The sequence below is a fragment of the Burkholderia dolosa genome, assembly GCF_902499135.1.
GTDB classification, from domain to species: Bacteria; Pseudomonadota; Gammaproteobacteria; order Burkholderiales; family Burkholderiaceae; genus Burkholderia; species Burkholderia dolosa.
Map to the genome: position 1 here is coordinate 1 of NZ_CABVPR010000017.1, position 57,671 is coordinate 57,671.

Consider the following 57,671-nt stretch of genomic DNA (forward strand, 5'->3'; position numbering starts at 1 on the left):
AGCAGGCAGCCAAACCAACCGTAAAACCGGACATTTCTAAATAGCCAGAAAGCGGGCATTTGAGAATGGCTTTGACAGTGATGTAGGTCCCAAGTTCAGATGTCGCGTTTCCGCTAAATAAAAATGTCGTGTTTTGGCCTGTAGGTTGATCGTCTGCACCCTTGGGAGCGCCGACGATGAACGCGACTGGGACGATCACCATGACGATGCGTGAAGTGGATCGGCTGAAGGTCATTGAGGCGGTAGCCGAGTGTCGGCTCAAGCCCGGCCAGGCAGCCGACCGGCTGGGCCTGAGCGTGCGCCAGGTAGAACGGCTGGTCATTCGGTATCGCGAGCACGGCCTGGCGGCGTCGCTTCGGGCCGTCGTGGCCGGCCAGGCAACCGCAAGCTCGACGACGGGCTCGCGTTACGCGCCTTGACCATTATTCGAGAGCGCTACGCCGATTTTGGGCCGACGCTGGCCTGCGAGAAGCTCTGGGAATGTCACGGCATTCGGCTGGCCAAGGAGACCGTCAGGAAGCTGATGACAGACGCAGGTTTGTGGATTCCGCGCCGGCAGCGTCCGCCGAAGGTTTACCAGCCGCGGGCGCGCCGGGCGTGCCGGGGTGAACTGAGCGTCTGCGAATTCTCGACGACCGGCGTTGGCCGACGACTCCGCGGCATCGAACTGGATCACGGGCTCGTGAACCAGGACGGGGCAACTGGGCGCAAACAGATGTGCCCTCGCCTCGCGCATCGGCCTGCTCGCGTGACGCGATCGTTTTGAGGTCGATTTGCTCAATCTCGCGATCGAGTTGCTCGAGTTCCACCAGCAATTCGCGCAGGGTCTTCGTCATCGGATGGGGAATGAAGGCGAGTGCCGATGCCAACCGCCGCGACACATGAAGCAGTCGGCCTTGCTGGTTCTGAGCGGCTTTCGCGTATGGGCGGATTCTGCTCGGCCGCCGATGTATTGCCTGGCGCGTCATCGTGACGAGTTCTGCGGAGTTCCACCCGAAGCAATAAGCAACTGGTCGACCAGTTCGAGCTTCAACGGCTTGTCGGCATCCAGTTTTTTCTTCTCGATCACGTATTTCCAGCCATCGCCGCTGCCGGGGTTACGATAGAACGCGACGATCGCCACGTACTTCGTGCCGGCCTGCATCGGTTGCGTGAGACTCGCAGACGCCCCGGGGTTCAGCACGGAACCGATGCTCGCCAGCAGATCCTGCGCAAGCACGGTCCGGTCGTTTTTCAGCAGGTCGTCGTACGAGGCTCCATCGAACATCTTGCGGTCCTTGAGCTGATACACGCGCACCGCGACCGACGTCGGGCGGCCGGCATCATCGGGGTTCAATGCTTCGCGGGCAGACAGATCGACGTTGAGCACTTTCACCTGCTTGAAAAAAACAGCGTGATACGCGCTGGACGACGCATCCGAGACGGACTGCCACGCACCGCAAGCCGAAAGCAGCAACACGGACGCAACGGTGGATATCGCAAAACGAAATGACATCGGTATTCCTTGGTCAGACATGGCGTGGAGTGAGATGCGGGTTCGGCTTCGGCGTGGGAAACGCTTCGTAGACGCCGAGAGCAACGTTGATGAAGCGTTCTTCGTCGGCGGGCAGAACGGTCGTCCAGCCGAGGCGTGGCGCCGGACCCGCTAACGCCGGCCCGATCGCCGGTTTGGGCGCAAGCCGCGAAGAAATCTCCATGCGCAGGTGGACGTCCGCTTTCGTGCCGACATACAACTGAACGAACGCCATCAGCTCACGATGCAACCATGCTCCAGGTAGAAGATCGTGAGCCTGCTGCGCATCTGCCGGCCGCACTGTCACGCGCACTGCGCGACTGCGGTAGGCAAGCCTGCGGCCGAGCACATAGCCGCCGCCCAGACCCCGGCGCACGCCATCGTCCAACGCTGCGGTGCCCACGGACGTCAGCGGCCGCGGCTGCCCAGCACGCGTGATGGCAGGAAAGAATTCATCGACGCGCACGCCAACGCGCGGCACGGCCAGCGCGATGACGCCTGCAATACCTTCCGACGTGCGGGTGCGCTGAATCAGCAGTCCGAGCAGCGCGAGCATGCGCGAGTCCGGCAAGCCGGCACGCTTCGGCTTGTCCCCCCAGCCAAAACCGGCCAGGCACAGCAGATTGCGCGAATGCGCATCGGTGCCGCCCGCACGGAAGCTTTCCGGATAGCGGTACTTCTTCCACGCGCGGTATAGCAGCGTGACGATACGGTGGTTGAACTGGTCGAGAAACGTTTCGACGACCTCGTGCCCTTCCTCGCGAAGCACGATCTCGTCGATCATGTGCGGCGGCATGGCCGCATCGACGCCATACAGGCCCATGAACGTCGTGCGGACGGTCGGTGGCGCATCCGGCCGCTCGTCGTCGAATTCGACCGAAGCGATTTCGCCGGCCGGAAAACCCACGCGCGGCCGCGGCCGGAAGCGAACCGGTTCGTACTCGGCCGTATCGCGCGTGCCGAATGCAGGCTGCGCCGGTGCCCGCAGCTCCAGCAGCCGGCACAGCTGCATGAAGTTCAGCTTCGGCGCGCGGGCCAGCAGCGACGCGACGAGCGGGTCCAGATTCGGCAGGTCGTGCAACTTCATAGCGGAGCCCGTTGCGCCTTGCTGCGCGGCCAGTTCGTACGCGTCTGCGACGGTAAGCTCACGATCGACAGCTTCGTGAACAGGTTGATTTCCGCATACTGAGCAAAGAAGCGATGGAGCAGTTCGCCGAACAGCATCACGTCGCCGTCACCGGCGAACGCATGGGAATCGAGCGTCACCTCGATGAGCACGCCTCGTTCAACCGAGCCACCCGACACTTCCTCGAGCAGCTCCTGCGAAACCCACAGGATGCCGGCGAGCCGCCGGCGGTTCAGTTCGTCGTTGGTCCAGTCGTATAGCCCGAGCGCACCGCGCAGCACTTCGGCGTCCATCAACGACAGGAAGTTCGGCGCGAGGTGCGACAGCACACGCCACTGAAAGCGGTCGTCCGTTGGCGGATAGAGCGGCAGCGTCGGCGCGACGAGGTTCTTCACGCCCACGACGTTCGGTGTGCTCGCCGCAAGCTCGGCGATGCTGGCTTCACGCAAGCCCTTGCGCGGCAGCATCCCGTTCGTCCCCGTAACGCGCAGCGACAGGCTTTCCTCCGGCAGCGTATCCATGGTTTCCCACGCATGGCCGCCGAGAATGACCCACGTCTCGTGCAGGCCCGATACGCCGGGGCGCACACGGGCGTGGAAATACCGCTCCGGCGCTTCATGGCGCAGCATCCCGCCGCGATGCCGGAACGTGGCGAACGGCACGTACTCGTATCGTTCGGCGGTCTCGTGATCGAACGCCTCGATCGCATCGACCGAATACGTTTCGACGTGCTCGCCCTGGTGACCGGCCGGCACCACCCGATATTCCGTCTCGTGGTGATCGATCTCGATCGGTTCGGCGTCGAGCTCGAACAGGTTGATGACCGGCGTGCAGAAGAGTCGCACGTTCTCCGCGGTGAACCGCTGGTCCGACGGATACGTGTGCTTCAGCACGATCTCAAGTTCGAAGCGGGTCGAGTTCTCCGGCAACTTCGTGATGTCGAGCCCGCACAGGTCGACAAAGAGAAACTTCTCGCGGAACGTGAAGTACTCGAGCAGCAGCTGGTAGCCGGAGAACGCGGCGTCGGCCTTCGGCCACAACCGCTCTTCCGTCGAGAATCCCGCGGGTTCGAGCGTCACGTCGGCAAGCGGCACGGCTTCGCCGTCGCGCGCTTCCGGGATGCGCCACGCGATCGAATCGACCTGCCGCGTGAGCGCTAGATGCATCGCGAACGCCGTTGGCAGATCCGCACTCAGGTGCAGGCGCAGCCGCGACAGATCCGTTTCGTTGCGCCGCGCGGAACCGCCGAGCGCGAAGCCGAGCCGGATTACCGAGCGGCCGTCGTGGCGCATCGTCGGGCCGGCGTGCGTGATGGTGACCGGCTGTAGCGTCACCGGCTGCGTGGTCCGGTACAGGCACTGTACGGTATGCGGCGTCGAGCCTTCGGAACCTGCCACCGGCGGCACGGCGATCGGTGCGGACCGCACGGGCACGCCGGCGGGCACCACTTCGGTTTTCTGGAGCTTTTCCGTATGCGGAATCAGCTCAACGACCGACAGCGACGGAATCATTCGCAGGTAGTGCGGCCACAGCAGGCTCACCAGCCCTTCGGTCAGCTCCGGCAACTCGCCGTCGAGCTTCTGCTGCAGGCGTCCCGTGAGGAACGCAAAGCCTTCAAACAGCCGCTCGACATACGGATCGCGGTCACCCACGCGATCGAGGTTGAGCAAGCGCGCACGGTCGGGATGTGCCTTCGCGAATTCCTTGCCGGATTCGCGCAGGTAGCGCATCTCGGCTTCGTAGTAGCGCAGAATCGGGTCGTCGTTTTCCATCAATGTGTCTGCTTATGAAAGAGTCAGCGCGCGTGCGGGATCGAGCACGGTCAGTTCCGCCTGGAGCTCGCCGATGCGGCGAGCGAGTGCCGGCTTGTCGGCATCCTTGCGGTTGCTCGTCGCCTTCAGCGCCCGGACCAGCTGCTGCCTGACCTCGAAGACGAGCGCCGGCTCCCAGCTAGTGAGCGGCAACGAGCGCGCGCGGGTGTCGAGCTCGGCCAGCAGTGCCAGTGCCGTGTCGGCGCGGCCCGCATGATCGGCCAGGCGAGCCATCACGAGCCGCTGCAGATAGCGATGACGGTCGGTCTTCAGTCCGGGCAGCGCTTCGAGCCAGCCGAAGGCGGCCTCGATACCTTCGCGACCGGCCAGCTCCCGCGCCTGGGCTTCGATCTCCGGCCAATCGCCGCCCGCGCCGTCCTCGCTGCCGGCCGACACCGGCAACGGCACCACCGATTCGCCTGCTTCCAGATCGCGTACGACCGCGTGCCGCGCGATCCACTCGAGCGTCGCATCGTCAGCGAACGGCGTGCCGTCGTTGAACGCGAGTCGCTCGATGCCGGGCAACCGTTCGAGGAACAGCGCGAAATCCGCGCGCAGCAGCTCGCGCCACGTGCTGTAGGGTGTACCGACGTGGTCGAGCGCGACGTGCTGGAAGTACTGAAGGTCGAACCACAGGTGATTGACCCCCTCCATGAATGCGCCTTCGATACGTTCGAGCAGTTCGTGCCACTGCTTCTGCAGCACGAGCCGCTTCATCTGCTGCCGCAGCTCGCTGCGCGGCGGCGCCAGGCGCGTGCAGAAAGCCGCGTCTGCTGGCGGCACTTCGTGCAGCGTGTCCCAGCGCACGCTGCGCACGAGTCGTACCGACGGCAGGTAGCCGTTCTCCTGGTCGCGCAGCCACACCGCCATCGTGCGCGCCTGTTCGACCAGATCCCGCGTCGACGCGATCGCACCAGAGGCGGCAGTCGCTGTCGAAGGCGCTGCGGGCATTCCAGCGTCCTGGTCCACGCGGCGTGCAGGTTCATTCTTGCGCTCGAACCGCGAGACGAGCCGTTGCAGGTTCGGGCGCGCGGCTTCCGGCCACGCTCCGGTATGTGCGACGAGCACGTCGAGTGCGGCCAGTGCGCGTTCGAGATCGATCGGCGCGAACTCGCCGCGGCTTTCCAGCAACTCGATCATGCGGGCGGTGGCCAGCATCTCGAGTGCGCCCTTCTTCGCCTCGGCGCGCGCGGGCAGCACGGCTTCCCCGAACCGGTCGACGAGCGCGGCCGCCAGCTCTAATCCGTCCGCAAACCCCGCGGGACCATCCTGCCGCAACCGCGCGAACGCGTAGTAGCCAGCCAGACGCAGATCCTTGCCGGTCTCCCTGATCAACTGCTCGCAGGAACGGATGATCAGTCCGTCGTCGATACCGGAGAGCTTTTGGGTTTCTTCGCGCAGCTCAAAAAACGTATCCTCGTAGCCGGGATCGCGGCCGACGCCGGCGTCGCCGGGCAGTAGCTGAAGCCAGGCACTCCACGCGTCAAGCCGCGAGCGCGCGAGCTGCTCGGCGTCATCGCGGGCCGGAAAGAGGCTCTTGAACAGTCCGCCCAGCATTACTCGACCTCCGACAATGTGCCGCGTGGTAGCGGCATCGCGGCATGTTTCGCCGCCGCGATCGCCGAAGGCGGCAACGGCGGCGGCTGGGGTGGCAAATTCGTGGCCGAGCGCTTCGGCGCCGCATTCGTGGCACCGGTCACGAAAACCCGCTGCGGCAGCGTGAAGTGACGCAGTTCCAGCACGTCCAGCGGCCCCGCACCGGCTTCGCTGCGCAGTTGCACCTTGAGCGGAATGCCCCGGCTCGTATCGGGCGTCCACGTCAGCAGATAGCGCGCGCTGTCCTGCTGCGACACCTTCGCACGCTCCAGCAACCGGATCAGACCGAACCGGCCCTGCGAATCGAGTGCGGTGCGCAGGCCGCCCTGCTCGGTCTGCCATTCGATGTGCGACAGATTCTCCAGCGTCTGACCGGGCCACTCGAATGGCATCCATTCCAGCTTCTGGTTGAAGTAGTGCAGCTCACGCCCGGACAGCACGAATTTCATGTCGGTAACCCCAGGGGTCGGCACAGCCTGCAGGTCGAAACGCACGTGCGCATCACCGGATGGAAACAGGACCGTCGAGATGCGCGTGAGCCTGTTCAGGCTGGTAAGGAACGCGGGATCGATCGTCAACGCGCCATGATTGGCGCCCTCCGCTGCCACCCAGCGGTCGCCCTGCCGTTCGACCACGCCGGCGAGCTGCGTCGTGACAAACTGTGTAATCACGCCGTTGTCCGGCCGCATGAAGCGCGCCATTTCAGGCAGCGACGCATCGTTGTCCGAATCTGCGAACGGATAGCGACCGCCGAATGTCCTGTTCCAGTCGGCCACGATCGCGGTGCGCCAGATCTCGTTCAGGCTCGATGCGGCCGGCTGCACGACGACCTGCCAGGTTTGATCGAACGGCGCCCGGAACAACTCACCGAACCCGGACCACTGCTCTCCCAGGCTTGCCGCGAGGCGGCTCGCGTAGTCGCGGCTCTCGGCCATGTCGGACGTCTTGCCCTGCAGGACCGACTGCGCAGCGAGGCGCGCCATCGCATCCGGATCTGCGGCGGAGACGATCTGCGATGCCTTGAGGCGCATGGCCGTGACCCGCTCGAGGTATCGCGCGAGGCTCAGATCACCGGTCGAGGCGAGCTGCGCGGCGGCCTTGCTGTTCGCTGGCGCACCGGACACCAGATCACTGCCCGTCAGGCGCAGGATCGGACCGAAAGCGGTAGCAAGCGGCGCAAGCTGCGGTTGGGTCTGCTTCGACGGATCCTTCTCGCTGCCGCCAACGAGCTGCTGCGCCTTGCTGATCAGGTTGTCGGCAAGCGACTGCGCGTTCGCGCCCGCGCCGGCCTGATAGACGATCGCGTTCATCAGTGCGACGAGCGGCGAGCGCTGCGGATCGCCCAGCAGCGTGAGCTGGTCGGCCGTCGCGGACAACGTCGGCGCCGGCTGCCAGCGAAGGCTGTTGAGGAACAGCGCCCACGCACGCGCGTAATCGTCGAAGTAGCGCTGGCGAAGCTGGGCCTTGAGCGTTGACGGTGCAGCCTGTGTCGCCTTCACGTCAGAGAGCACCCAGTCGCCCACCACATTGTGCTGCTCGCTTGCGTCGTCGATCGCCTTCGCGATGCGCTCGTCCCATGCAGCACGGGTGAACACGCCGGGCACGGTCGCCGCGGTGTTGAAGAGGCCGCGGCTGGTCGTGTCGCCGAGCAGCGTCGCGAGCGATACGGGCGGATACTTGGCCTTCGCGTCGTCGAGGATCTGCTGGTAGACCGCGTCCGTCGAGTTCTGGATGCCGCGCACGCTGATCACCGTCTGGCGTGCCGAGGCGACAAGGCCGAGATCCGGCGACATGGCGGGCACCCTGCCCCGGCCCAGGTGGTCTGCGAAGAAAGCAATCGTGTGCTGCCGCAGGTCGTCCCAGGTGCCGGAGGACAGGGGCGAGTTCGCGGGACGCTCGGGCGCCGCCGTCGCGACTAGCTGCGGTGTCAGGAAGGCGGCGACCGCGCGTTCGGGCTTTGCGAGCATGAGGTAAGCCTTGAGCGTGTCGTAAGCAGCTTGCACCTGCGCGTTGCCACCGCTGGCAATTTCTGCGTCTGACAAGGCAGCGAGCTGACGCAGCCGTTCTTCGAGCTTCTGACGAATCGGCGCAACGAGGATGTGGCTTGCCGCATTGGCGTAACCCGGCCACAGCGCCTCGAGCAGCGCGCCATCGCGGTTCAGGCCGAAGCGTGTCTGCCACGGAGCCCCCTCGCGCTGATGCACTTCTAGCGTGTCGATCTGTTTGTCGAGGCCGTTGAGGGCTTGCAAGGCTTGTGTGCCGTCTTGCACGGCAGACAGGTTCGCGACGGTATCGGCCACGTTCTGGATCGTCGCGCGATTGACGAAGCCCGACAGCATCGTGCCGCCGATCCAGCAACCAATCAGGCCTGTCGTGACCCATGCTGCGGTCGTTGACAGCGAGAAGCCGACACGGCGTCCGTGAATCTTGCGACTATGCTCGATGACGGTCTGCCAGATGATTCGATGTTGCGGGCCGATCGCTGGCTCGTCGTCGTTTGCGTCGACGGGCGCCGCCGGAGCCAACTCCCGTTCCTTGAACAGTGGTGCGAACAATAGCCCGTGGACTGCATGCCGCCAGTTATTCGACTGGGTGGTTTGCAGCACCAGACCCGATAGCGCACCACGCAGGTTCGAAATGTGTTGCGACAACTCGGCCGGATAGCGGTCACCTGGATCTTTCGTCAACCGCACGACACCGGCATCCGCGAGGTTGTAGCCAAGGTCTTGCAGCAACGCGTCAATCTCATCCGCAGTTACGCGCGCGTTAGACCATGTAAAGCCGATGGCCTCGTCGGGGCTTGACGTTTCGCTACCGAAGTCGGTGACGTTCACAAGATACGCGGGTGCGGCCCAGCGCAGCGCGCGGGCGATACGGGCCAGACGCTGGCCGAGCTGGTCGGCATCGAATGGCGCTGCGGCGGAACTGCGGTTCCGGGTTATCGCCACGATGGCATCGACCGGGCGACCGCGGCGCAGGCGACGGATCTGATCGAGCCATTTAGTCTCGAGCGCATCGCGCGTTTGCCGCGCGTACAGCAGCACCGTGCCGCTCGTGAGCAGATACCCCGTTTCCACGAGTCCCGGCGCTAGACGTTTCACCAAAGGTTCGTCACCGGCAATGAGCACCCATCGATCACGGTAGCGCCAACGCCAACCATGTCGCTCCTTTAGCGCCGCTCGGATCCGGTCGTGGCGGATCACCGGGAGTTCATTGCGCATGGCCTCGGTCGCATCAATTCGCGCAAGCCGGTCGCGCTCATATCGGTCCGCGCTACGATTTCGTGAGTGGCGTGCCACAACCCGCCACGCAGCTGACAGTGCCCCTCGAGCCAATAACAGAATCAAACCGATCAGGCAAACAAAAATCAGCCTGCGTTGTGGAGAAGGATCGATATCCGAACCATTGAACCAAACGTATAGGGCGGCAATCGCCGTTAGCGCCCCAACGAGAATCCAGTATCCATATTTGTATAGCTTCATACTGTAGTGTCTGTCGATGTTTGACTCGGCGGTTGCACTACCGCAAAGCGAAGCTGGTGTTCTCGCCACGCAATCAACTGCGGGCCGTTGTTGTTGGCCGCATATTCAATCCCCAGCGCAATAGCAAGCCATCCCGCAGCGTTTCCAGAATGTCCGAGGATGGCATCGATATCATGGATACCCGAGAGATTGTCAGTTTGAGACACGCCACTCCTCAGATCAGACATGTATCTGACAATTGCTGCCTTGTCGGCAGGCCCTAGCCCAGCCTCCCAAAGATGATGAACCTTGTCACCCGTTGTCCCTCCCCATTGCAATGCCGTGGCGAGTGCACTATTGCCATCCGGCTGAGCTTCCACCGGTCGATTTAGCACCGCGATCGGATTGATGCGGCAACGGCTGGCCAGCGGCGCCCACGAAAACAACAGCGCAACTGCAGTCTCGGCACCGTTTTGCTCAGGCGTATGACGAAGCTGTACTGCAACAAGTAGGAGGAATTTCTCTAGCGTCGGGCCGCCTCGTACGTCAAGCCATTCATCCAGCAGCATGACGCCTGTTCTAGCGTTGACCACCCCGGTTGTCGTTCGTCGCAAGCCTTCTGCATGCCAGCACGCTAACCAGGAATTGACTACAGCTTCTTTATTGGCATCTTCGGGCAACTGCAATTTCACGGCAAAGGGCACATCGCCGGGGACCACCCGTACGCGATTCGCGATAGCGCGAATCAGTTGCTGGAAGCAAGCTCGGTAGCGCAGCGGATCTTCATCGTCACCGCTCAACGGTAGGGAGGAAAAGTCGTTGGCGTCGGCTTCACCGGCGCCCGTGTTATTGACAAGAATGGCAGCTACGTCGCTGGTTCCCGCTCCAGTCAAATAGGCACTTCCGACTACGGCGAGCGGATCACAAGCAAATTGCAAGGCCCTTTCACGGTCGGCGCGCAACACTTCGTTTTCAGCATCGATACGGTCACATTCCTGCTCGTAATAGAAACAGCGAAGACCGTAACCGAGGGCCCAAGTAAGGAACGGGATCGCGAACGACTGTATCCAGAACCGCGGGATTCCGGTCGGGACACCTCTGGGCCATGTCACTACGGTGTAAACGACTCCGCCAACCATAACCACTATCAGCAATGTCAGCCAGAGAACTAACCGTGGCGGGGACGGACGAGGTTCCGACGATTCAGCCGGAGGAAGCGTCACAGGCATTCGCTCACCGCAAGCTCGAGATCAAGCGACAGCCGCACATAGCACGAAAGCCGTGGCGTGCGATGGGGACGCCGTCGTCGGTCATCGTGTCATCGCCATCGACGATCAGATTGGGTTTGACGTCGCCATGCAAAGGGCATGTCACCTCATCACCTTTGCGTGCGACAAATCGACCTTCGAAACGCATGGTCTTGGATGCGCTGATTACCACGCCACCGTGATCGGTCGCGTCTCCTATACGAACTGGATCCATCATTTCTTTATCCCCAGTGATGGCGTGGCCACCCGCCCCGACCATCAGACCGTGGCGCCTGCGTCATTCGATGGAACCGTCGCCTCAGCGACACTCCAGTCGTTGGCTGGGACGTACGAAACGTCGCCGAAGTACATCATTCGCCAGTTCTGAAGTTTCGAAAAATCTGCGCCGAAGCCAGCTACTGAGTCGTGAACGAGGTAGTCGAAAAAATCGAGGAGGGCTTTGGCTTCACTGCTTGCACCGGTGATCAGCGAGACATCTTCATAGGCGCGTGCCAACGTCGCCTCGCGCAAAGTCAAGGCCTTGCCATCCAGTTTCCGGGTCTCAGCTTCTCCAGTCGCAGCGTTGACTGCGAGACCGCCCGCCGTGATGAGACTGAGTTCTTTATCCTGAGTCTTAACAAGATCGCCGTTGCCTGTCTGTGCAAGCACCTGCTTCGCTTTTGGAAGACGCGCGCGGGCCGCTTCGTCATTAGTCAGCTTAGAAAGGTAGCTACGTGCGAGATAGAGCGGATAAAGGTGATCTGATACTGCCTTTTCAAGCGCACCATTGGCGCGTGTTCGCTTCTGATACTGATCGAACAATGCGACAGTTTTTGGAGACAACTTGAATGATGCCTGTGTGTCGACGTCCATGGTTTCGAGCGCACGCAGCGGAACGCCGGCCACGCGCGCTGCTCGATACATATGCAAGAGCGGGATCTGGCTCAGCTTTTCATCATCTTGCAGCGTTCTTGTTTGCTCTCCGGGCGCGTAGCCGCCGCCGACGTCCGAATGGACGCCCGGATAAACGACCTCGATGCAATTCGGCGGATAGTGCTTTCCGTCTCGCACGGAATCGAGCGGAAACGAATCGCGAACCTCGTGCGCAGCCACGTAATGAATACATTGCTCGACCATGGCAGGTATCTTCAGGTTCTTCGCCCAATAGTAGTGACCATCCTTCGGCGCGATCATCAGCCCTGCGCCTAAAACCGGCGAAAACACATTGAGGGTGAATTTCAGAATCGGGCTGCGATCCAGTGATTGTGCGCCGGCCGGCAATCCGGCTGATGCAACGGTGTCGAACAATCCCATGAAATACAGTCGGATCGGATAGCCCTGATAGCGCCAGCCCCCTCCTTCCTGCTTGCATTCTTTGGCAAGCCGGACAGCAAAAGCGCGGGCCGACGCAGCCCCTCGGGAGAAGCCGAACAGTGCCACGTTGATCATGCGAATCGGCTGCTTTGGGTTCGTCGCACGTGCCTTGGCTTTTGCAATCCGCTCGTCGAACTGCTTTCGTGCCCACTGCAGGCGTTTTTCCCCACCGGCGCCAAACCCTAGCCCCAACGGACTTGCTGTCATTTCTCCGATTTCTGGGAATGGCGTGCCCAGGCCATTGATATATACGGCGAATCTTCCGGCGCTTTCGTCATCGAGTCCATGAGCGAAGAATAACCGCGCAACGTTACTATGTTTCAACTTATGGGTGTCGTTGAAGCGATTATTGCCTGTTCCGTCAAAGAAGAGCGAAATCCAGAGAGACTGCGAGCAGTCCGGTGTACCGGGCCGCTTCGTTGTATCCAGGCATGCCATTGACGCAGCACGCTGCTGGCGTTCGATGGCGGTCAATGGCCTCAGGCCCGCCGACGCAGGAATTTGAGTGTTATCCAACATAGCTTTGGTTCTCTCTATCGTACGAAAGGAAGACGTCGCTCGAGCTTGAGTCTCGGTGGCGACGGGCCGTCTGAGCCAGAGATAGCCGCCTCGATGTGCCCGTCAGGGTAGAAGTGAACTTCGAGATAGCTCGGATCAGGAGGAATGGGACCTTTCACTTCGACTCGCGCTTCCTTGTACGGTCCAGAAGGCTCGATTACCTTTCTCGGCGGATAGGACTCGAGCGCGCTCATCTTGTACTTCACGTCGACCCAAAATGGTGTTTTGGTGCTGCGACTCATCACAACGCAACATGACATCTTTCCGCCACCTGCAGTCGGCGTACTTAATTCGAGGTTACTTCCTCCCTGGCCATTAACGGCAAAGTCCGCCACGGCGCGATCCGTATAGTTGTACCCCACTATCCCGAGCATATAAGGCTCTTGCTTGCAACCGGACAACCCCATGATTGCAAGCAGACCGATCACAGCGATGGGTGTCCATCGGATCATTTTCTTCAACGGCATGATGAATCCACATGAAATTGCGAGCAGTCCGGTGTACCGGGCCGCTTCGTTGTATCCAGGCATGCCATTGACGCAGCACGCTGCTGACGTTCGATCGCCGTCAATGGCCTCAGACCCGCCGACGCGGGAATTTGAGTGTTATCCAACATAACCTTTGGTTCTCTCTATCGTACGAAAGGAAGACGTCGCTCGAGCTTGAGTCGCGGTGGCGACGGGCCGTCTGAGCCAGAGATAGCCGCCTCGATGTGTCCGTCAGGGTAGAAGTGAACTTCGAGATAGCTCGGATCAGGAGGAATGGGACCTTTCACTTCGACTCGCGCCTCCTTGTACGGCCCAGAAGGCTCGATTACCTTTCTCGGCGGATAGGACTCGAGCGCGCTCATCTTGTACTTCACGTCGACCCAAAATGGTGTTTTGGTGCTGCGACTCATCACAACGCAGCATGAAGTCCCTCCCCCTCCAGCCGTTGGAGTGCTCAATTCAATGTTTCCTCCGCCTTGTCCGTTCACACCGAAGTTCGCAACAGCACGATCGGTGTAGTTGTACCCCACGATACCGAGCATGTAGGGCTCTTGCTTGCAACCGGACAATCCCATGATTACAAGCAAGCCGATCACAGCGATGGGTGTCCATCGGATTATTTTCTTCAACGGCATGGTGAATCCACATGAAATTGCCAGCAGTCTGGTGTGCCAGACCGTTTCGTTGTATCCAGGCATACCATTGACGCAGCACGCTGCTGACGTTCGATGGCCGTCAATGGCCTCAGACCCGCCGACGCGGGAATTTGAGCGTTATCCAACATAGCCTTTGGTTCTCTCTATCGTACGAAAGGAAGACGTCGTTCGAGCTTGAGTCGCGGTGGCGACGGGCCGTCTGAGCCAGAGATAGCTGCCTCGATGTGCCCGTCAGGGTAGAAGTGAACTTCGAGATAGCTCGGATCAGGAGGAATGGGACCTTTCACTTCGACTCGCACCTCCTTGTACGGCCCAGAAGGCTCGATTACCTTTCTCGGCGGATAGGACTCGAGCGCGTCCATCTGGTATTTCACGTCGACCCAAAATGGTGTTTTAGTGCTGCGACTCATCACAACGCAACATGACATCTTTCCGCCACCTGCAGTCGGCGTACTTAATTCGAGGTTACTTCCTCCCTGGCCATTAACGGCAAAGTCCGCCACGGCGCGGTCCGTATAGTTGTATCCAACGATCCCGAGCATGTAGGGCTCTTGCTCGCAGCCAGATAACCCCATGATTGCAAGCAGGCCAATCACAACGATCGCAATCCATCGGATCATTTTCGTCAACGACATGCTTTCTCCTCTGGGTCGAGCGCATTAAGCAGGTCCGATCTCACACGGTCAGCAAGCAACACCGCACTATTTCGTTCATCGTCAGGCGCGTTGGCGATAGACTCTTCGCAGATCCGATAGCGTGTCCGTGCATCGAAGGCTGCGACGAGATCGTCATCCGTCAATTGAAGGACGTGCAGGATCGAGTCCGGAAGACACGCTTCGACGAACGCAGCCGTCTGTGCCTCGTTTAACTGAAGCGGTCCGCGATATTGGTCTACTGCCGTATCAGTGCAGCGGATTTTGTTCAACGCTCCGTACCGGTCGATATGCCACCATTCCTTCGCAAGACCGAAGTACTGCTCGTGCTGCTCCGAGGACAAAGCACGGTCGAGTACCGAAAGCGAGCGCGTATCAAAGAATTTCATCTGCCATTCGCTTCGGTCATCGCAAATCACGTCCAGCCGCTCTCTAAGCCCGGCAACGATGTCATCAAACGCAAGCTGCGAGAACAGGAACGAGACGGCTCGATAATCGTCAACGCAACACTGCGCAAGCCTCGTTAGCAGGCTCGACGGTTGGGCTGTCGTTGCTGAAATGCGGACAACGTATGGACCGTATTGATTGCAATGGTCCTCGGAGGAAGCGTCGAATATCAAAGAAAGCCGTTGGCTGCTAACGTCTTGGCCGAGCCATTGTCGTAACTCGCGATAGAGCTCCGGGTAGGCAACGCCATACACCAGCGCGCTAGTTTGTACGCCCGGATTGGATACCTGGAATTCGCGAATCGTCTCGATGAGGGATTCCGTCTGCAGTTCAAAGGTTGGCGTGTTCATTTTGTGCCGAGCAGTGCGCCCTGGGAAAACTCAGCGAGCAGACATGGGATACAGATGGATTTAGGCAACAGCGGCAGTATCGGTTGCATAGACGCGGGGCCCGGCTTGTCCCATGACGCACATCTCTCAAGAATTGCACCCATCGTCCCATTCTCGATGCGGCTTCCATCGATTCTGATATACGAACCACCTGCACCGATCCAAACTTCTTTTTCCGCCGAAAGAATCAGCCGCCCGTTGGTACTGGTGATCGAAATATCCTTCAGAGCTGCCAGTTCCATCGCGTCGCTTTGCGCCTGAATCTCGACCTTGCCCTTGGCCGCGAATATCTTGAGGCCGAGACGCTCTGCTAATATCGAGATCGCTTCACCGGCGGCTACCGTGAGTCGCTTCAGAACACCGACATCGGCGTTACCGCCCGCAGTCGCGATGAGATTTCGCCGCGCGCTTACCTGCAGATGACCGCCAGAGACCACCCCCATGCCGGCGGGCGCACTTATGAGAACGCCAGCTTGTCGGAGTTCCTTTAGCGTTCCTTCGAACAGCGCCTTTTGCTGCTCGTAGTCCGCTGCGATAGCGTTCGCTGCCTTGGCGGCGTCAGATAGCGCCTGCATCTGTTCCAACGCGCGCTCGAGCAATTCGTGCGCCGACCGCATTTCTAGCTGTTTGCCCTGCCCGCCCTCCTGTGCATCGGCAGACACAAACACGCCCTTTGCCGCGCGCACTGTGGCGTGACCATCGGTGCGCAGTTCAGCGCCCTCACCACGCTCCTTGCGGTTCTCATCGACCATGTGCCCCAGATTGAGCTCGCTGGTCTGGAACGGCGTCGTCAGGTGGATGTGCTCGACGTTCTCCTTATCCTCCATCCGCAGTTCGTTCTGCGCGGCTGTGCGAACGATGTTGCGGGTGTGGTTCAGGTTGTTGACGAGATCCGGATGCAAGCTGTCGTGCATCGCGCCAATAATCACCGGCCTGTCCGGATGACCGTCCGTAAAGACGATCGCCACCTCGGCCCCGTCGATCAGCGGGAAGTGGTGCCCGTAGTTGTCCCCGCTGTACGGCTTCGCGAACCGCACCGGCCGGCTAGTGCCCCCAGGGCTCCACTCATCGAGGTCGAACGGCAGCTTGATCACATACCAGCCCTGTTCGCTCAGGTACGCGTATTTGTAATTGCCCGGTGACGTGATCCGGGCCGGCAGGATGCCGTCGATGGATGGTCGCTCGATCGACGCCATCGGTGTACGCCACACCCGGTCCGAAGGTATTCCCTCGAAGGTGACCCAGTACGAGTCGCCGCGGGCACCGCTCGACTCGACCGAGGTAACAAATATCCCGTGCTTCACATCGGCCGGATTCGGGTCGACACGTATCACCTCGCCCGCCTCGAGCCAGAATGGATTGCCCGTCCCTTTGAAGGTGATCTGCTGCGCCAGATGTTCCTCGTGACGCAGCCGCGCCACGCCCTTGCCCTCTTCGGGCGTCTGATAGTGCTCGCCCCAGCGATAATCGATCCCGTTCGTCGTCTTGTCGTCGCGCGCGACATTTTCCTCGACGAGCAGCGACACGCCGGCCTCGCGATGGTTGTAGTCATGCAGCCGCACCGCCTCCGGCACGCGCCGGGTCCGCTTCTCGAGCGTCTTGATGGCGTCCATGCCGGAACTCTCAAGCCCCGAATCACGCCGGTACAGCACCGTACGCTGCTTGCGCGCATAGGCGTCGAGATCGTCGCCGAACACCATGACCGCGCGGTCCTTTTTCTGCTCCCAGCGAAACCAGATGCCTTCCTGCGCACAGATGCGCTGGACGAATGCAAACGTTGTCTCGTGATATTGCGTAACGTACTCGTGCCGCTTGTACTGGCGACGCAGCTTGAATTCGAAGTCGACGCCGGCCCGATAGCCGTAGTGGCGCAGCGTGTCGGTGACCATTTCCTCGACCGACTGCTTCTGGAATAGCCGGCTCGTGACGGCCCGATTCAGGTCGGCGAGCTTCGGCTCGAGCCGCACCCGATAGTGCGTCTGATCGGCCGACGTTGCATACTCGTCGAACTCCGTGATCACGCCGTGGATCGTGTACGCAGCCGGCATCTTGCTGAACTGTTCCGCGTTCTCACCGAACATCTTGCGCAGATAGTCCATATTCGGATCCACCGGGGCAATGATGAATTTCGCGGGACGGCCGACCACCTGCTCCATCGGAATGCCGGCCACGGGGCTGGAGAACTCGATGTCGTACCGGTACAGCTCGCTCACGGCATCCCTGCCTGCGAATTTCAGAACCGAGGTTGGCGCCGGATGCGGCGCCAGCTTCAATTCGTAAGCCTGGGTAGGCAGGATCGACGACATACGGCAACTCCGTTGAGCGAGCAACGATAAAAGCAGCGACGCCGAAGCCGTCACGGCTCCGGCGACAGGCACATACGTGAGAAAAAATCAGCTCTTCGCCTTGGGCATCTGCGACACCAGCGACAGACCGATGTCCATGCCTTCGACCTGGAAGTGCGGGATGATGAAGAGCTTGATGCGGAAGAAGCCCGGGTTGTCCTCGATATCCTCGACCGTCACCTTCGCCTCACGCAGCGGGTGCGACGCCTGCAGCTCGTCGCCAGGATCCTTCATCTCGGTGACGAGCCCCTTGATCCAGTTGTTCAACTCGAGTTCGAGCAGACGCCGGTCCTTGGTCGTGCCGATGTTCTCGCGCTGGATCAGCTTCAGGTAATGCGCGATGCGCGAGAGCAGGAAGATGTACGGCAGGCGCGCATTGATACGGCTATTGGCCGTCGCTTCCCTGGTCTCGTACAGCGCGGGCTTTTGCGTCGAGTTGGCTGAGAAGAAGCACGCGAAGTCGTGGTTCTTGTAGAACGACAGCGGGATGAAGCCGAGATTGGCGAATTCGAACTCGCGCGTCTCCGGAATCAGCACTTCGGTCGGGATCTTCGGCTGCACGCCGGTACCGAGGTCGTACAGGTGTAACGGCAGGTCTTCCACCTTGCCGCCGGCCTGCGGGCCTCGGATCTGCACACACCAGCCGTTGTTCACGAAGCTGCGCGCCATGTTGGCCGCGAACGCGAACGACGCGTTGACCCACAGATACTTGTCGTGATCCGGGCCCTTGACCGCCTCTTCATAGTTGAACGCGCGAACCGGCGTCGTATCCTTGCCGTACGGCAGGCGCCCCAGCACGCGCGGCATGGTCAGCCCGACATAGCGCGCATCGTCGGTGTCGCGGAAGCTCTTCCACTTGATGTACTCGGCGCGATCGAAGTAGTTGCCGATGTCCTGGATCGCGGCCACTTCTTCCATCGACTTCTTGCCGAAGAACGCGGCCCCCACCGAACCGATGAACGGCATGTGAGCGGCGGCAGCCACCTTCGAGATATTGCGCAGTAGCGCGACATCCATCGGCGAGTTCGTGAACTCGAAGTCGCTGATCATTGCGCTGATCGGCTGACCACCCGGCGTGTCGTACTCTTCGATGTACGTGAGTCGATACAGACCACTCTGGACCAGTTCCGGCGCGTCCTCGAAGTCGCGCTGCAGCGCATCCTTCGACACGTCGAGCACTTCGATTTTCGCGTTCCGGCGGAAGTCGGTACGCGACACGAGCATCTTGAGGCCGCGCCAACGCCCTTCGAGCGCCTGGAATTCCGGCGTGTGCATGACGGCGTCGAGTTGACGGCTGATCTGCCGGTCGAGTTGGCCGATGTAGAAGTCCAGCAGCGATTTGTCGAGCCGGTCGACCGGCTTGCTTTCCTTCGCGATGAGATTCAGCAGCGCGTCCATGCCACGGGCGACACGTTCGTCGGCCGACGCCTCGGACAAAGTATCGTTGTCGCGGAACGCCTCGAGCGGACGCGCCTCGGCGATGGTATTAAGGTTGATCTTGCTGCACAGCGACGCGTATACGCTGTCATTCTCAAGCACGACGGTCTCGGTCGCGCCCTGATGGGCTTCGTTCTGTTTCATGTGTGGTCCTGTCTGCGTTCGTATGGGCACCTGGTTGCGGAATGCGGTGAAGGCCGACTTGAGCCATCCGCGATCAGGCATGACCTTCCGGCTGCGTGGCGGCCGTCGCGACTTGCGCGAGTTCGCTGCGCAGCTTGTCAGACAGACGTTTATCCTTAAGGATCTTCTCGAATTCGCGGCGGAACGTGCCGTTGTCAAGCAGGTTCGATTTGAGGTCGCGCAACAGATTGCGCATCGCCAGCAACGCCTGCATTTCCGGAATCTGGCGTGCGACCTGCTCCGGTTCGAAGTCCTTCATCGAGCGGAACGACAGGTTCACCGGCAGTTCCGAGCCGTCACCGGCCAACGTATTCTCCGCCGCGATCGTCAGATCCGGTGCGTAATCGGCAAGCACGGCATCGAAGTTGTTCTTGTCGATATTGACCTTCTTGCGCTCAGCCAGCGGCGCCTGCTCGCGCCCCGCACTGAAGTCGCCCGCGACGAGCAGCTTGAGCGGCAACTCGACCTTCTTCTGGGCGCCGCCCGTATGCAGATCCAATGTGATTGAAACGCGACTCTTCGGAATTTCGCGCTGAAAGCTGTCCATAGGATTCCCAATCAACTCAAGTTCAAGACACCCGCAGAACTCGCCCGTTGCGTTGCGGCGCCTCCCTTCAGCCGCGCCCGCGGGAATGCGTATGCGCGACTCGTAAAGGAATACTGACGGCACCTCATAGCGCGGCCTCCATTCATGCGACGTTATTGCCACGGCGTATTAAACAGGTTTACCCGCCTTGCGTCAAAGAGTATTCGCTGTCGCGAATAAACGACGCAATGTCAAAAATTATCGAAACTCATTTTAGGAATTGTCCCATTGATTTTCCGTCAACCTTTGGTGTGGACGATGTTATTCATCGATTTACCAGACTTCGATCGATCGCCTGCATCTCCTTGCGTATCAAGGCTTAAGTGATAGTTTGACAATTGGTGACATTTGCTTTGTTCTTTATCGGTGAGTGGCAAAAAAATAGATTATGAAATGTCTCCCTATCAGATTCCTGCTTCCCGACTACGCAACTCATATGAACTACTACAATTTCATTACGCTTTGCATACCAAAACAATAAAGTCGTATACGGACGACGTTCGTAGCAATAGAATCGTCCATTCACGATAGTCAACAACAAGTCATACACCACACCTATGCGGATCGACAAACCGCTCTGGCATGAGGGCTTGATCCTCACGCAGCAGCATTTCCAGCAACAGGATCGATGGGCGGGGTTCGCGATGCAGCAGCTCGCGGGCGCCGCGCTCGCCGAGCCTTGGGGCGCCTTGGGCGTCGAGATCGATGAGGAGGCGCTGGCAACCGGGCGCCTGAAGCTCACGCGACTGAAGCTGCGTTTTCCGGACGGCACGCCGGTCGATACGACAGTGGCGGATACCATCCCGCCGGCACGTGATCTGACGCAAGGCGTCCCTGCCGATCTTCAGAGCGTGGTCGTGCTCGCAGCGCTTGCATTGCCGGACGCGAATGGCAACAACTGCCGCTTCGATGAAGTGACGCTGGCGCGCCCCCGCCGCGCGTATCGCGAATTCGTGAAGGTCACGGACCTGAACGGCACCGGTGAATCGGAGATCGCGGTCGAACGCCACGCAGTGCGGCTGCTGTTTGACTTCGAGTCCCACGCAGACGATACGGTATGCGCGGTTGCACGCCTCACCCGTTCGACCAGCGGCCAATTCCAGGTCGACCACCGGTTCGTGCCGCCGTGTCTGACGCTCGCAAGCCACACGCTGCACATCGAACGAATCAATCGCCTCGCCGATATCCTGCAGGCCAAGAGCCTCGCCCTCGGCGCTCGCCGCAGCGAACGCATCGAACAGGTTGCCGAATATGGAGTCGCCGACGTTCAGCTGTTCTGGCTGCTGCATTGCATTCATGCGGCGTGGCCGCAACTGCGGCTGTACGCGTCGCACCCGAACCGATCGCCCGAACACCTGTATGTGACGCTGGCCCAACTCGCCAGCGCGCTGATGACGTTCTCGACGCTCTCGCAACTCACCGATATCCCGGCGTACGATCACGCGCGTGCTGACGAGGTGTTCGCCAAGCTCGAGTCGATGATCCGTGACCTGCTCGACGCGATCATTCCGTCTCGCGTCGTGTCGATCGGGCTCACGCGAAAGACGCCGACGACGTGGACCGGTCAGTTTCTCGACGAACGGATCGTTGGCGACGCGGCCGACTGGTATCTGTCGGTCAACGCGCCGACGTCCGCGCTTGAGCTCGTCGAGCAGTTTCCACGTTTGTGCAAGATTGGCGCGCCCGACGATGTCGAGCACATCATCAATTCCGCGCTGCTCGGCATTCCGCTCAAGACGGTCCAGCGCGTGCCCGCCGCGATTCCCGTGCGCCTCGACAACCAGTACTTCGCACTGGATTCGACGAGCACGGCGCACGCCAAGATGCTGGCTGCGCGTGCGTGCCAGATCTATCTGCCGGCGTCGGTGCCCGATGCCGCGCTCGAACTCTACGCGGTGCTGCGCTCATGAACACGCTGAATGCCGGCCGTCACGCGACGGCCCTTATGGGGAGCCAGTCTGGCACAGCGCGTCGATCTGGCGAAGGCATCCGCGATCTGCTGCGCGATACGGCCTTGCTCGTGACTATGCTTAGCGCCGGAGGGCACGTTCAGGATGCGGCCGGGTTCCGCGATCGTTGCCGAAAGCTCATCGAGCATTTCTCGAACGCGCTCGAGCAACGCGGTTATCCGGACGACGTGCGGCAGGAAGCGCTGATCGCGCAGTGCGGCCTGTTCGACGAAACCGCGCTGCGCCATCTGCCGGCCGAAAGCCGGGCCGGCTGGGAACTGAAGCCGCTGCAGGTCGAGCGGTTCAATCTGCACGACGCAGGCGAGCGCGTATTCGACCGGCTTGACGCGCGTATGCGTGAAGCGTCGCCGCGCGTCGAACTGCTCGAGTGCTACTCGGCGATCCTCGGCATGGGCTTCGTCGGGCGCTATGCCCGCGAGGGGGAAGCGAAGCGTACTGCACTGATCGCATCGCTGAATGCCCAGTTGGAGAAGCTGCGCTCGTCAGCGGAGCGGCCGTTCATTGCCGATCGCGCGGGACGACGGCTGTCCGACTGGTTTTTCCGGCTTTCGCCGTGGGCGATTGCTGGCATTGCCTGCGCGATCGCGTTGGTCGTATGGTTGATGTGGACCGCTGCACTCGATGTTCAGCTCGCGCACCTGGTGCCGGCAAAGGTCGGCCAGCCGTGAAGTCGGATCTGCCTGTTCTGTCCGCGGCGCCGGTGCGGACACCGGATCATGGGCACGAGGGGCTCGGCTATCCGTTTCGTGTGCTGACGATGTTTGCCGCGGCGCTAGCGCTGGCGGTGATTTGGCTCATGCTGCCGGTCGGCAGCGGTTTCGCCTGGACGGTCACGGCGGTCATCGGAATTGTCGTGCTCGCGCTGCTGGGCGGGTACACGCGACGGCTCGTACGTGCGCGCGAACACAGTGCGCTGGTTTTGACTGCGTTGGGTGCAGCGACGTCCAATATTCCCGTCAGGCTGCGCACGCGCATGCCGCTCGTGTTGGTCACGGGCGACGGCCTGCCCGCCTTGTTCAATCGCGACGGCCAGGAACGCTTCGCTCACGTCGGCGACGGTGCAATCTGGCTGCGCGTCGATCGTCCCCAAGAACTGCCGCAGCTTGCTGTCGCAGTCCGGCAGTGGCGTGACGGTCGCGCGCCGGACGGCGTTGTGCTGTCCGTTGCGCCGGCTTTGCATACGGGCGCGGATGTGTTGACGCAGGCGCTACGCCTGGCGCGCCAGGCCGTGGCCGACGCGACACGCACGCTCGGCACTCGCCTGCCCGGCTACGTTGCCGTCTATCAACGGCTAATCTCCGGCGACAGTCTGCACGCGCAGACCGCCCCGCAATCGGACGGCCTGGATACGAACGGCGCGGCCGTAGCGCATTGGTATGGCGTGTCTTCGGCGACACGCCTCGTCGACGCGGACCGTTTCGAGCCGGTCCTCCGGGCCGCAGAAGATGAGGTGCTGCACGTCGCAGGCGAGCGCGCGGTCGCTGCCCGTGCAGCGGCGCTTGCATCGATCGTCGGATGGACGCAACGCGTCGTGATCGGCGCGCTCACTGACCCGCAGCAGCCTGCCACGCCGTGGACGTTATTCGGTGCCGCCTGGATCGACTGCGGCCCCGCCAGTGGCCCCGGCAATCCCTGGCAACGCGACGTCGAGAGGCAAACCCGCGTCATGCGCGCTGACGCCGCGGCTTCCGCGCTGCCCTGGCCATTCCCGCAGCCACTGATCGAAGCGATGCCACGTCGGTACTGGATGTCGCCACGCATGACCGCGTTCGCCCATGCGCTCGCGTTCCTCGCGTGCGCGGCCGCCATGGCGTTCTGGGCGTCGGGCAAGAATAACGAGGCGCTGCTGGCCCGTGTCGGTGCCGATCTTGGGCGCTATTCGATGATTCCTGCCGCGCACGATGCAGCAAGGCGCGACGCGCTTCAGGCGCTCGTCGCCGATCGGGACCAACTCGACCGCTACGCCCGCACCGGCGTTCCACTTCGCCTGTCGTTCGGCATGTACCGCGGCGCCGCCCTGATGCCGGCGCTGAACGACGCGATTGCCTCGTACGTGCCGCCGCCCGCGCCGCCGGCGGTGATCACGCTCGACAGCATGTCGTTGTTCGACAGCGGCAAGGCGCAACTGAAGCCCGGCTCGAACCGCGCGATGGTGCGCGCCATCGAAATGATCAACGCGCACCCGGGCAAACGCATTGTCGTCGCCGGCTATACCGACAATGCAGGCAATCCGGACAGCAACCTGAGGTTGTCAAGGGCGCGTGCGCAAGCCGTGCGCGACTGGCTGATCGATGCGTCCGGCATTCCGGCGACGCAGTTTGCGATCCAGGGCTACGGCGATACGCGGCCGATCGCGAGCAACGACGCCCCCGACGGACGCGCCAGGAACCGACGCGTGGAGATCACGCTGGTTCCGGATACGGCGGCTGGCCGCAGCGGGCAGTGAAGGACGTTTTTAGCCCCCGGAGCACCCCGCTTCGGGATTCTGAGGCTCGGGGGCTGGCTCCGGGCGATTTTGGCAGTAAGTAGAAGGAGTGTTTCAATGGCAATTCCGGCCTATATGTGGCTCAAGGACGACGGCGGCGCCGACATCAAGGGTTCGGTGACGGTGCAAGGCCGTGAAGGCAGCGTCGAGCTCGTCGCATTCAATCACAGCGTGCATATCCCGACCGACGGCAATACCGGCAAGCTGACCGGTACGCGCGTGCACAAGCCGATCGCACTGACGAAAGAAACGGATGCGTCGACGCCGTACCTGTACAAAGCGGTGACGAGCGGCCAGACGCTCAAGTCGGTCGAGATCAAGTGGTACAAGATCGACGACGCGGGCAAGGAGAAGGAGTACTTCAACACCAAGCTCGACAACGTCAAGATCGTGGCGGTCAACCCGGTGATGCACGACATCAAGAACCCGGACTACGAGAAGCACAACCACCTCGAGAACGTTGAGCTGCGCTACGAGACGATCACCTGGTCGTACAAGGACGGCAACATCATCCACAAGGACACCTGGACCGAGCGTTCCTGATCGGCCGAGTATGTGACCGGCTCGCTGCTGCAGCCGGTCCTTTTGCCAGCCGGTCCTTTTGCCAGCCGGCAACGCAGGCTGGTCTTTTTTCCACTGGGAGCAGGCGGGCAGCTGCGCTCCCATCGTGACTGTTTCCACCATGACGCTGCGTGACTCTACCCACCTGCTCCGACGACTCAACTCGCACTGCGCGAAGGCGCTGGAGGCGGCCGCCAGTCTTTGCCAGGGGCGACTTTCGGACGAAATCACGGTCGAGCACTGGCTGTTGAAGCTGATCGAGCGCGGAGACGGGGATATTCCGACAATCTTGCGGCATTACGGGATCGACATCGATGCTGTCTGGGATACGTTGATTGCCGCGATCGAGCGCCAGCCCCGCAATCTGCGCGGTAAGCCGGCGCTCTCGCCGCAGCTGGCCGTCGTGCTGCAGGACGCGTGGTTGCATGCCACGGCGGAGTCAGAGCCGGAGACAGGTGACGCCTCCATCCGGTCGGGTCACCTGCTGCAGGCTATCGTCGATACCCCACACGTGCTGCGCGCGCAGAACGCGTGGCCGCTGCTGTCCGCCAGCAGCGCGCAAATCCAGCGGCTTCTGCCACGTCTCGGTCACCGGTCGTGCGAAAACCAGCCGGAACAAGTGGGAACGGAAACAGACGGCAAGGCGCTTGCCCCGGCTGGCGATGTCCGGACGGCGGCCGCAAGCGATGGCGCACGAACGCCCGCTCCGCAACGATCCGTTGACGGTGACGCCCTTGCCCGTTTCGCGATCGATCTGACCGACAAGGCGCGCCGCGGTGACATCGATCCCGTATTCGGTCGCGATCGGGAGATCCAGCAGACGGTCGATGTGCTGGCACGCCGGCGCAAGAACAATCCGATCCTCGTCGGCGAGCCGGGGGTCGGCAAGACCGCGCTCGTCGAAGGTCTCGCGCTGCGCGTGGCCGAGGGCAGCGTGCCGAACGTGATCCGCGATGTGCGCATCCTCACGCTCGATCTGGGCCTGCTGCAGGCCGGCGCTGGCGTGAAGGGCGAATTCGAGCAGCGCGTCAAAAGCGTGATCGACGACGTGCAGGCCTCGCCGGTGCCGATCCTGCTGTTCATTGACGAAGCGCATACGCTGATCGGCGCCGGCAACGCGGCCGGCGGCGCGGACGCCGCGAACCTGCTCAAGCCTGCGCTCGCGCGCGGCGAGCTGCGCACGATCGCGGCTACCACCTGGTCGGAATACAAAGAATTCTTCGAGCGTGACGCCGCACTCGAGCGACGCTTCCAGATCATCAAGGTCGATGAGCCTGATGACGAGGCAGCGTGCCTGATGCTGCGCGGCCTCAAAAACCGCTACGCACAGTATCACCACGTCCACATTCGCGACGAGGCACTCGTCGCGGCGGTGAAACTCTCGCGCCGCTATATTCCGGCGCGGCAACTGCCGGACAAGGCGGTCGATCTGATCGATACGGCGGCCGCACGCGTGCGCATGGGCCTCGAATCGCCGCCGGCAGAACTGCAGCGGGCGCGCGCCGCGGTCTCGGCGCTGGAGCTGGAGCATGCGACGCTGGTAGACGACGCGCGCGCAGGCATCGCGCACGCGCAGGCGCGCCAGACTGCGCTTGACACCGCGCTCGTGAACGCGAAGTCAGAACTGGCGGAGCTGCAGGGGCGTTATGACCGGGAGCTCAAGCTCGTTCAGGCGCTGCATGAACAACGTGAACTCGCGCCGTCCGCGCGCGACGGCGCTTCGTTCGCGCAGGCGCGGCAGGCGCTCGCCAGCGCCCAGGGCAAGGCGCCGTTGATCTTCGCGGATGTCGACGCGCAGGCGATTGCGCGTGTCGTCGCCGAGTGGACCGGGGTGCCCGTCGGCAACCTCGTCGAGGACGAACTGCAGAGCCTGCTCGCGCTCGAGGCACAGCTCGGAAAGCGTGTGGTCGCTCAGGACGATGCGCTTGCCGCGCTCTCCGAGAGCCTGCGCACCGCGAAAGCGGGACTCAAGAACGAGCACGCGCCGCTTGGCGTGTTCCTGCTTGCCGGACCGTCCGGCGTGGGCAAGACCGAGACCGCCCTGGCGCTGGCCGATCTGCTCTTTGGTGGCGAAGCGGCGCTCACGACGATCAACATGTCGGAGTACCAGGAATCGCACACGGTGTCGCAACTGAAGGGCTCGCCCCCAGGCTACGTCGGCTATGGCCGTGGTGGCATCCTGACGGAGGCCGTACGCCAGCGCCCATATAGCGTCGTGCTGCTCGACGAGATCGAAAAGGCCCATCGTGACGTGCTGGACATCTTTTACCAGGTGTTCGATCGCGGCATGATGCGCGATGGCGAGGGACGCGAGATCGATTTCCGCAACTGCGTGATCCTGATGACGTCCAACCTTGGCAGCGCGCAGATCGACGAAGCGACAGTGGACAACCCCGACATCGCACAGGCCGCGCTGCTCGAGACCATCCAGCCGGAACTCGTCGCGCATTTCCAGCCCGCGCTGCTCGCTCGCTTCCAGACGCTCGTCTACCGGCCGCTGGATGCAACCGCGCTCGCCTCCATCGTGCGCCTGAAGCTCGCGAAGATCGCAGGCCGCCTGCGCCGTCAGCACGACGTCGAACTGACATGCGACGAGTCGCTGATCGATGCGATGGCCGAGCTGTGTCTCGCTCGCGAATCGGGCGCGCGCAACGTCGATGCGTTCCTCAACCAGCGCATCCTGCCGACGGTGTCGCGCGAGTTGCTGGCGCGCATGGCGAGCGGCGCCCCACCGGCGAAGATCGCGCTGTCGAGCTCGGCGGAGGGCAACCTGACGATCGATTTCGTTGACCGTGACGAGGCGGTGGACGCCGCAGCGCCTGCGGCGGTCATCGCGTAACGGAAGCGACCCCATGCCGGCCGGACCCTCCCTCTATGACATGCTGCTCGGCCAGATCGGTGGTGAGCCGCTCAGCGCGTACGACGACCGAACGCTCGAGTGTATGAGCGTGCAGCAGAACGTCCAGCGCATCCTGAGCACGCGCGCGGGTGCGCTGAAGCACCTGCCCGATTACGGCTTGCCAGATCTGACCAACATTTACAAAGCCTTGCCGGCGTCTGCCCATCTGCTCAAGGAGCAGATGGAGGCGACGTTGCTCAAGTACGAGCCGCGTATCCGATCGATCGACGTCGAGATCCTCGAAAACGACGATCCCGGCGTGCTGGTGAGCTTCGAGATGACGTGCCATCTGAAAAAGGCCGGGCTGGTTCGATTTGGTACGTATTTCGAGCCACCCGGGCGCATGCATGTGAAACGGCAACAGGTGAAATCCGGCCGGTTAATTTGACAGGTAGACCGAAATCCTCAATCGCGTAGCCGCGCACGCATTCGGCCCGGCCATGCACGCCAGGCCGTTGCGGCACGCGTGTGATCAGCGGCGCGATGTCGCCCATATCGGCAAAGACCGGTTTGAACGGCTGTCGCGAAACCGATCTCGAACGCGCTGCCTGAATCTGGCTCGCCGGCGCCGCGAAAGTCGGCGCGAGGTTTGCCATCACGACGTCGCTGGCCCGGATCGATGAGACGTTGTTCTCTTAGATACGGTGCGCCTGGTGCGCGGGTGATACATCCCGTTCGAGCTCGGCGTCCAGCGGAAAGATGCCCTTAAACGCGAACTCAGCGCACGGCGCTTTCAGGCTCGCGCCGTAGTCGTCCGCATCTTGACGAAACAAATCGAACCCCGCGAGGTAGACGACCGGACGCGTCATACGTCATGTCCGGTGATCGCCCGGACGAGCGCGCGGATATCGAGATGCGCGAAGCGATCGGCTGCCGTCCAGATCGATGTGTCCCACGTCGCCTGATGCGCCGAAGACTGATCGACGCGGACGCGTCATCATCCGTTTCCCGCCGATCGACGCTCATTCGTAACTGATGCTCACGGTCGCCAGCGACGAAACGCTTCCGGCGCTCGGGCGGCCGTTGGTCCCGACGTATTCCGCCGTCAGGTTCAACCTTACCGAGCCATCGTTCACCGGCTCCGTCGCGGTGTTGCCCACGCCGTTGGCACCGAGTGCCGTATCGTCGTCGGCCTTCGCGAGCCGTACGCCGACACCCGTCGCGGTGCCGGTGTTGCGAAACGCGACCGGCAGATCGGAATCCGCATCGCCAGTGAATGAAAACGTCACGCGGCTGACGCCGACGTCGCATTTCTGCATTCCGATCGAGAACTGCGTGCGACCGGACGTCTTGCCGACAGCGGACAATGAATTCGTCGCGGTAGGCGGCAGCGCGACGACCTTGCGGTCGTCGCCGACGCGAAAGTCACACGTCCCACGCGAGAACGCAATGCTGCCGTTGATCAGCTGATTGAAGTTCTGGTTCGGGTTCCCGTTGATCCCCTGCTGCCCGTCCAGTTGAAATACCGAGTAGTTCGATATCTGCGTCTGGCCGGTAGCAGGCGCCATGCCCTTGCGCAACAAGACCAGCGAATAAGTCAGATCAAAATATTTTTCATACCATGTAAGGTACCATTCAGTAACTGAAAAGCCGGTCGGAATCGACCCGTCGCTCTGTCGATAAAGTTTTCCGTTGTAGCGAATTGCGACTTCAACGCCCTCGCCCACCGGCAACTTGCGCGGATTCACCCAGAACGAAACGGGTTCGTTGACACGAGACCAGCAGTAAAAGCGCTGCCGGATCGCCGCAGATTCCCATATGACGCCGCCTTGCTGCATTGACGCCAGCACGTATAGATCGTCTGGCAGTTTCTCGACCATCGTCACCGGCCCCTTGTCTTTTCCGATGTAACACGAAAGCGCACGCGCATCGAAAGGAAAAATCACGCAAATCAATGAAAACAGTGCCGCTAATATCCTGTTCATACTCTAACCGCCTCTAAGAAAATAAGCTTAAACGGCAATATTTCGACGATAAATAAGCGCCGCAGCAGCAGAACGACCTCGTGAAGCCCAAACCAAATCGAAATTCGACTCGCATTGAAGCCGCCAGGTCGGATTTCTGCCCGCCTCGGCACCGAATGCGTGTACATCCGCGCGACCTTCCAATGCAACGAACGATTTCTTCGGCCACGCTGCGCGTTCGGCGGCCTCGCTCCGCCGAACTCAGACGCCAGGCTCCGCTCTCCGCGCAGGAATGGCGTCCACCTCAGCCGCAACACCGCCCACCACGCACGGCAGCTCGAAGCTTTGCAACGGCCGATATCCGGACGCCCGCTTGCGCACCGGAAGCGAATACGACACGCTGCAAACCGACTTCTCTTCGCCCTTCTCCCACTGCACGTTCAGCTCGCCACGGTCGGCAAGGCCGCGCGCCAGCAGCTTGCCGCCCTGCCCGATCACACCGACATCCTTGCCGGCCGCATCCGTCACGATCGCGCCGAACGGCGCCAGCGAGCCGTCCGCCTGCCGAACGCGGATGATGGCCGAGCGGCCGTACTCGGTCTTGAATACGAGCAGCGGCACCGCGCCGGCGAGCGGCGCGACGCGCTGACTCGTCTCCTTCAGCTCCACGTCGGTCGACAATCCCTTCGGGTCCAGCGACACGTCGTTCATCGCGAACGGCGTCAGGAACGGCACGATCGCGTACCCGCGGCCGTCGATCCGCACGCCGGACTCGTTGGTCACGCGCGCACCTTCGGCGTGCTTGGCCTCGACGATCGCGAACGTTTCGGACAGCGGCCGCGACAACGTGATGCCGCCCGGATGCGCGACGATCGCGCCGCGCGCGGCGAACGCGAACTGCCGATAGTCTCGGCTCGCACCGACGCTGCCGGCGAGTTCCGCGATCGAGCCGCGATACATCGCATTCGCACCGGCGCTCGTCTGCGTGCCGGACCCGCTGCTGCGATTCAGGTTGACGCCATACGACACGTTGTTGTCGACGCCGAGCGCACCGCTCACGCTCGTCGCAACCTGCGTCATGCCGCGCGTGTCGCGGTTGACGCTCGTCGACAGCGTCGCGGGCCGCGCGCGGCCGAGCGGGATCGACAGCCCGACATACGCGAGCGTACTGGCCTGTCCCCACGCATCGCGCTGCCGCGTCGCCGACACGTTGTACGACACGTTGCGGAACGAATTGCTGTAGCCGATCGTGAAATCGAAGTCCGACCCGCTGCGATTCCAGTAGGTCGCAGTCGACGCCGTCACACTAAGGCTGCCGCCCTTCCGGCCGAGCTGCTGGCTCGTCGTCAGCGACGCGCGATTGCGCTGGCGATACAGCATGCCGGACGTCACGCGGGACTTCGACCGGTCGCGCGCAGCCATTGCATCGTTCAGGCCGAAATAGCCGTTCGTCGAATAGCGGTAAGCAGCAATCGCGACGTTCGTCCCGGTCGCCGCCACCGTCTTCGCGTAGCTGATCCGGAAACTCTGTCCCGAGTACGTCTTTTCGTTCGGGACTTTCGTCGCCGCATGCGTCACGTCGACGCCGAACGCACCCCACCCGGTGTTCAGCACGGCGCCGGCCATCATCGCCAGGTAGCCTTGCGCAGCGGTCATGCCGCTGTAGCCCGTCAGCGCATTCGTGATGCCGCGCTGCCAGGTCGCCTGCGTAAACGCGGGCGTCGTACTCGGCAGGTTGCGCACGACGCCGGCCGTCAGGCTGTAGCGGCTCTGCCCAGGACGCAACGACATCGGCACGGCCGCATACGGGACGGAGAACGAATGCGTGGAGCCGTCCGCTTCGGTGACCACCACTTTCAGGTCGCCGCCATAGCCGGTCGGATACAGATCGTCGATCACGAAACCGCCCGGCGCGACCGTCGTCTCGTACAGCTTCACGCCGTTCTGGGAAATCGTGACGATCGCATTGGTGTTCGCGACGCCGCGCACGACGGGCGCGTAGCCGCGCTGCGATTCGGGCAGCATCCGGTCGTCGCTGTACACGCGTATCCCGCGAAACGACGTCGAGTCGAACAGTTCGCCGGACGTGTAGCTATCGCCGACGACGAGCTGCGACGACCACGACGGCAGATTGCGCTGCAGGTACGTCGCGACGTTCTCGTAGCGTCGACGGCCGCGGTCGTCCCAGTTGAACGAGCCGCTGTGCCGGAAATGCCAGCGCTCGTAGTTGAATCCGCCGTCGACGCCTACGTAGCCTTGCGTACTGCCGTTCGCGCCGCTCGTGCGCGAGTTGTAGACGTTCGCGTTGTAGCCGACCATCGCGACGGGCACGCCTTGCGTCCACTGGTCCGGGCTGACGTAGCCGCGCGCGTGACGGCGCATCGAGATCTGCGGGATGCTCAGGTCGAGCCGCAGATCGTTGAAATCGAAGCTGACGGACGCGTCGGGAATCGCCTGACCGATGCGCATGCATGCGCGATCGGCTTCGAGCACCGTCCGAACGTCGAGCGGCAGACGGGCGACGTCGACGCCGACGCGATCCAGCAATGCGTTGTCGAAGCACGGCTGCGCGTCCGGCGTATCGGGTGCGGCCTTGAACGGCACGTCGACGCGTCCGATCCAGTCGCCGTCGACATAAATGTCGGTGCTATACGTGCCGGGGCGCACCACGTTGCCGCGCGAATATCGCGACACGTCGATCGCACCGCCGCCGTTGTTCAGAAATCCGCCTTCGAACTCCACTTGCGCGAACCGGGCCTGCGCGACTTGCTGCGGCTGCGCTCGATCCTGCGATGCAGCCCGCGCATCCATTTGCCATCCGGCGACGATCGACAGGACCAGCGCGCATATCGGCTTGAGTGTCGGCCCGCTTCGCGGGCGCAAGCTGTTGTGTTTTTTCTTCATCGTGCCTTCGTCCCCGTTGACGATTTATTTCCGCCCCCCGCTCGGGCTCCGCTGCGACGGCCGATCACACGGCCTGCCCGCCACGCCATCACGTCATTTCGAAACCGGCGCCTCGTGCGAGTGGTTGGCTCCCCAGTCGTCGACGCTGCTGTACAGAACCGTCGCGCCTGCCAGATCGACGCCGCTCGCCCCCGTGAGCCGGAACGAAGCCGTTTCCCCCGGCGCGACATGACCGAACTCCGCAGTGAAACGCTTGCCCGCGGACTTCAGTTCGACGCCCGCGAGGTTTACGACGTAGGCGGTCGGATTGGTGGCCTTCAACACGGGCCGGTGCGCATCGTCGGCGCCGAGCGTCCATTTCAGTCGCGCCGGCGCGTCCGCTGCATTGCCCGGCAAGCCGGCAGGCCTGTACATCAGCTTGATCCGCGTGCGAAACGCGAACTGCAGCCGGTTCACGCCGTCCTTGTCGCTGGCTTTCGGCGGGACGTCGAGCACGTTCAGCCAGAACAGCGATTCCTTGTCTGCCGGCAGCGGCTCGCCCGTATAGAGAATTCGCAGCGTCTGGCCCTTGCCGGGCTCGACACGGAAGACCGTCGGCGTGATGACGAACGGCACGTCGATCGCGTCCGGCGACGCGCGTTCGTCGCCTTTGTCGAGCCACGCCTGAATCAGCGACGGCAGCTTGCCGTCGTTGGTCAGCTGTACGGTGGCTTCTTTCTCCGATCCGGGAAACACGACACGCGTGCCCGACAGCGTCACGCTCGCGTACGCGCTCGTGCCGAACAGCATGGACACGAGGATCAGAGCGATTGCATATGAGCGGCTGATTTTCATTTTTTCGACCTTCCTGTTGATGCGAAACACGAACCGGTCCGCGCGACATGCATCGAACAACGTCTCACGCCGGCCGCCGTCGTGACGGCCGGCGTGCTCACTCGACACCTGACGGAATTACGGATAGACCAGCGAATACGTGACGAACGAGTTCGCGGAACCGGCGGTCACCGTGTCACTCGTCGCGACATACTGAGCGGCGAATTGCAGCGTCGCGGAGCCCGTGCCGCCCACCGCCGTGTCGATAGCGACGGTCTGGACGTTCTGTGCCGAGCTTTCCGCTCCGAGCTTGATGTCTTCGTATTTGTCGTTGAGAACCGCGATCTGGATGCCTTTCGCTGCATCGGTGCCAGTCAAGTTCAAGCGGCCGGTACCGATGTCGACATTCGGGCCGGGCTCGAACGCGATCGACACCTTCTTCACCGGCGCGGAAACCGTGCCTCCCTCCCCGGCCTTGTCAGTCGCACAACCGGACACCGTGAGCTTGAACGGCGTACGGCCTGCGGTGGATCCGACACCGGTGAACTGACTGGTCGATGCCTTCGGCAGCGCAACAGAGAGGTCGCTCCCGCCGCTCACCTTGCAAGTCGACGACACGACCGATCCCGTAAAGTTGATGGTCCCGTCCGATGCATGGGCGAGGTTCACAGTCGCCAATGGCGCGGCGGCGATTACGATCAAACGAATGGTTTTTTTCATTTTGGATATGAGAATTAACGATATAAGAATTTGGCGCCGATAATCAGTTAAATAAATTTCGCCAAACAGCCTGCACATCAACGGTTCATTTCGACATACGCGAGCCTCCGGCAAAAAGGTTTAAATAGGACGCATGCGTCATGCCGAACCTCTCGATTCGGCGTTGGATCAACCAATGAGATCGGATATCGCACTGCTTCAAATACAAAGTTCGACGAGCGTAGCTTTTCCAGGTGGCCCAGAACGTACACTCCGTTTTGTCCGGACGACTTGAATCGATGCGTATCGCTTCCGGCAGGAAAATAATTTAATATCGGAATCCGGCTTTACATGGTCACGCCAGACGTTCAATCAATGCATCACGCGGGCAACACCGTACTTATCGATTCCACATCGACTGTGATATAATCCGCGCCCCATGCGGCATACTCGATCATCGAGGTAACGATTCAACACCGAATTCATGTACACGCCACCAAACCGATCCGCTCTTAGTCTTTATCGAGATTTATCTGACCAAGTTTTCCTAGGAATTAACTTTTTTAATATTCTATGAAGTTAAATATTTCCCGGATATCGGACATGTCCAATTTTGCAAACCGTACACTAAGACTTGTACTACTTTTGACATTTATTAACTGTTGAGTGAAAGCCGCCGCGCTGCGCGCTCCCGGCGACAACGCCTTCTGTCGCGGCCTTCCTCGACTGCGCCGCGCCTTGGTTGCGCGCGCGGTTCGCAACCGCAAGTGCTCGGTCCAGCACACTCGAGTTCCGCGATTGATCCGGAACGTCAGTCGATCGCAAGACAATCGTGATCCGCAGTCGGCGAGCCTGGCGACGACATGGCGTCTCTCCGGTCAGGCGATTTTCTTTGGCGGTGTGCAAGCGACGGACGGTGGCGCTGCAATAGCGTCGCGTCCGGCGACTGGGTACGACGCGCCGCGGCTAAGGTTTCGCGACGTTGCGTCGATCTCGGGCAAATTCCGTGCGACGTTGCCGACGGGCGCCGGAATCAGCGCCTGGGCGCCACCGTCGGCGCAACCCGGTTCCGGCGAGCATTTCGAGATTGCAGCGATTCCGCAGAGGACCTTTCCTGTGCAACGCATTAATCGTCGACTGCGCGATCTTCAATAATGGCCGCTAGATCTGCCCGTTATCGAGCCGGGCGAACAAACGACCAGAGTTCATGCATTCCAATAAAACGACCAAGCGCGCGAGCTGCCGCCTGAGCAACTTCGCGGGGACCGTCATTGCCGCATCGGTAAGCAGCTTCGCGCCGGGCATCGCATTCGCACAGAGCAGCGTGATGCTGTACGGCCTGATCGACACGTCGATCACGTATGCGACCCACCAGCGCACACATGGCGCAGGTTCACCAGGCAGCGGCAGCGTCGCGATCACGAGCGGCGCGCTGAATGCGTCGCGCTGGGGACTGCGCGGCCGCGAAGACTTGCGGCGGCGCAGTCGCAGCGGTGTTCGCGCTCGAAAACGGCTTTTCCGGCACCAGCGGCGCACTGTCGCAGAAAGGGGGCGACCTGTTCGGGCGCCAGGCGTGGGTCGGCATCGGTTCGAAAACGGCCGGCACGCTGACGTTCGGCCGCCAGTACGACCCGATTCTCGACTTCGTGACGCCGCTCGGCGCGTCGGGGCCCGGCTGGGGCGGCAATCTGGCGGTCCATCCGTAGGTCCATCCGTACGACAACGACGACTCGAACCGCAATCTGCGGATCAATCACGCGGTGAAGTACACGAGCCCGACGTACCGCGGGCTGACGTTCGGCGCGATGATCGGACTGTCGAACACGGCCGGCCGGTTCGCGAACAACGCCGCATGGAGCGCGGGCATCTCGTATGCAAACGGACCGCTGAAACTCGGCGCCGGCTATTTGAAGATCAGCCGCGATCGCCACGCGGCAAACCCCGACGGCGCGCTGAGCACGGTCGACGGCTCGACGACGATCACCGGCGGCAACCAGCAGATCTGGGCGATGGCCGCGCGCTATGCGTTCGGCGTCCATTCTGTCGGCGCGTCGTGGTCGCACTCGGCCACCGACGGCGTAACGGGCGTGCTGCAGGGCAGCGGCATCACGCGGCTGAACGGCGAATCGCTCGTCTTCGACAACTTCACCGTCGACGGACGCTGCTTCGTCACGCCCGCCTTCAGCGTGGCGGCCGCATACACATACACGATGGGCCGTTTCGACACACGCAGCGGCCAGACGCGCCCGAAATGGAATCAGCTCGTCGCGCAGGCCGACTATGCGCTGTCGAAGCGCACGGACGCGTACGTCGAAGGCGTCTATCAGAACGTCAGCGGCGGCAACGGCAACGCCGCGTTCAACGCGACGATCTGGACATTGACGCCTTCGGCCGGCAGCAACCAGGCCGTGATCGCGCTGGGCCTGCGGCACCGGTTCTGAGCCGATGCGATTCTCCAACGTCGTCGGCGAGCCGGCTCGCGCGACGCACGGACACGCGCTCGGAACGCTCGGCGTGCAGGCATCGCAGTTCGACACCGCCAGCGTCGGCAACGAAAAGCCGGTCGCGCTCGGCCGCGATGGAGCGGCATGGGCGCAGAACCGCCGCGCCGATCTCGCCTATGGTGGCCGGAAGCCGCCGTGTCGGGCGGCTCGATGCCGCGCCGACGATCGAGTCGGCGCCACGGCCGCCGCCGCAGCGCTTGCTGCTTCGCCGCAGCAAGCGGCACGAGCCGGCCTGTCACGCGCGCGATACGAAAAAAGCATGGAATAAACGACCGCCGCGACACGTTTCGTCGGCGCGCGGGCACGTGCTTGACGCGATCCTGCCCTTTCCTGCTGCCTGCGCGTCGAAAGGAGATCGAAAATGAAATCGGCAACGTTGGCCGCGACACTGATCGCGGCGCTGGCGCTTCTGCTAACGACGGGCTGCACGTCGCCGGACGGCGGAGCTTCACAGGGCTCGTCGATGAGCCGATACGGCGGCGGCGGTTCGGGAGGCGGAAGCGGCTACTGAGCGACCGGGTGCCGGCATGGCCGCGCCGCGCGCGCATGGCGGCCAAGCAGCCGCGCGCTGCGCGCGACGCGCGGCGTTCAGCGCACGACTTCATGCGGCACACCGGCGTGGGCTGCCGTTGCGCTCGGCGACTGACCGCGTCGGGTCGCGCACCGACAATTCGCCGGCCCGCGCGAGTTCGTCCTTACGAGCGCGTCGGCGAAGCCTGGCATCCGCTGCCGATACGACGCCATATGTGATCGCCTGAGCGACCGACGTCCGCGCCTCTTTCACGCCGCCGTTTGTCAGCCCGGCAAACGGTGCGCGCAGCAGTTTCGACGGCTACGGCGGTTTCGTCGCGCGTTGCCGTCACCCGTGCAGTACCGCAGAGCGGCACGGACGTCGTCCATGCTGTAGCTGCCGATTCGGGACCCTTGTCCACGATGACGTACCGAACAACGAACCGCCCAGCGAACCGGGCGCCGGGCGGCCGGCCGACGAACGATGCGCCGTCGCTCCCCGGTCGGCATGCCGACGCAATCGACAGCTCACACGACGTCGCGCGCGCCGCACGCACTGATCGGCGCCGCGCACACCGGAAGCGGCGCTGGCGGCCCCCGCGTCGCGCCCGCCGCACGCGGCAAGCGTCAGCGCGCCTGCGTCAACCAGCGCCGCCCGCAGGTGCCGCACCGTGCATGTTTCATGGTAATGTCGTGCGCATCCCGGTTTGCCGGCGCTTCCGCGATGGGCAGCAAGGCGTCTCGCCCGCCGTCGCGACATCGTGTCGAGGTCCAAGATCATGGCAGTCAGGGCGTCCCTCCTGAACTCCGTTCTCGCCACTCCCCCTTCCGGCAATTACTGCGTGTCGGCCGCATTGCGGCCGTCGATGCTCCTCACGCTGTTCGAGGACGTTCGTCCGATGGCGCTGTCCGGGCTCGCGAGCGGCTTCGTCGCGGCCGTCACGCTGATCCGTCTGCAACAACTGTGGTGTCTCGCGTGGCTCGTCGCCGACGTCGGCCTGCTCGTCGCGCGCCTCGCGATCGCGCATGCGTACCGCGTGCGCCGCGACGCCGGCGACGATCGCGCCGAATACTGGGCGACGCGTTATGCGCCCGTGTCGCTTGCCGCCTGCTTCGTGCTCGGCCTCGGCGTGATGGGATGCATCGACTCGGCCGACGTCGAGCTCGGCACGCTGTCGGTGATGGTCGCCGGCGGCGTGTTCGGCGGGATCGCGTCGCGCAATTCGGCGCTGCCGCGCCTCGCGATGACGCAGGTTGCGCTCGGCGTGCTGCCGATCGGCGTCGGCGCGCTGCTCGCGGACCGCCCCGGCGCGTGGCTGCTGGTGCCGCCGCTCGCGATCTATCTCGCGGCGATGCGCACGGTCGTCCAGCGCCATTACCGCGTGCTCGTCGCGCTGATCGCCGCGCGCCAGCGCAACGCCGAACTCGTCGCGCGCTTCGACGCCGCGCTCACCTATATGCCGCACGGCCTGTGCATGATCGACGGCGAGCGCCGCGTGGTCGTCGCGAACCGGCGCACCGCGCAGCTGTTCGGCTCGCCGCGCGAAATCATGCTCGATACGCCGCTGCCCGACGTCGTCGCGGCACTGGGCGCGCATGCCGCGACCGATGCGAACGGCCTCGCCGCACGGTGTGCGGACTGGCTGAACCGCGACGAAGCGGCGCCGTTCGACATCGCGCTCGGCGACGGTCGCCAGCTCGAGCTCACGCGCCATCGCGTGCCGGACGGCAATGCGGTGATCATCGTCGAGGACGTCACCGCGCGGCGCGAGACCGAGCAGCATATCCGGCACCTCGCGCGGCACGACGCGCTGACGGGGCTGCCGAATCGCCACGAGTTGCATGCGCAACTGAAGCGGATGCTCGCGCGCGGGCAGCGGCAGCCCGGGCTGGCGCTCGCGGTCATGTATCTCGACCTCGACGGCTTCAAGCCGATCAACGACCGCTTCGGCCACCACGCCGGCGACGAGGTGCTGATGCAGGTCGCGCAGCGGCTCGGCGGCACGCTGCCGCACGGCGAGCTCGCCGCGCGCGTCGGCGGCGACGAGTTCATCGTCGCGATCGAAGACACGACGATGCCGGCATGCTCGACCCTCGCCGCGCGGATCATCGAGCGGATTTCGGCGCCGTATACGCTGTCGATCGGCGAGACGGTCAGCTTCGGGATCAGCATCGGCATCGCGCTCGACGACGGGCACGGCTCGCCCGACGAGTTGATCCGCCAGGCCGACAGCGCGCTGTACGACGCGAAGTCGGCCGGCAAGGGCATTTACCGCTTCTACTCGAGCGGGAGCCGGCGTATCGCGCCGGCCACCGCGAACTGACCGGCCGGCCCGCGCGCCGCACGATCGCCGGTTCGGCAACGCTCTCCACCGTCCGCCGACGATTCATTTCCGAAACATTTCCCGCGGTTTCGCCTGCGTGCGGTGTGGCCGCGCGCGTATCGACGTCACGTGACGTGTTCCGTAACATCGCCGCGCGCCGCGCGGCACGTTCGCCGCAGAAGCCTGCACGATCGATGCAGCGGCCGGCTTTTGGCCGCTGGCACTCTTATTGCTCCCTGACAGGAAACAGCACGTCACGGAGCTTGCCCATGAATACCGTCGAAGTCATCAGCCGCGCCGAAACGATCGACGAATCGGCCGTGATCGACGGCGCATCGCTGATCCGGCGGCTCGTCGCCGGGTCGCGGTCGCGCGTCGGCGAAGCCGCATGCGTCGACAATCCGCCGCTCACGCTGTACGGCGCGTACCGGCAGGGCATCGCCGATCATGCGGCGCGGCGCGCGAATCCGTATCGCGCCGGCAGCCGGTTTTGGGCGCTGTGGGAGGAAGGACGTATCGAAGCTGAAACATCCGGTCGTTGACGCGGCGTTCCGCAGCTTCGACGGCGGTTCCGCCGCAATTCGCGCTCGACGCGAAGCGGCACGGCGGCGCACCGCTCGGCGTCGCGTTGCGCCGCGCCCGCGGCCCGCACTGACGGTCGAAGCATCCGCGGCGCGCCGCGAACGTTTCCCGATAAGATGGCAGCTCCCCGTTGATCGCACGACGCCGCCATGACCGCCCCCTCTTCCTCGTCGCCCCGCAATCCCATTCACTGCGAAATCGATCTCGACGCGCGCGGCAAGCACGCCGGCTACCTGCGGCTGCCGCATTCCGTGCACCGTTCGGCGTACGGCTGGCTGCCGATCCCGATCGCGTCGATCCGCAACGGCGACGGCCCGACCGCGCTCGTGATGGCCGGCAATCACGGCGACGAATACGAAGGCCAGATCATCGTGTCGCAACTGATGCGCGAGATCGAGCCGGAGATGATCAGCGGGCAGCTGATCCTGCTGCCGATGGCGAATTTCCCGGCAGCGGACGCGGGCCTGCGCGTGTCGCCGCTCGACGAAGGCAACCTGAACCGCAGCTTCCCCGGCGATCCGACCGGCACGCCGACGCAGATGATCGCCCATTACATCGAGCACGCGCTGCTGTCGCGCGCGCAGTATCTGGTCGACCTGCATTCCGGCGGCAGCTCGCTGCTGTATCACGGCGGCAACATGCTCGCGATCGATCCGCTCGACGCGGACGAAGCCGCGAAGCTCAACGGGCTGCTCGTCGCGTTCGGGTTGCCGAACGCGCTGCTGCATGCGCCGAATCCCGTGCATTCCGCATCGGCCGCACGTCGTCAGGGTGCGATCTCGATCGTCACCGAACTCGGCGGCGCGGGCATGGCCGATCCGTCGCTGATCCGGCTCGGCCGCCACGGGCTGCTGCACTACCTCGGCTACATCGGGCTGCTGCGCGGCACGCTCGTGCCCGCTGCGCCGCCGACGGTCACGCGCTTCATGCGCGTCGACGGCGACCGCCACTTCGTCTATGCATACGAGCGCGGCCTGTATGAACCGCTCGTCGAACTCGGCGACCGCGTGAAAGCCGGGCAGCCGGCCGCGTGGGTCCACTTTCCGGACACGCCGTTGCGCGAGCCGATGCTGCATCGGTTCAACGGCGACGGCGAAGTCGTGTGCAAACGCGTGCCCGCGCAGGTGCGGCGCGGCGATTGTCTGTTCCAGCTCGCCGAGCCGGCCGCGGCGCCGAGCGTCCAGCGGGTGTCCGCGACCGCGTGACGGCCTGCGCGGCCCATCAGATGTCGTAGCGCGCGCAACGTGCTGCCCGGCGTCGCACGTTGCGCGCCGCGCATTGCACCGCGACGTGTAGTCGAAACCGCACGCTATCGGCGACGTGCGAACGACGAGCGCAGCAAGCTCCGCGTGCGCTTCGCGCGATGCAGCCGACACCATAGCTGGCAGCATCGCTCTTCCCCTGCGCTACGCCACTGACGGAACGCATCCCGTCATCGGCATCTGCAACGCGGCTCGCGATTCCGGACGATCGCCGCAAGCGAACCGAACAAGAGAACGGCGAACAACACAGACGCCGCACGCTCGCCCGGAATCAGCCGACCTCTCGCAGATATCCGTCTCATACGTCCATCGTCGTTTCCGCTGCGAGCCTTCTGACGCACGCCGCGAAATCCTTATCGAAATTGCTTCGTTCGTCTTTGCGCGCCGCGCCGCTAACGTGTTCGGAACGACGGCGGCCGGCCGCGCGCGTCACGCGATACGCAACGGCCGCCGTGATCACGACAACCGCGCGGCGATAACGGAACGACGCGCGCGGGCCACGCGCCCGCGCGCCGAGCACAACGTCCGTATCGCGCGCTCTTCGCGACGCCCATGGCCACGAACGACCGCATCATCGATACGACGCCGCTCGACGTCCGCGCGCAGCCGCTGATCGACGCGCTGATCGACGAATACGCGACGCGCTACGCCGCGTACCGTGCCGACAGCGGCGCGGCCGCGCGCGACGAACTCGCACGCTACCCGGCCGAGCTGTTTGCGCCGCCGGACGGCGCGTTCATCCTGCTGCTGCGCGACGGCGAAACGATCGGCGGCGGCGCGTTCAAGCGCTACGACACGCAGACGGCCGAGCTGAAGCGCATCTGGACCCGCACGGATCTGCGCCGCCAGGGCCTCGCGCGACGCATCGTCGATGCGCTCGAAGCGCGCGCCGCGCAGCAGGGCTATCGACGCGTCTACCTGACCACGGGCTTTCGTCAGCCGGAAGCGTGGGCGCTGTACGACCGCACCGGCTATACGCGGCTGTTCGATCCGTCGATCGACCCCGAAGCGTATTTCCATCTGCGCTTCGGCAAGGATCTCGTCGATCCGTCTCGCACGTCGACGCTTGCCGACCTGTGGGCGCCCGTGCCCGAGCCCGCGCTGCCGCGCTGAACGCGCGCGGCAGCCGTTCCCGATCCGATTCCGCTTTCACGACAGGACTTTTCATGCCACGACCCGCATCTCTTCGTTCCGATGCCGTTCGCACGCTGGCTGCCGCGTTGATCGGCGCGGCCGCATTCGCCGCCGTCACGGCCGCGAGCGCCGCGACGTTCGATCTGAGCCCCGAACAGCGCGGCCGCCCGCGCGGCACCGCGGATCCGGCCGTCGAACGCGCGGTGCCCGCATCGTTCAGGTTCGTCGAACCCGGCACGCTGACGATCGGAATCGCGCCGAGCCTGCCGCCGATCAGCTCGTATGCGACCGACGCGCGTACGGTGATCGGCTTCGACGCGGACGTCGGCCAGCTCGTTGCCGACACGCTCGGCCGCAAGCTGAAAATCGTCGCGCTCGCGTGGGCGGACTGGCCGCTTGCGCTCGAATCGGGGAAAGTCGACGCGGTCATTTCGAACGTGACGGTGACCGAGGAGCGCAAGCGGAAGTTCGACTTCTCGACGTACCGCAAGGATCAGGTCGGCTTCTACGTGCGCAACGACAGTCCGATTCGATCGATCCGGGAACCGAAGGACGTCGCGGGGCTGCGCATCGTGACCGACGCCGGCACCAACCAGGAAAAGATCCTGCTCGCGTGGGATCGCGACAACGTCGCGCACGGGCTGAAGCCCGTGCAGGTGCAGTACTACGACGATCAGGCAATGCGGATCGTCGCGGTGCAGTCGGGCCGCGCGGATGCCGTGTTCAGCGTGAACTCGGTGCTCGCGTATCAGAGCGCGCAGCAGCGCAAGACGCGGCTCGTCGGTGCGATCAGCGGCGGCTGGCCGCGCACGGCCGACATCGCGATCGCGACGCGCAAGGGCAGCGGGCTCAGCGAACCGCTGACCGTCGCGCTGAACGAGCTGATCAGGAACGGCCGCTATCGGCAGATCCTCGATCGCTGGAACCTCGCGTCCGAAGCGATCGACCAGTCGCACACGAATCCGCCCGGGCTGCCGAAGATCTGAGCCCGGCCGCTGTCCTGCCACTGCGCTGTTGCGCAGCACGCACGAACGCCGCCCATCATGAGCTATTCGCTTTCGTTACTGGACAAGAGTCCGATCGCCGACGGCGCGAGCGCCGCCGACGCGCTGCGCTTCACGACGACGCTCGCGCAGCGCGCGGAACGGCTCGGCTACGAGCGCTTCTGGGTCGCCGAGCATCACGGCGCGCCGGGCTTCGCAAGCTCCGCGCCGGAGATCGTCGTCGCGCACCTGCTCGCGCGCACGTCGCGCATACGCGTCGGTTCGGGCGGCGTGATGCTGCAGCACTACAGTCCGTTCAAGGTCGCCGAGACGTTCCGGCTGCTCGCCGCGCTCGCGCCGGGCCGCGTCGATCTCGGCGTCGGCAAGGCGCCGGGCGGCTTGCCGCTGACTACGCGCGCGCTGCAGTGGTTTCACGACAAGGCGGCGAAGCCCGACTTCGCGGGCCAGCTCGCCGCGCTCGACGCGTTTCTCGGCTGGGGCGTCGCCGAAGACCATCCGCTCGCCGGCGCGGTCGCGATGCCCGAGCCGCCGCAGGCGCCCGAACGGATTCTGCTCGGCGGCTCGCCGGACAGCGGCGCGCTGGCCGCGCGCCACGGCTGGCGGTTCTGCTACGCCGGCCATTTCAACGGCGACAGCACGAACCTCGAACGCTCGCTCGACGCGTATCGCGGCGCGGGCGGCACGCGGCCGCTCGTCGCGCTGTATGCGGTCGCGGCGCCGACCCGCGACGACGCCGAGCGGCTGATCGGCCCGCTGAAGATCTTCAAGCTGCAGCTCGCGAGCGGCCAGAGCTTCAATCTCGGCAGCGCGCAGGCGGCGGCGGAATTCGCACGGCAAAGCGGCGCGTCGGCCTACCGGATCGACGAGCTGCGTCCGACCGTGCTGGCCGATACGCCGGAGCGCGTGCACCGAGCGCTCGATGCGCTGAGCCGGCGGCTCGACGTCGATGCGTTCGTGATCGATTCGCCGGTGACCGACTACGCGGCGCGGCTCGCGTCAATCGAATGGCTCGGCGGCGCGCTGTCGTCCACGCCGCTCGACGCGGCGATCGCGGCCGGCCGCTCCCTTTTCCCCGACTCCAACGCGTGACGCTGCGATGACGACCCGACGACCGATTCCGTTCGGCCTGATGCTGCAAGGCGCAGGCAGCCACATGAATGCATGGCGGCATCCGAGCAACCCGCCGGATGCGAGCATCAATCTCGACTTCGCGATCGGCATCGCACGCAAGGCGGAAGCCGCCGGCATCGCGTTCGCGTTCGTCGCGGACGGGCTGTACATCAACGAGAAGTCGATCCCGCACTTCCTGAACCGCTTCGAGCCGATGACGATACTGTCGGCGCTCGCGGTCGCGACGAAGAAGATCGGGCTCGCCGGCACGATCTCGACGTCGTACAGCGAGCCGTTCACCGTCGCGCGCCAGCTCGCGTCGCTCGACATGATCAGCGGCGGGCGCGCGGGCTGGAACGTCGTGACGACGCCGCTCGAAGGCACCGCGAAGAATTTCGGCAAGACGCATCCCGATCACGAACTGCGCTACGAGATCGCCGACGAATATCTGCAGGTCGTGCAGGGGCTGTGGGACAGCTGGGACGACGACGCATTCGTGCGCGACCGCGCGACCGGCCGCTTCTTCGATCGCGACAAGCTGCACACGCTCGACCATCGCGGCCGCTTCTTCCAGGTTGCCGGTCCGCTGAACATCCAGCGCTCGCCGCAAGGACAGCCGGTGATCTTTCAGGCCGGATCGTCCGACGCCGGCATCGGGCTCGCGGGCAAATACGCGGACGCGGTGTTCACGCATTCGCCGTCGCTCGACGAGACGGCCGCGTTCGCGCGGCGCGTGAAGCACAGCGCGATCGAACACGGCCGGCGCGCGGACGACGTGAAGATCTTCCCGGGCGTCGGGCCGATCGTCGGGCGCACGGCCGCCGAGGCCGAAGACAAGTACCAGGCGATCCGCGACTTGCTGACGATCGACGAAGCGCTCGCGTATCTCGGCCGCTACTTCGATCACCACGACTTCACGCAATACGCGCTCGATGCGCCGTTCCCGGAACTCGGCGACATCGGCCGCAACAGCTTCCGCTCGACCACCGACCGGATCAAGGCCGACGCGAAACGCAACGGCCTGACGCTGCGCGAGACGGCGCTCGCGGTCGCGACGCCGCGGCCGAATTTCATCGGGACGGCCGAGCACGTCGCCGACGAGCTGATCCGCTGGTTCGACGCGGGCGCGGGCGACGGCTTCATCCTGGGCTTTCCGGTACAGGCACAGGGCGTCGACGATTTCGTCGAACTGGTGATTCCGGTGCTCGAAGCGCGCGGCCGCTACAGCCGCGACCTGCCGGGCAGCACGCTGCGCGACCATCTCGGCCTGTCGCGCAAGGCGAGCCGCCATGCGACGGCGACGAGCGCCCAGGCCGCGGACGCGGCCGCTTGATCGGTCCGCGATACGCGGCGCCCCATCGATTCGAGGACTTTCATCGACATGAGCGACACGACCCACGTCGGCGGCGCGCTGCCGCCGCGCTCTTCTTCCGCCGCGCGCGACACCGGCGGCACGCGTTTGCGCATCGTTCCCGCACGGCGCCGCTCGCGCACGGCCGGCAGCGTGCTCGCGCTCGCGCTGATCGCCGGCGTTCTGCACTCGATTCTCGGCAACCCGCAATGGGGCTGGCCGGTGTTCGCCGAATGGTTCCTGTCGCCGCCGGTGCTGTCGGGGCTCGCGCGCACGCTGGTGCTGACGCTGCTCGGCGCGGTACTCGGCTTCGCGCTCGGTGCGCTCGTCGCGCTGGCCCGGCTGTCGCGTTCGCGGCTGCTCGCCGCGAGTGCGTGGACGTTCGTGTGGCTGTTCCGGTCGATTCCGCTGATCGTGCTGCTGCTGATCCTGAACAACCTCGGCTACCTGTACGAGCACGTGCGGCTCGGCGTGCCGTTCACCGACATCGTGTGGTTCGACGCGCCGACGACCGAACTGATCAGCCCGTTTCTCGCGGCGGTGCTCGGCCTCACGCTGAATCACGCGGCGTTTTCCGCGGAGGTGATCCGCGGCGGCATTCTGTCGGTCGATCAGGGCCAGCTCGAGGCGGCGGCCGCGCTCGGGCTGCCGCGCTCGCGGCAAACGACGCGGATCGTGCTGCCGCAGGCAATGCGCGCGATCCTGCCGACCGCGTTCAACGACCTGATCACGCTCGCGAAGGGGACGTCGATGGTGTACGTGCTCGCGATGCCGGAGCTGTTCTACACCGTGCAGGTGATCTATCGGCGCAATCTCGAGGTGATTCCGCTGCTGATGGTCGCGACCGCCTGGTATCTGATCATCCTGACTGTGTTGTCGGCGATCCAGGTGCAGGTCGAACGGCACTATGCGCGCGGTGCGCTGCGCAATCCGCCGCCGTCCGCGCTGACGTTCCTGCTCGCGCGTGCCGGCGCGCTGTGGCGACGTGCGACGACGCACGCGCCCGCAGCGCAACGCGTCGACGACGATGCCGCGCCGCATGTCGGCCGCGAGGTGACCGTCCATCGCGTCTCGAAGCAGTTCGGCACGCACCGCGTACTCGACAACGTGTCGTTCGTCGCGCCGCGCGGCAGCGTCACCGCGATCGTCGGGCCGTCGGGTTCCGGCAAGTCGACGCTGCTGCGCACGATCAATCATCTCGAACGCGTCGACGACGGCTTCATCGAGATCGACGGCGAGCTGATCGGCTACCGCCGCGACGGCGACGTGCTGCACGAGCTCGGCGAACGCGACGTGCTGAAGCGGCGCACGGCGGTCGGCATGGTGTTCCAGAGCTTCAACCTGTTCGCGCATCTGACCGTGCTCGAGAATCTGATCGAAGCGCCGGTCGCGGTCGGCGGCGCGACGCGCGACGACGCCGAGCGCATCGCACGCGCATTGCTCGCGCGCGTCGGGCTCGCGGACAAGGCCGACGCATACCCGCGCCAGCTGTCCGGCGGCCAGCAGCAGCGCGTCGCGATCGCGCGCGCACTCGCGCTGCGCCCGAAAGTGCTGCTGTTCGACGAGCCGACGTCGGCGCTCGATCCCGAGCTCGTCAACGAAGTGCTCGACGTGATCAAGGAGCTCGCGCGTTCGGGCACGACGCTCGTGATCGTCACACACGAGATCGGCTTCGCGCGCGAAGTCGCCGACAACGTGCTGTTCATGGAACGCGGCCGCATCGTCGAATCGGGGCCGCCCGCGGTCGTGCTCGATGCGCCCGCGCATCCGCGCACGCGCGCATTCCTGTCGCGCGTGCTGTGAGCGGCGCGGCCGTTTTCGGAAGCCTCGGAGATCCGACACGATGATCGATCGACGTGAATTCATCACCGCCGCGCTCGTCGCGGCAGCCGCCGCGCCGTGGCGCGCCGCGATTGCGACAGGTGCGGCAAGCGCGGCGGCAGACCTCGATCCGCGTCAGGCCGGCCGCATTCGCGCGCCGCGCGACGACGCGGCCATCCGGGCAGCAAGCGGCTATCGGTGGGTGAGCGACCACGCGTTCACGGTCGCGATCTCGCCGCATGCGCCGCCCATATCGACGTACGCGACCGACGCGCGCACGGTGGTCGGCGCCGATCCCGACTATGCGCAGCTCGTTGCCGACGCGCTCGGCCGCACGCTCGTCCTGGTGCCGATCGCGTGGGCCGACTGGCCGCTCGGACTGTCGTCGGGCAAGTACGACGCGGTGATTTCGAACGTCGGCGTGACCGAGAAGCGCAAGGAGAAGTACGACTTCACGACCTATCGTCTCGGGCTGCACGGCTTCTACGTACGCACCGCGAGTCCGATCGCGAAGATCGCCGAGCCGAAGGACGTCGCAGGCCTGCGCATCATTACGGGCGCCGGCACGAGTCAGGAGCGCATTCTGCTCGAATGGAACCGTCGCAACGTCGCCCAACGATTGAAGCCGACCGAACTGCTGTACTTCGACGACGATGCGGCCGCGCGCGTCGCACTGCTGTCCGGCCGCGCGGATGCCGAGCTGAATCCGAACGCGTCGCTCGCGTACGAAGCGGCGCGCGACGGGAAGATCCGCCGGGTCGGCGTCGTCAATGCGGGCTGGCCGGCGAATGCGGACGTCGCGATCGCGACGCGCCGCGGCAGCGGGCTCGCGCCCGCGTTGACGCTCGCGACGAACGCGCTGATCGCGAGCGGCCGCTACGGACAGGCGCTCGCGCGATGGGGCCTGCAGAGCGAAGCGATCGCCCGCGCCGACACGAACCCGCCGGGCTTGCCGTCGTTCTGACTACGCGGCGGTTGCGCGAAATCGATTCACGCGCGCGGGTGCGTCGAAACGAAATGCCGATGCCAACCGGGCGGCGGGCCAGAAGCGGTGCTCCGAACGTCGCACTGCACGTCGATACGCGATCGTTGCCGCTGCGCTGCGACCCGGCTTACGCGGCCACCGCGGCGCCCGATCGATCGAGCTCCGCGACGTGTGCATGGATCGCGGGAATCAGGTCGCGCCCATACGCGAGCGCGTCGTCGAGCGGATCGAAGCCGCGGATCAGGAACGTCGACACGCCGAGCCGATAGTACGCGCCGAGTGCGCGCGCAACTTGTTCGGGCGTACCGACGAGCGCGGTCGAATTCCAGCGCGCGCCGGTCAGGTTCGCGACGCCCATCCACAGCCGCTCGTCGAGCACGTCGCCTTGCGCGGCCGCGGCCAGCAGCCGCTGCGAGCCCGCATTCTGCGGCGCATGGCCGTCGATCGGCTGGCCGTTCGCGAGCCGTGCCGCCCGCACGCGCTCGCGGATCGCGTCGGCCTTCGTCCATGCCTGCGCTTCGGTGTCCGCGACGATCGGCCGGAACGACACGCTGATGCGCGGTGCGCGGCCGAACGGTGCGGCGGCCGCACGCACGCGCGCGATCTGCTCGCGCACGGACTCGAGCGGCTCGCCCCACGTCATGTACACGTCCGCATGCCGGCCGGCCACGGCCAGCGCGGCAGCCGACGAGCCGCCGAAGTAGATCGGCACGTGCGGCCGCTGCACGCCCTTCACGAGCGGCGACGCGCCGCGCAGCCGGTAGAACTCGCCGTCGTGATCGACCGGCGCGTCGGCGAGCCAGATGCGTTTCAGCACGTCCAGATACTCGCCGGTACGGCGATAGCGCGCGTCGTGCGGCACGAAATCGCCGTCGCGCTGCAGGTCCGTGTCGTCGCCGCCCGACACGACGTTCAGCGCGAGCCGCCCGCCGCTGAACACGTCGAGCGTCGCGATCTGCCGCGCGGCCGCGGACGGCACGATCACGCCCGGACGATGCGCGAGCAGGATGCGGATGCGTTCGGTCGCCGCGGCCGCGAACGATGCGACGACGAAGCCGTCCGCCGCGTTGCTGAAATGGCCGACCAGAATCTGATCGAAGCCCGCCGCTTCGTGTGCGCGCGCGAAGCGGCGCACGTAGTCCGGCTGGACGGCTGCGCCGCCGGGCACGTCAACCTCCGCGCCGGGCGTCGCGGTGATCATGCCGATGATGTCGACTGGCATGTCGATATGTCCTCGTCGTTGCCGATCGGAAAGAGCCGCACGGTCACTGCGCGGCCGCCGTCTTTTGCGCGGCCGGCGCGAACGCGCCCGCATACGAGCGGTCGAGCAGTTTCGACGTGTCGTACGCAGCCGGAATCACGCCGGCCTTGTGCAGAAAGTCGGCCGTGTTCTGCGCGTCCTTCGCGGCCGAGTCGTCGACCGGGCCCACGCGCTGATGCGCGTTGTTCAGCCAGCGGTACGCGACGTCGGGCTCGAGCTTCGCGCGCTTCGCCCACAGGTCCGCGTACTCGCGCGGATGACTGTCGACCCACTGACGCGCAGCGACGACACGGCGCAGGAAATCCGTAATTTCGGCACGTTTGCCGGACACGGCCTGCTCGTTCGCGGCGACGAAACTCAGCGCGGGCATCAGCCCCTGCGCGGTCGTCACGGGCCGCGCGCCCTGCCTCAGCGCGAGCGTGCTGACGAACGGCTCCCACAGCGACACGGCGTCCACCGAACCGTTCGCGAGCGCATTGGTCGCGTCGATCGGCATCAGGTACGCATACTTGACCGAGTCGGCGCGCAGCCCGGCGTGCTCGAGCGCGCGCAGCACGAGCTGCTGGCTCCATGCGCCGCGCCATACGGCGACGGTCTTGCCCTGCAGATCGGCGACGGTGCGCACCGGCGAATTCTTCGGCACGAGGATCGCGACGCCGTCGAGGCTCTGTCGCGACACCGCGACGACCTTCACCGGTGCGCCGCGCGCGGCGAGCGTGAGCAGCGCGGAATCGCCGAGGAAGCCGACGTCGATCGCATTGCCGTTCAGGCTTTCGGCCACCGGCGCTGCAGCCTGGAAGTGCTTCCACTCGATCGCGTAGGGCACGTCCTTCAGCACGCCGGACGCCTCCATCGACGCCTGGATGTTGAAGTAGTTCTGTTCGCCGACGCGCAGCGTGACGGTGTCTTTCGCGATGCCCGGCTGCGCGGCGAGCGCCAGTACGAGCGCCGTGACGATTCGGCTCAGCAACGTGATCTCCCGGTGATATGTCGGCTGCCGCGCTTGTGCGGCAGCCGGAGAATTGGACGGAAGCGGTGAAGATACGTCGATCCGCACCATCAGACAAACGCAATATTCTGCTATGCAAAGATGCAAATATTTTATGAACGCGACGGTCGGAAACGGGTCCGTCGAGCGCAGCCGAAAGCGGCAGTGGAAGGATTCCTCGATAGATATTTCGTGCGCGAAATATACCGGCGTCTATATTTCGCATACGAAACAACTTGACGAGACGAGGACCGACATGACAGCCGAGCCGATCGAATTTCCCGCCGCGGACGGCTATGCATTGCGCGGCACGCTGTGGTCGCCGCGAGCCGCACCGCGCGCGCTGGTGCTGATCCATCCGGCGACGGCGGTGCCCGAACGTCTGTACGCGGCGTTCGCCTGTTTTCTGACGGAGCGCGATTTCGCGGCGCTGACTTACGACTACCGCGGCATCGGCGCGTCGCGCCCCGCGCGCCTGAGTGCGTTGCATGCGCGCATGCGGGACTGGGTCGATCTCGACGTCGAAGCGGCGACCGCGTGGGCGCGCCATACATTCGACGGCGTGCCGCTGCTCGCGGTAGGGCATAGCGTCGGCGGCCATGCGATCGGCTTGTCGGCCGCGTCCGCGCACCTGCACGCGGCCGTGCTCGTCGCATCGCACGCCGGCAGTACGCGACTGATCGAACACGCCGCGGAGCGGCTGAAAGTGCGGCTGATTCTTCGCGTGCTCGGCCCGCTCGCGTGTGCGCTGCTCGGCTACGTGCCCGGCAAGCGGCTCGGGCTCGGCGAGGATCTGCCGGCCGGCGTATTCCGCGAATGGAGCGACTGGACGACGCTGCCGCGCTACTTCTTCGACGACCCGACACTCGGCGCGGCCGAGCGCTTCGCGAAGCAGCGATTGCCGATTCTCGTGCTCGGCTTCGACGACGATCCGTGGGCGAATCCGGCCGCGATCGACCTGCTGGTAAGCTATCTGACCGGCGCGGCCGTCGAGCGCCGCCAGATCGATCCGCGCGCGACCGGCAGCGGCCCGCTCGGGCACATGGGTTTCTTCCGCAGCCGCTGCGGCTCGGTGCTGTGGCCCGGCGTGGCCGACTGGCTCGCACGGTCGCTCGACCTGCCGCGCAACGACGATCGTCCCTCCCTTTCCATCGCAGCCGGGAACCAAGCTTGAGCGAAGACCGACGCCTGTTTTTCCTGTTGAACATCGGCCAGCGGCGCGTGCAGCGCTGGGTCGACCGCAAGGCCGAACTCGATGCGCAAACGAGCGCCGCGCAGGCCGGCGTGCTGTTCTATCTCGCGAAGCAGGACGGTGCGCTGATCGGTGAAGTCGGCGCGGCACTGCAACTTGCGCCGTCCGCGATGACGGGCCTCGCGGACCGGATGGCCAAAGCGGGCCTGCTCACGCGCCACGCCGATTCGGACGACGGCCGTGCCACGCGCCTGTTCGTGACCGATGAAGGCCGCGCGGCACTCAAGCGCGCACGCGTGCTGCTGCGCGAACTGAACGGCAAGCTGTGCGACGGTTTTTCCGACGACGAACTCGACGTCGTCGCACGCTGGCTGCATGCGCTGCAGCAGCGGTTTCCGGTCGAGCGCTGAGCCGACGACGATACCGACGCAACGCCAACGCAATTCGGCGCGATCCAACGCGATCCAACGCGCGATCGTCACGCATCGGACGCGCCGCGCCGCTGACCGAAAGCGATTTCGATTCGCGTTTTCGATTCGATTTCGTTGCGTGCGCATGGAAATTTTTGCGCTCGCTTCGCGCGTGTCCGGCAACGCTTTCCGGCTACGCTCTGTTACCAAAAATCGCCTCGCGCGCCGCATTCGGATCGCCTACATTGCATTCCACTTCGATACGTTCGTCGCATGCCCGGACTGCGTGACCGTCGGATCGGCATTGCATGTCGGCCCGGCCCGCAACGAAAACGAAAAGGAGTCTGACCGAAGCGCTGGCGGCATCCAGCGTACGCGGATTGCGATGGCGGAAGCGGCATCCTGAACGGCAGGCAGCCGATGCGACATGCGACGCGCATGCTGCGGCACCGTTCCGGCAACGTCGTCTGCGCGGCGTGGGCATGCCGCGCATCGGCGCGCGTTGCGTCGCCCTGCTTCACCGTGGCAAACCGCACGTCAACGAGGAGCAGTTCATGCGACGCATCATCATGTCTCACTCGCTTGTCATTCGTCTATCCGCCGCAATGGCGATGACCGCCGCCGCGGCGCACGCCGAGCCCGTGCTCGTGTCCGGTCCGAGTCCTTTCGCCGCCTGTACGATCGGCGGGCCGGGCACGAACTACGTGAACGCGGAGGTCGAGCCGTGGCTCGCCGTCAATCCGGCAAATCCGAACAACATGATCGGCGTGTGGCAGCAGGATCGCTGGTCGAACGGCGGCGCACACGGGCTCGTCGCCGGCTATACGTTCGATGCCGGCGCGACATGGGCACGCACGCCGCAGCCGTTCAGCGCGTGTGCGCCCGGCGGTCTGAAGTACGAACGCGCGTCCGATCCGTGGGTATCGTTCGGACCGGACGGTACTGCGTACTCGGTTTCGATCTCGTTCAACCAGTCGAACAACAGCAATGCAGTCGCCGCATCGGTGTCGACCGACGGCGGACAGACGTGGAGCAACCCGTCCGTGCTGATCGCGAACGACGAACCGACGACGCAGTTCTTCAACGACAAGGAGTCGGTAACGGCGAATCCGGTGAAGGCCGGCACCGCGTACGCGGTATGGGACCGCCTCGAACTGCCGAACGGCAACCCGTACGCGAACCTGCACACGCAGGCGTTCCGCGGGCCGACGTTCTTCTCGAAGACGGTCGACGGCGGCAAGACGTGGAGCACACCGAAGGTCATCGTCAATGTCGCTTCGCGTCAGCAGACGATCGGCAACCAGATCGTCGTCGATCCGAAGACGGGCACGCTGTACGACTTCTTCGACCTGATCCAGCCGCCGTTCAGCAAGGCTGCCGGCAAGGTCGCGTACGTGAAGTCGACCGACGACGGCGCGACATGGACGAAGCCGCAAGTGATCGCGGGGCTGCAGACCGTCGGCGTGACCGATCCGAACACCGGCGAACCGGTGCGCACCGGCGACATCATTCCGGAACCGGCGATCGATCCGGCATCGGGACAGTTGTACGTGGTGTGGCAGGACAGCCGCTTCAACGGCGGCAACTACGACGAGATCGCACTGTCGACGTCGAAGGACGGCGGCGCGAGCTGGAGCGCGCCGCTGCAGGTGAACACGCCGACCGGGCGGCCCGCGTTCAACCCGTCGGTGCGCGTGGACAAGACCGGCGCGGTGATGGTCACGTACTACGACTTCCGCGACCTGCAGCCGGGCAACACGACGACGCTGCCGACCGGCTTCTGGCGCAAGATCTCGCACGACGCCGGCAGCACGTTCGGCGACGAGCGACGCGTCGCGGGCCCGTTCGACATGAAGCTCGCGCCGTACGCGGAAGGCTTCTTCATCGGCGATTATCAGGGGCTCGACGTGCTGCCGTCGTCGTCGTTCCATCCGTTCTTCGTGCAGACCAACGCAGGCAATCTGACGAACCGCACCGACGTGTTCTTCGCGCCTTGATCCACGCGTGATCCGCAAAGCCGCCGTCGCGACGCCGTCCGTCGCGCGGCGGATCGCCGTGCCTTCCCGCCTTCGCACCCGGCTTTCGCCGCCTCCTCCGTTCGTATCCGGCAATCATCGGCCTTCCGTCGGGCGTGGAATGCGCGATGATATAACATATCATTTCGCCGATTCGTCGGCCGGATATCGCTCGTAAAACCGCGCAGCACGCCGCCGGATCGCTTTCCGACGGGTCATTGCGCGCCGCAAACGCAACAATATATCGTTTCGAGTTGCGGCTCGCGTGGCTCTTTCACCGATTCCCACTACCGGTTCATCGACCATGCGCGATCTCCCACGCTTACCGCTTCGCCCGCTTTCGCCTCTTTCGCTGATGCTGCTCGCCGCAGTCGCACAAGCGCAAACCGACACGCCGTCAGCGGCGGGCACCGCTTCCGCCGAGCGGCTGTCGCCGATCTTCGTCACCGCGAATCCGCTCGGCGATACGCAGCTGATCGCGCCGACCGTCCAGTTGTCCGGCGACGCGCTGACGCGCCGCCAGGCCGATTCGCTCGGCGAAACACTCGACGGGCTGCCGGGCGTATCGACGACGACGTACGGCCCGATGGTCGGCCGGCCGATCATCCGCGGGATGGACGGCGACCGCATCCGGCTGCTTCAGAACGGCGTCGCCGCATACGACGCGTCGTCGCTGTCGTACGACCACGCGGTGCCGCAGGATCCGCTATCGATCGAACGCGTCGAGATCGTACGCGGGCCGGCTGCGCTGCTGTACGGCGGCAACGCGGTAGGCGGCGTAGTCAACACGATCGACAACCGGATTCCGCGCGAAGCGATCGAAGGCGTGACCGGCGCGCTCGATGCGCGCTACGGCGGCGCGAATTCGGTACGCGCCGGCGCCGCGCAGGTCGAAGGCGGCAACGGCCGCTTCGCGTTCCATGTCGACGCGTTCGATCGCGAGACGAGCAAGTTGCGCATTCCCGGCTATGCACGCAGCAGCGCGCAACGTGCGATCGACGGCCCGGACACGCCGCAGCCGATCGGCAGCGTGCCGAACAGCGACGGCCGCGTGCACGGCGGCGCGGTCGGCGCGTCGTACACGTGGACGGACGGTTTCGCCGGTCTGTCGTACAGCGGCTATGAATCGAACTACGGTTCGGTCGCGGAGGACGACGTGCGTCTGAGGATGCGTCAGGAGCGTCTTGCGTTCGCGTCCGAAGTCCGCAATCTGAGCGGCCCGTTCACGAAGCTGAAGTTCGATTTCGCGTACACCGACTATCGCCACAAGGAAGTCGACAATGGCGAGACGGCGACCCTCTTCCGCAATCGCGGATACGAAGCGCGCATCGAAGCACGGCATCGCAAGATCGGCCCGTTCGAAGGCGCGATCGGCGTGCAGTTCGGCCGAAATACGTTCTCCGCGCTCGGCGACGAAACGCTCGTGCCGTCCACGCGTACGAACAGCGTCGCGTTGTTCGGTCTCGAGGAATGGCAGGTCGATCCGAGGTTGAAGCTGAGCGTGGGCGCACGCGTCGAGCACGTCACGGTCGATCCCGATCCGGCCGGCGTCGACAAATTCGCGGGCGCGCAACCGCGCGACTTCAATGCCGGCAGCATCTCGACGGGCGCACTGTTCTCGCTGACGCCCGTGTGGTCGATCGCCGCGAACGTCGCCTACACCGAACGCGCGCCGACGTTCTACGAGCTCTATTCGAACGGTCCGCACGATGCAACCGGCCAGTTCCTGATCGGCAATCCGAACGCGTCGAAGGAAAAGGCCGTGTCGACCGACCTGTCGCTGCGCTATGCAAGCGGCGCGAATCGCGGCAGCGTCGGCGTGTTCTACAACCGCTTCTCGAACTACCTGACCGAGTACAACACGGGCCGCATCGTCGACGACGAAGGCGAGCCGGTCGCGCCGGGCACCGACGACGCGCTCGCCGAGGCCGTCTATCGCGGCGTGCGCGCGGAGTTCTACGGGATCGAGCTCGACGGCAAGTGGCGCGCCTACGCGCGCAAAGGCCACACGGTCGACGTGGAGCTGACGGCCGACTACACGCACGCGCGCAACGTCGATACCGGACAGCCGCTGCCGCGCATCGCGCCGCTGCGCGCCACGCTCGCAGCCGACTACGGTTACGGCCCGCTCGGCGTACGCGCGCAGCTCACGCATGCGTGGTCGCAGCATCGCGTGCCCGACAACGACTTTCCGACCGACGGCTACACGACGCTCGGCGTGATGCTGACGTACAAGTTCCGCGTCGGCGCGACGCACTGGCTCGCGTATCTGCGCGGCGACAACCTGACCAACCAGGACATCCGCTACTCGACGTCGGTCGTACGCGGTTTCGCGCCCGAAGGCGGCCGCAGCGTGATGGCCGGATTGCGCACGACGTTCTGAGCGTGCATGCCCGCGACGTCGTCGCGAGCGAGGTGCGCAGTCTCGCGCAACGTTCGTCGACCGCCGCGAACGCAATCGACGCGCTGATCCCGGCGTCGGTGCAGACGATCGCGAGCGGCTCGGCGCTCGCCGGAGAAGCGCGCTCGACAATGGCCGACGTCACGCGCGCCGTCGCGCGCGTGACGGACATCGTGGGCGAAATCGCCGCGGCATCGCCCGACCAGAGCCGTGGAATCGGACAGGTGAACCCGACGCTCACGCAGGCGAGCCAGAGGACGCAGCAGAACGCCGAGTTCGTCGAGCAAGCGGCCGCCGCATCGAAATCGCTCGATGCGCAGGGACGCGAGCTCGCGGAAACGATCGTTGCGTTCCGGATGCCGAATCGCTCGGCGACGGCATCGCGCGACGTGCCGCCCGTCGCTCTGCAAGCCGCGGCCGCATGAACCGGTCACGCCGTCGACGTGCCCGCCGCGCTTGCTGCCACCCGCGTCGAACAAGCCGATACGCGGATGCGCAATTTTCGATCCTGCTCGCGAGCAGCGTCGCACACGGTGTGCCCAACGCCGTCCCACACTTTAAAAACTGCCGAATGACGAGTATGCTTAAAAAGCATTTCCCGCTCGGATAACGAATCGCGTGCCCCTGATTCGCGCCGATCGGATTGCGGCCGCACCGCGCCCCGCGCGAATGGCGGCGTCTGCTTCGCCCCGGCCGCACTAACTTTTCCCCC

The 57,671-nt window shown here is 64.4% G+C and carries 46 protein-coding genes and 3 pseudogenes; 25 read left to right on the forward strand and 24 right to left on the reverse strand.

Annotated features, from left to right (window positions below):
* Positions 1-202 (reverse strand): hypothetical protein (locus tag BUB20358_RS28060; protein WP_207771225.1); only part of this gene is annotated, 202 nt, incomplete at its 3' end.
* On the opposite strand from BUB20358_RS28060, the pseudogene BUB20358_RS10160 reads away from it, so the two are divergent.
* Positions 177-613, forward strand: a pseudogene (locus BUB20358_RS10160) (helix-turn-helix domain-containing protein); the annotation flags it as partial. The gene BUB20358_RS28060 and the pseudogene BUB20358_RS10160 overlap by 26 nt on opposite strands.
* 351 nt (positions 614-964) lie before the next feature.
* On the opposite strand, the gene tssJ reads toward BUB20358_RS10160, so the two are convergent.
* The 15 genes from tssJ to tssB all read right to left on the reverse strand — a co-directional run bounded on the left by tssJ (position 965) and on the right by tssB (position 19,831).
* Positions 965-1,495 carry a type VI secretion system lipoprotein TssJ gene (gene tssJ, locus BUB20358_RS10165; protein WP_174484770.1) on the reverse strand — a complete coding sequence of 177 codons (531 nt, stop codon included), beginning with the start codon at positions 1,493-1,495 and terminating at the stop codon, positions 965-967.
* Positions 1,496-1,508: 13 nt separating this feature from the next.
* Positions 1,509-2,600: a type VI secretion system baseplate subunit TssG gene (gene tssG, locus BUB20358_RS10170; RefSeq protein WP_006765954.1), complete on the reverse strand. Its 1,092-nt coding sequence runs from the start codon at positions 2,598-2,600 to the stop codon at positions 1,509-1,511.
* Positions 2,597-4,411 carry a type VI secretion system baseplate subunit TssF gene (gene tssF, locus BUB20358_RS10175; protein WP_006765955.1) on the reverse strand — a complete coding sequence of 605 codons (1,815 nt, stop codon included), beginning with the start codon at positions 4,409-4,411 and terminating at the stop codon, positions 2,597-2,599. The genes tssG and tssF overlap by 4 nt, the downstream gene beginning before the upstream one ends.
* Before the next feature lie 12 nt (positions 4,412-4,423).
* Positions 4,424-6,007: a type VI secretion system protein TssA gene (gene tssA, locus BUB20358_RS10180; RefSeq protein ID WP_035974138.1), complete on the reverse strand. Its 1,584-nt coding sequence runs from the start codon at positions 6,005-6,007 to the stop codon at positions 4,424-4,426.
* The gene (locus BUB20358_RS10185; RefSeq protein WP_035974140.1) at positions 6,007-9,528 is read right to left on the reverse strand and encodes an ImcF-related family protein; all 3,522 of its coding nucleotides are present in this window, start codon (positions 9,526-9,528) and stop codon (positions 6,007-6,009) included. Before BUB20358_RS10185 ends, tssA begins: the two co-directional genes overlap by 1 nt.
* Positions 9,525-10,736: a KPHS_23130 family T6SS system protein gene (locus tag BUB20358_RS10190; RefSeq protein WP_494516081.1), complete on the reverse strand. Its 1,212-nt coding sequence runs from the start codon at positions 10,734-10,736 to the stop codon at positions 9,525-9,527. Before BUB20358_RS10190 ends, BUB20358_RS10185 begins: the two co-directional genes overlap by 4 nt.
* A gap of 4 nt (positions 10,737-10,740) precedes the next feature.
* Entirely contained in the window at positions 10,741-10,992 is a 252-nt protein-coding gene (locus BUB20358_RS10195; RefSeq protein ID WP_006765957.1) for a PAAR domain-containing protein, read from the reverse strand.
* 41 nt (positions 10,993-11,033) lie between these two features.
* Positions 11,034-12,647 carry a T6SS phospholipase effector Tle1-like catalytic domain-containing protein gene (locus BUB20358_RS10200; RefSeq protein ID WP_081293671.1) on the reverse strand — a complete coding sequence of 538 codons (1,614 nt, stop codon included), beginning with the start codon at positions 12,645-12,647 and terminating at the stop codon, positions 11,034-11,036.
* Between the two features lie 14 nt (positions 12,648-12,661).
* A complete protein-coding gene (locus BUB20358_RS10210) occupies positions 12,662-13,153 on the reverse strand; it encodes a DUF3304 domain-containing protein (RefSeq protein ID WP_158380437.1) in 492 nt (163 codons plus the stop codon).
* 164 nt (positions 13,154-13,317) lie between these two features.
* Positions 13,318-13,809, reverse strand: coding sequence for a DUF3304 domain-containing protein (locus tag BUB20358_RS10215; protein ID WP_158380436.1), 492 nt, complete (start codon positions 13,807-13,809; stop codon positions 13,318-13,320).
* 164 nt (positions 13,810-13,973) lie between these two features.
* Positions 13,974-14,465 carry a DUF3304 domain-containing protein gene (locus tag BUB20358_RS10220; protein WP_081293674.1) on the reverse strand — a complete coding sequence of 164 codons (492 nt, stop codon included), beginning with the start codon at positions 14,463-14,465 and terminating at the stop codon, positions 13,974-13,976.
* Entirely contained in the window at positions 14,456-15,280 is an 825-nt protein-coding gene (locus BUB20358_RS10225; protein ID WP_035974148.1) for a DUF4123 domain-containing protein, read from the reverse strand. Before BUB20358_RS10225 ends, BUB20358_RS10220 begins: the two co-directional genes overlap by 10 nt.
* Complete coding sequence (locus tag BUB20358_RS10230) at positions 15,277-17,625, reverse strand: type VI secretion system Vgr family protein (protein WP_035974150.1); 2,349 nt, start codon at positions 17,623-17,625, stop codon at positions 15,277-15,279. The genes BUB20358_RS10225 and BUB20358_RS10230 overlap by 4 nt, the downstream gene beginning before the upstream one ends.
* Before the next feature lie 87 nt (positions 17,626-17,712).
* Complete coding sequence (tssC, locus tag BUB20358_RS10235) at positions 17,713-19,245, reverse strand: type VI secretion system contractile sheath large subunit (RefSeq protein WP_035974151.1); 1,533 nt, start codon at positions 19,243-19,245, stop codon at positions 17,713-17,715.
* A gap of 73 nt (positions 19,246-19,318) precedes the next feature.
* The gene (gene tssB / locus BUB20358_RS10240; protein WP_006765960.1) at positions 19,319-19,831 is read right to left on the reverse strand and encodes a type VI secretion system contractile sheath small subunit; all 513 of its coding nucleotides are present in this window, start codon (positions 19,829-19,831) and stop codon (positions 19,319-19,321) included.
* Between the two features lie 596 nt (positions 19,832-20,427).
* On the opposite strand from tssB, the gene tssK reads away from it, so the two are divergent.
* The 6 genes from tssK to tssE all read left to right on the forward strand — a co-directional run bounded on the left by tssK (position 20,428) and on the right by tssE (position 28,173).
* Positions 20,428-21,780 carry a type VI secretion system baseplate subunit TssK gene (gene tssK, locus BUB20358_RS10245; RefSeq protein WP_006765961.1) on the forward strand — a complete coding sequence of 451 codons (1,353 nt, stop codon included), beginning with the start codon at positions 20,428-20,430 and terminating at the stop codon, positions 21,778-21,780.
* Positions 21,777-22,508 (forward strand): DotU family type IV/VI secretion system protein, encoded by a 732-nt coding sequence (locus BUB20358_RS10250; protein WP_006765962.1) that lies wholly within the window; start codon positions 21,777-21,779, stop codon positions 22,506-22,508. The genes tssK and BUB20358_RS10250 overlap by 4 nt, the downstream gene beginning before the upstream one ends.
* Positions 22,505-24,286 carry an OmpA family protein gene (locus tag BUB20358_RS10255; RefSeq protein WP_035974153.1) on the forward strand — a complete coding sequence of 594 codons (1,782 nt, stop codon included), beginning with the start codon at positions 22,505-22,507 and terminating at the stop codon, positions 24,284-24,286. The genes BUB20358_RS10250 and BUB20358_RS10255 overlap by 4 nt, the downstream gene beginning before the upstream one ends.
* A gap of 96 nt (positions 24,287-24,382) precedes the next feature.
* The gene (locus BUB20358_RS10260) at positions 24,383-24,868 is read left to right on the forward strand and encodes an Hcp family type VI secretion system effector (RefSeq protein WP_006765964.1); all 486 of its coding nucleotides are present in this window, start codon (positions 24,383-24,385) and stop codon (positions 24,866-24,868) included.
* 139 nt (positions 24,869-25,007) lie between these two features.
* Entirely contained in the window at positions 25,008-27,725 is a 2,718-nt protein-coding gene (gene tssH, locus BUB20358_RS10265; RefSeq protein ID WP_035974158.1) for a type VI secretion system ATPase TssH, read from the forward strand.
* Positions 27,726-27,738: 13 nt separating this feature from the next.
* A complete protein-coding gene (gene tssE / locus BUB20358_RS10270) occupies positions 27,739-28,173 on the forward strand; it encodes a type VI secretion system baseplate subunit TssE (protein ID WP_035974161.1) in 435 nt (144 codons plus the stop codon).
* 247 nt (positions 28,174-28,420) lie between these two features.
* Here the strand turns inward: tssE and BUB20358_RS10275 are convergent, their stop codons facing one another.
* The 5 genes from BUB20358_RS10275 to BUB20358_RS10295 form a co-directional block, all read right to left on the reverse strand.
* Complete coding sequence (locus tag BUB20358_RS10275) at positions 28,421-28,594, reverse strand: nucleoside 2-deoxyribosyltransferase (protein WP_081293675.1); 174 nt, start codon at positions 28,592-28,594, stop codon at positions 28,421-28,423.
* A gap of 153 nt (positions 28,595-28,747) precedes the next feature.
* Positions 28,748-29,710 (reverse strand): fimbrial protein, encoded by a 963-nt coding sequence (locus BUB20358_RS10280; RefSeq protein ID WP_081293676.1) that lies wholly within the window; start codon positions 29,708-29,710, stop codon positions 28,748-28,750.
* A gap of 240 nt (positions 29,711-29,950) precedes the next feature.
* A complete protein-coding gene (locus tag BUB20358_RS10285) occupies positions 29,951-32,593 on the reverse strand; it encodes a fimbria/pilus outer membrane usher protein (protein ID WP_006765967.1) in 2,643 nt (880 codons plus the stop codon).
* Between the two features lie 93 nt (positions 32,594-32,686).
* A complete protein-coding gene (locus BUB20358_RS10290; RefSeq protein WP_035975294.1) occupies positions 32,687-33,427 on the reverse strand; it encodes a fimbrial biogenesis chaperone in 741 nt (246 codons plus the stop codon).
* Positions 33,428-33,544: 117 nt separating this feature from the next.
* Complete coding sequence (locus BUB20358_RS10295) at positions 33,545-34,126, reverse strand: fimbrial protein (protein ID WP_006765969.1); 582 nt, start codon at positions 34,124-34,126, stop codon at positions 33,545-33,547.
* 777 nt (positions 34,127-34,903) lie between these two features.
* On the opposite strand from BUB20358_RS10295, the gene BUB20358_RS10300 reads away from it, so the two are divergent.
* A complete protein-coding gene (locus tag BUB20358_RS10300; protein WP_123806710.1) occupies positions 34,904-35,260 on the forward strand; it encodes a hypothetical protein in 357 nt (118 codons plus the stop codon).
* Between the two features lie 6 nt (positions 35,261-35,266).
* On the opposite strand, the gene BUB20358_RS28325 is transcribed toward BUB20358_RS10300, so the two are convergent.
* Positions 35,267-35,527: a hypothetical protein gene (locus tag BUB20358_RS28325; protein WP_223296997.1), complete on the reverse strand. Its 261-nt coding sequence runs from the start codon at positions 35,525-35,527 to the stop codon at positions 35,267-35,269.
* Between BUB20358_RS28325 and BUB20358_RS10305 the strand changes: the two are divergent.
* The 11 genes and pseudogenes from BUB20358_RS10305 to BUB20358_RS10355 all read left to right on the forward strand — a co-directional run bounded on the left by BUB20358_RS10305 (position 35,409) and on the right by BUB20358_RS10355 (position 48,671).
* Positions 35,409-36,546, forward strand: a pseudogene (locus BUB20358_RS10305) (porin). The gene BUB20358_RS28325 and the pseudogene BUB20358_RS10305 overlap by 119 nt on opposite strands.
* Positions 36,547-36,619: 73 nt before the next feature.
* Positions 36,620-36,877 carry an OmpA family protein gene (locus tag BUB20358_RS28770; protein WP_375136222.1) on the forward strand — a complete coding sequence of 86 codons (258 nt, stop codon included), beginning with the start codon at positions 36,620-36,622 and terminating at the stop codon, positions 36,875-36,877.
* Positions 36,878-37,898: 1,021 nt separating this feature from the next.
* Entirely contained in the window at positions 37,899-39,443 is a 1,545-nt protein-coding gene (locus BUB20358_RS10315) for a sensor domain-containing diguanylate cyclase (RefSeq protein ID WP_035974165.1), read from the forward strand.
* Between the two features lie 269 nt (positions 39,444-39,712).
* Complete coding sequence (locus BUB20358_RS10320; RefSeq protein ID WP_006765971.1) at positions 39,713-39,985, forward strand: LbetaH domain-containing protein; 273 nt, start codon at positions 39,713-39,715, stop codon at positions 39,983-39,985.
* 189 nt (positions 39,986-40,174) lie between these two features.
* Positions 40,175-41,230: a succinylglutamate desuccinylase/aspartoacylase family protein gene (locus tag BUB20358_RS10325; RefSeq protein ID WP_006765972.1), complete on the forward strand. Its 1,056-nt coding sequence runs from the start codon at positions 40,175-40,177 to the stop codon at positions 41,228-41,230.
* A gap of 609 nt (positions 41,231-41,839) precedes the next feature.
* Positions 41,840-42,400, forward strand: a complete 561-nt coding sequence (locus BUB20358_RS10330; RefSeq protein ID WP_006765973.1) for a GNAT family N-acetyltransferase — start codon at positions 41,840-41,842, stop codon at positions 42,398-42,400.
* A 53-nt stretch (positions 42,401-42,453) separates the two neighbouring features.
* Positions 42,454-43,407: an ABC transporter substrate-binding protein gene (locus BUB20358_RS10335; protein WP_006765974.1), complete on the forward strand. Its 954-nt coding sequence runs from the start codon at positions 42,454-42,456 to the stop codon at positions 43,405-43,407.
* A 57-nt stretch (positions 43,408-43,464) separates the two neighbouring features.
* Entirely contained in the window at positions 43,465-44,514 is a 1,050-nt protein-coding gene (locus BUB20358_RS10340; RefSeq protein WP_006765975.1) for an LLM class flavin-dependent oxidoreductase, read from the forward strand.
* A gap of 7 nt (positions 44,515-44,521) precedes the next feature.
* The gene (locus BUB20358_RS10345; RefSeq protein WP_006765976.1) at positions 44,522-45,868 is read left to right on the forward strand and encodes an LLM class flavin-dependent oxidoreductase; all 1,347 of its coding nucleotides are present in this window, start codon (positions 44,522-44,524) and stop codon (positions 45,866-45,868) included.
* A 48-nt stretch (positions 45,869-45,916) separates the two neighbouring features.
* Positions 45,917-47,689, forward strand: a complete 1,773-nt coding sequence (locus BUB20358_RS28565; RefSeq protein ID WP_006765977.1) for an amino acid ABC transporter permease/ATP-binding protein — start codon at positions 45,917-45,919, stop codon at positions 47,687-47,689.
* 40 nt (positions 47,690-47,729) lie between these two features.
* Complete coding sequence (locus BUB20358_RS10355; protein WP_006765978.1) at positions 47,730-48,671, forward strand: ABC transporter substrate-binding protein; 942 nt, start codon at positions 47,730-47,732, stop codon at positions 48,669-48,671.
* Positions 48,672-48,819: 148 nt separating this feature from the next.
* Here the strand turns inward: BUB20358_RS10355 and BUB20358_RS10360 are convergent, their stop codons facing one another.
* Positions 48,820-49,914 carry an LLM class flavin-dependent oxidoreductase gene (locus tag BUB20358_RS10360; RefSeq protein ID WP_035974167.1) on the reverse strand — a complete coding sequence of 365 codons (1,095 nt, stop codon included), beginning with the start codon at positions 49,912-49,914 and terminating at the stop codon, positions 48,820-48,822.
* Positions 49,915-49,957: 43 nt separating this feature from the next.
* Positions 49,958-50,923, reverse strand: coding sequence for an ABC transporter substrate-binding protein (locus BUB20358_RS10365; RefSeq protein ID WP_035974173.1), 966 nt, complete (start codon positions 50,921-50,923; stop codon positions 49,958-49,960).
* A 274-nt stretch (positions 50,924-51,197) separates the two neighbouring features.
* Here BUB20358_RS10365 and BUB20358_RS10370 point away from each other — a divergent pair, with 274 nt between their 5' ends.
* The 6 genes and pseudogenes from BUB20358_RS10370 to BUB20358_RS10395 form a co-directional block, all read left to right on the forward strand.
* Positions 51,198-52,115, forward strand: a complete 918-nt coding sequence (locus BUB20358_RS10370) for an alpha/beta hydrolase family protein (protein ID WP_035974176.1) — start codon at positions 51,198-51,200, stop codon at positions 52,113-52,115.
* Positions 52,112-52,543 (forward strand): MarR family winged helix-turn-helix transcriptional regulator, encoded by a 432-nt coding sequence (locus BUB20358_RS10375; protein ID WP_006765982.1) that lies wholly within the window; start codon positions 52,112-52,114, stop codon positions 52,541-52,543. The genes BUB20358_RS10370 and BUB20358_RS10375 overlap by 4 nt, the downstream gene beginning before the upstream one ends.
* 139 nt (positions 52,544-52,682) lie before the next feature.
* Positions 52,683-52,949 (forward strand): hypothetical protein, encoded by a 267-nt coding sequence (locus BUB20358_RS10380; protein WP_223296979.1) that lies wholly within the window; start codon positions 52,683-52,685, stop codon positions 52,947-52,949.
* Positions 52,950-53,097: 148 nt separating this feature from the next.
* Positions 53,098-54,540: a sialidase family protein gene (locus tag BUB20358_RS10385; protein ID WP_006765983.1), complete on the forward strand. Its 1,443-nt coding sequence runs from the start codon at positions 53,098-53,100 to the stop codon at positions 54,538-54,540.
* A gap of 373 nt (positions 54,541-54,913) precedes the next feature.
* Positions 54,914-56,941, forward strand: a complete 2,028-nt coding sequence (locus tag BUB20358_RS10390; RefSeq protein ID WP_006765984.1) for a TonB-dependent receptor — start codon at positions 54,914-54,916, stop codon at positions 56,939-56,941.
* 17 nt (positions 56,942-56,958) lie between these two features.
* Positions 56,959-57,384: pseudogene (locus tag BUB20358_RS10395) on the forward strand (methyl-accepting chemotaxis protein); the annotation flags it as partial.
* Between the last annotated feature and the right edge of the window lie 287 nt (positions 57,385-57,671).

What these genes read in the sequence shown, in the direction of transcription:
- tssJ (WP_174484770.1), bottom strand. Translation starts at nt 1,495, where the DNA reads ATGTCATTTCGTTTTGCGATATCCACCGTTGCGTCCGTGTTGCTGCTT.
- tssG (WP_006765954.1), bottom strand. Translation starts at nt 2,600, where the DNA reads ATGAAGTTGCACGACCTGCCGAATCTGGACCCGCTCGTCGCGTCGCTG.
- tssF (WP_006765955.1), bottom strand. Translation starts at nt 4,411, where the DNA reads ATGGAAAACGACGACCCGATTCTGCGCTACTACGAAGCCGAGATGCGC.
- tssA (WP_035974138.1), bottom strand. Translation starts at nt 6,007, where the DNA reads ATGCTGGGCGGACTGTTCAAGAGCCTCTTTCCGGCCCGCGATGACGCC.
- BUB20358_RS10185 (WP_035974140.1), bottom strand. Translation starts at nt 9,528, where the DNA reads ATGAAGCTATACAAATATGGATACTGGATTCTCGTTGGGGCGCTAACG.
- BUB20358_RS10190 (WP_494516081.1), bottom strand. Translation starts at nt 10,736, where the DNA reads ATGCCTGTGACGCTTCCTCCGGCTGAATCGTCGGAACCTCGTCCGTCC.
- BUB20358_RS10195 (WP_006765957.1), bottom strand. Translation starts at nt 10,992, where the DNA reads ATGATGGATCCAGTTCGTATAGGAGACGCGACCGATCACGGTGGCGTG.
- BUB20358_RS10200 (WP_081293671.1), bottom strand. Translation starts at nt 12,647, where the DNA reads ATGTTGGATAACACTCAAATTCCTGCGTCGGCGGGCCTGAGGCCATTG.
- BUB20358_RS10210 (WP_158380437.1), bottom strand. Translation starts at nt 13,153, where the DNA reads ATGCCGTTGAAGAAAATGATCCGATGGACACCCATCGCTGTGATCGGT.
- BUB20358_RS10215 (WP_158380436.1), bottom strand. Translation starts at nt 13,809, where the DNA reads ATGCCGTTGAAGAAAATAATCCGATGGACACCCATCGCTGTGATCGGC.
- BUB20358_RS10220 (WP_081293674.1), bottom strand. Translation starts at nt 14,465, where the DNA reads ATGTCGTTGACGAAAATGATCCGATGGATTGCGATCGTTGTGATTGGC.
- BUB20358_RS10225 (WP_035974148.1), bottom strand. Translation starts at nt 15,280, where the DNA reads ATGAACACGCCAACCTTTGAACTGCAGACGGAATCCCTCATCGAGACG.
- BUB20358_RS10230 (WP_035974150.1), bottom strand. Translation starts at nt 17,625, where the DNA reads ATGTCGTCGATCCTGCCTACCCAGGCTTACGAATTGAAGCTGGCGCCG.
- tssC (WP_035974151.1), bottom strand. Translation starts at nt 19,245, where the DNA reads ATGAAACAGAACGAAGCCCATCAGGGCGCGACCGAGACCGTCGTGCTT.
- tssB (WP_006765960.1), bottom strand. Translation starts at nt 19,831, where the DNA reads ATGGACAGCTTTCAGCGCGAAATTCCGAAGAGTCGCGTTTCAATCACA.
- tssK (WP_006765961.1), top strand. Translation starts at nt 20,428, where the DNA reads ATGCGGATCGACAAACCGCTCTGGCATGAGGGCTTGATCCTCACGCAG.
- BUB20358_RS10250 (WP_006765962.1), top strand. Translation starts at nt 21,777, where the DNA reads ATGAACACGCTGAATGCCGGCCGTCACGCGACGGCCCTTATGGGGAGC.
- BUB20358_RS10260 (WP_006765964.1), top strand. Translation starts at nt 24,383, where the DNA reads ATGGCAATTCCGGCCTATATGTGGCTCAAGGACGACGGCGGCGCCGAC.
- tssH (WP_035974158.1), top strand. Translation starts at nt 25,008, where the DNA reads ATGACGCTGCGTGACTCTACCCACCTGCTCCGACGACTCAACTCGCAC.
- tssE (WP_035974161.1), top strand. Translation starts at nt 27,739, where the DNA reads ATGCCGGCCGGACCCTCCCTCTATGACATGCTGCTCGGCCAGATCGGT.
- BUB20358_RS10275 (WP_081293675.1), bottom strand. Translation starts at nt 28,594, where the DNA reads ATGACGCGTCCGGTCGTCTACCTCGCGGGGTTCGATTTGTTTCGTCAA.
- BUB20358_RS10280 (WP_081293676.1), bottom strand. Translation starts at nt 29,710, where the DNA reads ATGAACAGGATATTAGCGGCACTGTTTTCATTGATTTGCGTGATTTTT.
- BUB20358_RS10285 (WP_006765967.1), bottom strand. Translation starts at nt 32,593, where the DNA reads ATGAAGAAAAAACACAACAGCTTGCGCCCGCGAAGCGGGCCGACACTC.
- BUB20358_RS10290 (WP_035975294.1), bottom strand. Translation starts at nt 33,427, where the DNA reads ATGAAAATCAGCCGCTCATATGCAATCGCTCTGATCCTCGTGTCCATG.
- BUB20358_RS10295 (WP_006765969.1), bottom strand. Translation starts at nt 34,126, where the DNA reads ATGAAAAAAACCATTCGTTTGATCGTAATCGCCGCCGCGCCATTGGCG.
- BUB20358_RS10315 (WP_035974165.1), top strand. Translation starts at nt 37,899, where the DNA reads ATGGCAGTCAGGGCGTCCCTCCTGAACTCCGTTCTCGCCACTCCCCCT.
- BUB20358_RS10320 (WP_006765971.1), top strand. Translation starts at nt 39,713, where the DNA reads ATGAATACCGTCGAAGTCATCAGCCGCGCCGAAACGATCGACGAATCG.
- BUB20358_RS10325 (WP_006765972.1), top strand. Translation starts at nt 40,175, where the DNA reads ATGACCGCCCCCTCTTCCTCGTCGCCCCGCAATCCCATTCACTGCGAA.
- BUB20358_RS10330 (WP_006765973.1), top strand. Translation starts at nt 41,840, where the DNA reads ATGGCCACGAACGACCGCATCATCGATACGACGCCGCTCGACGTCCGC.
- BUB20358_RS10335 (WP_006765974.1), top strand. Translation starts at nt 42,454, where the DNA reads ATGCCACGACCCGCATCTCTTCGTTCCGATGCCGTTCGCACGCTGGCT.
- BUB20358_RS10340 (WP_006765975.1), top strand. Translation starts at nt 43,465, where the DNA reads ATGAGCTATTCGCTTTCGTTACTGGACAAGAGTCCGATCGCCGACGGC.
- BUB20358_RS10345 (WP_006765976.1), top strand. Translation starts at nt 44,522, where the DNA reads ATGACGACCCGACGACCGATTCCGTTCGGCCTGATGCTGCAAGGCGCA.
- BUB20358_RS28565 (WP_006765977.1), top strand. Translation starts at nt 45,917, where the DNA reads ATGAGCGACACGACCCACGTCGGCGGCGCGCTGCCGCCGCGCTCTTCT.
- BUB20358_RS10355 (WP_006765978.1), top strand. Translation starts at nt 47,730, where the DNA reads ATGATCGATCGACGTGAATTCATCACCGCCGCGCTCGTCGCGGCAGCC.
- BUB20358_RS10360 (WP_035974167.1), bottom strand. Translation starts at nt 49,914, where the DNA reads ATGCCAGTCGACATCATCGGCATGATCACCGCGACGCCCGGCGCGGAG.
- BUB20358_RS10370 (WP_035974176.1), top strand. Translation starts at nt 51,198, where the DNA reads ATGACAGCCGAGCCGATCGAATTTCCCGCCGCGGACGGCTATGCATTG.
- BUB20358_RS10385 (WP_006765983.1), top strand. Translation starts at nt 53,098, where the DNA reads ATGCGACGCATCATCATGTCTCACTCGCTTGTCATTCGTCTATCCGCC.
- BUB20358_RS10390 (WP_006765984.1), top strand. Translation starts at nt 54,914, where the DNA reads ATGCTGCTCGCCGCAGTCGCACAAGCGCAAACCGACACGCCGTCAGCG.